The organism is Neisseria perflava (genome assembly GCF_002863305.2).
GTDB lineage: Bacteria > Pseudomonadota > Gammaproteobacteria > Burkholderiales > Neisseriaceae > Neisseria > Neisseria perflava_A.
In genome coordinates this window covers 2,061,776-2,117,925 of sequence record NZ_CP136962.1, presented here as the reverse complement: position 1 = coordinate 2,117,925, position 56,150 = coordinate 2,061,776, and the positions used below count along the sequence as shown (strand labels likewise).

At 47.0% G+C, this 56,150-nt stretch carries 63 protein-coding genes, 5 tRNA genes and 1 pseudogene (2 of these 69 running past the window's edge); 14 read left to right on the top strand and 55 right to left on the bottom strand.

What is annotated here, in order from left to right:
• On the top strand, window positions 1-829 hold the 3' portion of the coding sequence (locus tag CYJ98_RS09955) for an ABC transporter ATP-binding protein (protein WP_101756308.1). Its footprint begins 113 nt before the window's first position; only the last 829 of its 942 coding nucleotides appear in the window; the start codon falls outside the window, past its left edge; the stop codon is at window positions 827-829.
• Window positions 830-1,085: 256 nt separating this feature from the next.
• Here the strand turns inward: CYJ98_RS09955 and CYJ98_RS09950 are convergent, their stop codons facing one another.
• The 6 genes from CYJ98_RS09950 to CYJ98_RS09925 form a co-directional block, all read right to left on the bottom strand.
• A complete protein-coding gene (locus tag CYJ98_RS09950; protein ID WP_141750520.1) occupies window positions 1,086-2,348 on the bottom strand; it encodes a hypothetical protein in 1,263 nt (420 codons plus the stop codon).
• 82 nt (window positions 2,349-2,430) lie between these two features.
• Window positions 2,431-5,262 (bottom strand): valine--tRNA ligase, encoded by a 2,832-nt coding sequence (locus tag CYJ98_RS09945; RefSeq protein ID WP_101756307.1) that lies wholly within the window; start codon window positions 5,260-5,262, stop codon window positions 2,431-2,433.
• Window positions 5,263-5,358: 96 nt separating this feature from the next.
• A complete protein-coding gene (gene zupT, locus CYJ98_RS09940; RefSeq protein ID WP_002220178.1) occupies window positions 5,359-6,168 on the bottom strand; it encodes a zinc transporter ZupT in 810 nt (269 codons plus the stop codon).
• Between the two features lie 180 nt (window positions 6,169-6,348).
• A complete protein-coding gene (locus tag CYJ98_RS09935; RefSeq protein WP_101756306.1) occupies window positions 6,349-7,605 on the bottom strand; it encodes a D-amino acid dehydrogenase in 1,257 nt (418 codons plus the stop codon).
• Window positions 7,606-7,688: 83 nt separating this feature from the next.
• Entirely contained in the window at window positions 7,689-9,080 is a 1,392-nt protein-coding gene (locus CYJ98_RS09930; protein WP_049329304.1) for an alanine/glycine:cation symporter family protein, read from the bottom strand.
• 371 nt (window positions 9,081-9,451) lie between these two features.
• Complete coding sequence (locus tag CYJ98_RS09925; protein ID WP_101756305.1) at window positions 9,452-10,309, bottom strand: ATP-grasp domain-containing protein; 858 nt, start codon at window positions 10,307-10,309, stop codon at window positions 9,452-9,454.
• Between the two features lie 125 nt (window positions 10,310-10,434).
• On the opposite strand from CYJ98_RS09925, the gene CYJ98_RS09920 reads away from it, so the two are divergent.
• The 5 genes from CYJ98_RS09920 to CYJ98_RS09900 all read left to right on the top strand — a co-directional run bounded on the left by CYJ98_RS09920 (window position 10,435) and on the right by CYJ98_RS09900 (window position 14,570).
• Window positions 10,435-11,670 (top strand): FAD-binding domain-containing protein, encoded by a 1,236-nt coding sequence (locus tag CYJ98_RS09920; RefSeq protein ID WP_234395604.1) that lies wholly within the window; start codon window positions 10,435-10,437, stop codon window positions 11,668-11,670.
• A gap of 147 nt (window positions 11,671-11,817) precedes the next feature.
• Window positions 11,818-12,537: a septum site-determining protein MinC gene (gene minC, locus CYJ98_RS09915; RefSeq protein WP_004520214.1), complete on the top strand. Its 720-nt coding sequence runs from the start codon at window positions 11,818-11,820 to the stop codon at window positions 12,535-12,537.
• Window positions 12,538-12,563: 26 nt separating this feature from the next.
• The gene (gene minD / locus CYJ98_RS09910) at window positions 12,564-13,379 is read left to right on the top strand and encodes a septum site-determining protein MinD (protein WP_049330767.1); all 816 of its coding nucleotides are present in this window, start codon (window positions 12,564-12,566) and stop codon (window positions 13,377-13,379) included.
• Window positions 13,380-13,382: 3 nt separating this feature from the next.
• The gene (gene minE, locus CYJ98_RS09905) at window positions 13,383-13,646 is read left to right on the top strand and encodes a cell division topological specificity factor MinE (RefSeq protein WP_003680625.1); all 264 of its coding nucleotides are present in this window, start codon (window positions 13,383-13,385) and stop codon (window positions 13,644-13,646) included.
• A gap of 3 nt (window positions 13,647-13,649) precedes the next feature.
• Window positions 13,650-14,570 (top strand): hydrogen peroxide-inducible genes activator, encoded by a 921-nt coding sequence (locus CYJ98_RS09900; protein ID WP_049330768.1) that lies wholly within the window; start codon window positions 13,650-13,652, stop codon window positions 14,568-14,570.
• A gap of 64 nt (window positions 14,571-14,634) precedes the next feature.
• On the opposite strand, the gene CYJ98_RS09895 is transcribed toward CYJ98_RS09900, so the two are convergent.
• Window positions 14,635-14,847 carry a glycine zipper 2TM domain-containing protein gene (locus tag CYJ98_RS09895; RefSeq protein ID WP_003684747.1) on the bottom strand — a complete coding sequence of 71 codons (213 nt, stop codon included), beginning with the start codon at window positions 14,845-14,847 and terminating at the stop codon, window positions 14,635-14,637.
• A 254-nt stretch (window positions 14,848-15,101) separates the two neighbouring features.
• Between CYJ98_RS09895 and CYJ98_RS09890 the strand changes: the two genes are divergently transcribed.
• Entirely contained in the window at window positions 15,102-15,551 is a 450-nt protein-coding gene (locus tag CYJ98_RS09890; protein ID WP_070814098.1) for a CopD family copper resistance protein, read from the top strand.
• 33 nt (window positions 15,552-15,584) lie between these two features.
• Entirely contained in the window at window positions 15,585-16,559 is a 975-nt protein-coding gene (locus CYJ98_RS09885) for a TerC family protein (RefSeq protein WP_101756303.1), read from the top strand.
• A gap of 63 nt (window positions 16,560-16,622) precedes the next feature.
• Here the strand turns inward: CYJ98_RS09885 and CYJ98_RS09880 are convergent, their stop codons facing one another.
• On the bottom strand, window positions 16,623-17,021 hold the full coding sequence (locus CYJ98_RS09880; protein ID WP_003684724.1) for an Ag473 family lipoprotein: 399 nt from the start codon (window positions 17,019-17,021) through the stop codon (window positions 16,623-16,625).
• 182 nt (window positions 17,022-17,203) lie between these two features.
• On the opposite strand from CYJ98_RS09880, the gene CYJ98_RS09875 reads away from it, so the two are divergent.
• The 6 genes and pseudogenes from CYJ98_RS09875 to CYJ98_RS09850 all read left to right on the top strand — a co-directional run.
• Window positions 17,204-17,279 (top strand) — tRNA-Lys (locus CYJ98_RS09875).
• A 299-nt stretch (window positions 17,280-17,578) separates the two neighbouring features.
• Window positions 17,579-19,021, top strand: coding sequence for an aldehyde dehydrogenase (gene aldA / locus CYJ98_RS09870; protein WP_101756302.1), 1,443 nt, complete (start codon window positions 17,579-17,581; stop codon window positions 19,019-19,021).
• A gap of 140 nt (window positions 19,022-19,161) precedes the next feature.
• Window positions 19,162-19,737 carry a hypothetical protein gene (locus CYJ98_RS09865; protein ID WP_101756301.1) on the top strand — a complete coding sequence of 192 codons (576 nt, stop codon included), beginning with the start codon at window positions 19,162-19,164 and terminating at the stop codon, window positions 19,735-19,737.
• Window positions 19,738-20,162: 425 nt separating this feature from the next.
• The gene (lysS, locus tag CYJ98_RS09860) at window positions 20,163-21,674 is read left to right on the top strand and encodes a lysine--tRNA ligase (RefSeq protein ID WP_101756300.1); all 1,512 of its coding nucleotides are present in this window, start codon (window positions 20,163-20,165) and stop codon (window positions 21,672-21,674) included.
• A 262-nt stretch (window positions 21,675-21,936) separates the two neighbouring features.
• Window positions 21,937-23,361, top strand: coding sequence for an alanine/glycine:cation symporter family protein (locus CYJ98_RS09855; RefSeq protein WP_101756299.1), 1,425 nt, complete (start codon window positions 21,937-21,939; stop codon window positions 23,359-23,361).
• Between the two features lie 69 nt (window positions 23,362-23,430).
• A pseudogene (locus CYJ98_RS09850) lies at window positions 23,431-23,694 on the top strand (type II CRISPR RNA-guided endonuclease Cas9); the annotation flags it as partial.
• Between the two features lie 109 nt (window positions 23,695-23,803).
• On the opposite strand, the gene rplQ reads toward CYJ98_RS09850, so the two are convergent.
• The 47 genes from rplQ to CYJ98_RS09615 form a co-directional block, all read right to left on the bottom strand.
• On the bottom strand, window positions 23,804-24,178 hold the full coding sequence (gene rplQ, locus CYJ98_RS09845) for a 50S ribosomal protein L17 (RefSeq protein WP_003684792.1): 375 nt from the start codon (window positions 24,176-24,178) through the stop codon (window positions 23,804-23,806).
• Window positions 24,179-24,202: 24 nt separating this feature from the next.
• A complete protein-coding gene (locus tag CYJ98_RS09840) occupies window positions 24,203-25,189 on the bottom strand; it encodes a DNA-directed RNA polymerase subunit alpha (RefSeq protein WP_003684706.1) in 987 nt (328 codons plus the stop codon).
• Between the two features lie 25 nt (window positions 25,190-25,214).
• Window positions 25,215-25,835 (bottom strand): 30S ribosomal protein S4, encoded by a 621-nt coding sequence (gene rpsD / locus CYJ98_RS09835; protein WP_039863983.1) that lies wholly within the window; start codon window positions 25,833-25,835, stop codon window positions 25,215-25,217.
• Between the two features lie 19 nt (window positions 25,836-25,854).
• Window positions 25,855-26,250 carry a 30S ribosomal protein S11 gene (rpsK, locus tag CYJ98_RS09830; RefSeq protein ID WP_002216249.1) on the bottom strand — a complete coding sequence of 132 codons (396 nt, stop codon included), beginning with the start codon at window positions 26,248-26,250 and terminating at the stop codon, window positions 25,855-25,857.
• A gap of 19 nt (window positions 26,251-26,269) precedes the next feature.
• A complete protein-coding gene (rpsM, locus tag CYJ98_RS09825) occupies window positions 26,270-26,632 on the bottom strand; it encodes a 30S ribosomal protein S13 (protein WP_003749295.1) in 363 nt (120 codons plus the stop codon).
• 67 nt (window positions 26,633-26,699) lie between these two features.
• A complete protein-coding gene (rpmJ, locus tag CYJ98_RS09820) occupies window positions 26,700-26,813 on the bottom strand; it encodes a 50S ribosomal protein L36 (protein WP_003697674.1) in 114 nt (37 codons plus the stop codon).
• Window positions 26,814-26,831: 18 nt separating this feature from the next.
• Entirely contained in the window at window positions 26,832-27,050 is a 219-nt protein-coding gene (gene infA / locus CYJ98_RS09815) for a translation initiation factor IF-1 (RefSeq protein ID WP_003684714.1), read from the bottom strand.
• Between the two features lie 4 nt (window positions 27,051-27,054).
• Window positions 27,055-28,368, bottom strand: coding sequence for a preprotein translocase subunit SecY (secY, locus tag CYJ98_RS09810; protein WP_101756298.1), 1,314 nt, complete (start codon window positions 28,366-28,368; stop codon window positions 27,055-27,057).
• A gap of 13 nt (window positions 28,369-28,381) precedes the next feature.
• On the bottom strand, window positions 28,382-28,816 hold the full coding sequence (gene rplO / locus CYJ98_RS09805) for a 50S ribosomal protein L15 (RefSeq protein ID WP_004520192.1): 435 nt from the start codon (window positions 28,814-28,816) through the stop codon (window positions 28,382-28,384).
• Window position 28,817: 1 nt separating this feature from the next.
• Window positions 28,818-29,003, bottom strand: a complete 186-nt coding sequence (gene rpmD / locus CYJ98_RS09800) for a 50S ribosomal protein L30 (protein WP_003684808.1) — start codon at window positions 29,001-29,003, stop codon at window positions 28,818-28,820.
• On the bottom strand, window positions 28,996-29,514 hold the full coding sequence (rpsE, locus tag CYJ98_RS09795) for a 30S ribosomal protein S5 (RefSeq protein WP_003684704.1): 519 nt from the start codon (window positions 29,512-29,514) through the stop codon (window positions 28,996-28,998). The genes rpmD and rpsE overlap by 8 nt, the downstream gene beginning before the upstream one ends.
• A 17-nt stretch (window positions 29,515-29,531) precedes the next feature.
• A complete protein-coding gene (gene rplR / locus CYJ98_RS09790) occupies window positions 29,532-29,885 on the bottom strand; it encodes a 50S ribosomal protein L18 (RefSeq protein ID WP_003749287.1) in 354 nt (117 codons plus the stop codon).
• Between the two features lie 13 nt (window positions 29,886-29,898).
• Entirely contained in the window at window positions 29,899-30,432 is a 534-nt protein-coding gene (gene rplF, locus CYJ98_RS09785) for a 50S ribosomal protein L6 (protein ID WP_004464590.1), read from the bottom strand.
• A 13-nt stretch (window positions 30,433-30,445) separates the two neighbouring features.
• Window positions 30,446-30,838, bottom strand: coding sequence for a 30S ribosomal protein S8 (gene rpsH / locus CYJ98_RS09780; protein ID WP_003684738.1), 393 nt, complete (start codon window positions 30,836-30,838; stop codon window positions 30,446-30,448).
• Between the two features lie 14 nt (window positions 30,839-30,852).
• The gene (gene rpsN / locus CYJ98_RS09775; protein ID WP_003684736.1) at window positions 30,853-31,158 is read right to left on the bottom strand and encodes a 30S ribosomal protein S14; all 306 of its coding nucleotides are present in this window, start codon (window positions 31,156-31,158) and stop codon (window positions 30,853-30,855) included.
• A gap of 2 nt (window positions 31,159-31,160) precedes the next feature.
• Complete coding sequence (gene rplE / locus CYJ98_RS09770) at window positions 31,161-31,700, bottom strand: 50S ribosomal protein L5 (protein WP_003684750.1); 540 nt, start codon at window positions 31,698-31,700, stop codon at window positions 31,161-31,163.
• Between the two features lie 9 nt (window positions 31,701-31,709).
• On the bottom strand, window positions 31,710-32,033 hold the full coding sequence (gene rplX, locus CYJ98_RS09765; protein ID WP_036493506.1) for a 50S ribosomal protein L24: 324 nt from the start codon (window positions 32,031-32,033) through the stop codon (window positions 31,710-31,712).
• 11 nt (window positions 32,034-32,044) lie between these two features.
• On the bottom strand, window positions 32,045-32,413 hold the full coding sequence (gene rplN, locus CYJ98_RS09760) for a 50S ribosomal protein L14 (protein ID WP_002215434.1): 369 nt from the start codon (window positions 32,411-32,413) through the stop codon (window positions 32,045-32,047).
• Window positions 32,414-32,640: 227 nt separating this feature from the next.
• Window positions 32,641-32,904, bottom strand: coding sequence for a 30S ribosomal protein S17 (gene rpsQ, locus CYJ98_RS09755; protein ID WP_003684766.1), 264 nt, complete (start codon window positions 32,902-32,904; stop codon window positions 32,641-32,643).
• Window positions 32,904-33,095: a 50S ribosomal protein L29 gene (rpmC, locus tag CYJ98_RS09750; RefSeq protein ID WP_003684705.1), complete on the bottom strand. Its 192-nt coding sequence runs from the start codon at window positions 33,093-33,095 to the stop codon at window positions 32,904-32,906. The genes rpsQ and rpmC overlap by 1 nt, the downstream gene beginning before the upstream one ends.
• Window positions 33,095-33,511, bottom strand: a complete 417-nt coding sequence (rplP, locus tag CYJ98_RS09745; protein WP_003684741.1) for a 50S ribosomal protein L16 — start codon at window positions 33,509-33,511, stop codon at window positions 33,095-33,097. The genes rpmC and rplP overlap by 1 nt, the downstream gene beginning before the upstream one ends.
• On the bottom strand, window positions 33,495-34,187 hold the full coding sequence (rpsC, locus tag CYJ98_RS09740) for a 30S ribosomal protein S3 (protein WP_003684753.1): 693 nt from the start codon (window positions 34,185-34,187) through the stop codon (window positions 33,495-33,497). The genes rplP and rpsC overlap by 17 nt, the downstream gene beginning before the upstream one ends.
• A 9-nt stretch (window positions 34,188-34,196) precedes the next feature.
• Window positions 34,197-34,526, bottom strand: coding sequence for a 50S ribosomal protein L22 (gene rplV, locus CYJ98_RS09735; RefSeq protein WP_003749277.1), 330 nt, complete (start codon window positions 34,524-34,526; stop codon window positions 34,197-34,199).
• A gap of 8 nt (window positions 34,527-34,534) precedes the next feature.
• A complete protein-coding gene (gene rpsS / locus CYJ98_RS09730) occupies window positions 34,535-34,813 on the bottom strand; it encodes a 30S ribosomal protein S19 (RefSeq protein ID WP_101756297.1) in 279 nt (92 codons plus the stop codon).
• Window positions 34,814-34,818: 5 nt separating this feature from the next.
• Entirely contained in the window at window positions 34,819-35,652 is an 834-nt protein-coding gene (gene rplB / locus CYJ98_RS09725; RefSeq protein ID WP_101756296.1) for a 50S ribosomal protein L2, read from the bottom strand.
• Window positions 35,653-35,657: 5 nt separating this feature from the next.
• Window positions 35,658-35,972 (bottom strand): 50S ribosomal protein L23, encoded by a 315-nt coding sequence (gene rplW, locus CYJ98_RS09720; RefSeq protein ID WP_180947885.1) that lies wholly within the window; start codon window positions 35,970-35,972, stop codon window positions 35,658-35,660.
• Entirely contained in the window at window positions 35,969-36,589 is a 621-nt protein-coding gene (gene rplD, locus CYJ98_RS09715; RefSeq protein ID WP_003684798.1) for a 50S ribosomal protein L4, read from the bottom strand. The genes rplW and rplD overlap by 4 nt, the downstream gene beginning before the upstream one ends.
• Window positions 36,589-37,233: a 50S ribosomal protein L3 gene (rplC, locus tag CYJ98_RS09710; RefSeq protein ID WP_004464584.1), complete on the bottom strand. Its 645-nt coding sequence runs from the start codon at window positions 37,231-37,233 to the stop codon at window positions 36,589-36,591. The genes rplD and rplC overlap by 1 nt, the downstream gene beginning before the upstream one ends.
• Window positions 37,234-37,484: 251 nt before the next feature.
• Entirely contained in the window at window positions 37,485-37,796 is a 312-nt protein-coding gene (gene rpsJ / locus CYJ98_RS09705; RefSeq protein ID WP_002642322.1) for a 30S ribosomal protein S10, read from the bottom strand.
• Between the two features lie 17 nt (window positions 37,797-37,813).
• On the bottom strand, window positions 37,814-38,998 hold the full coding sequence (gene tuf, locus CYJ98_RS09700; RefSeq protein ID WP_004520187.1) for an elongation factor Tu: 1,185 nt from the start codon (window positions 38,996-38,998) through the stop codon (window positions 37,814-37,816).
• 88 nt (window positions 38,999-39,086) lie between these two features.
• The gene (gene fusA, locus CYJ98_RS09695; RefSeq protein WP_070825978.1) at window positions 39,087-41,192 is read right to left on the bottom strand and encodes an elongation factor G; all 2,106 of its coding nucleotides are present in this window, start codon (window positions 41,190-41,192) and stop codon (window positions 39,087-39,089) included.
• An 18-nt stretch (window positions 41,193-41,210) separates the two neighbouring features.
• On the bottom strand, window positions 41,211-41,681 hold the full coding sequence (rpsG, locus tag CYJ98_RS09690) for a 30S ribosomal protein S7 (RefSeq protein WP_002240962.1): 471 nt from the start codon (window positions 41,679-41,681) through the stop codon (window positions 41,211-41,213).
• A 117-nt stretch (window positions 41,682-41,798) separates the two neighbouring features.
• Window positions 41,799-42,170 carry a 30S ribosomal protein S12 gene (rpsL, locus tag CYJ98_RS09685; protein ID WP_002218431.1) on the bottom strand — a complete coding sequence of 124 codons (372 nt, stop codon included), beginning with the start codon at window positions 42,168-42,170 and terminating at the stop codon, window positions 41,799-41,801.
• Window positions 42,171-42,423: 253 nt separating this feature from the next.
• Window positions 42,424-46,599 carry a DNA-directed RNA polymerase subunit beta' gene (rpoC, locus tag CYJ98_RS09680; protein ID WP_101756409.1) on the bottom strand — a complete coding sequence of 1,392 codons (4,176 nt, stop codon included), beginning with the start codon at window positions 46,597-46,599 and terminating at the stop codon, window positions 42,424-42,426.
• Window positions 46,600-46,754: 155 nt separating this feature from the next.
• A complete protein-coding gene (rpoB, locus tag CYJ98_RS09675) occupies window positions 46,755-50,933 on the bottom strand; it encodes a DNA-directed RNA polymerase subunit beta (protein WP_101756410.1) in 4,179 nt (1,392 codons plus the stop codon).
• 189 nt (window positions 50,934-51,122) lie between these two features.
• Window positions 51,123-51,494 carry a 50S ribosomal protein L7/L12 gene (rplL, locus tag CYJ98_RS09670; RefSeq protein WP_003677916.1) on the bottom strand — a complete coding sequence of 124 codons (372 nt, stop codon included), beginning with the start codon at window positions 51,492-51,494 and terminating at the stop codon, window positions 51,123-51,125.
• 57 nt (window positions 51,495-51,551) lie between these two features.
• Window positions 51,552-52,052, bottom strand: coding sequence for a 50S ribosomal protein L10 (gene rplJ, locus CYJ98_RS09665; protein WP_003680699.1), 501 nt, complete (start codon window positions 52,050-52,052; stop codon window positions 51,552-51,554).
• A gap of 222 nt (window positions 52,053-52,274) precedes the next feature.
• Window positions 52,275-52,970: a 50S ribosomal protein L1 gene (rplA, locus tag CYJ98_RS09660; RefSeq protein WP_003677918.1), complete on the bottom strand. Its 696-nt coding sequence runs from the start codon at window positions 52,968-52,970 to the stop codon at window positions 52,275-52,277.
• A complete protein-coding gene (gene rplK / locus CYJ98_RS09655; protein ID WP_002220151.1) occupies window positions 52,970-53,404 on the bottom strand; it encodes a 50S ribosomal protein L11 in 435 nt (144 codons plus the stop codon). Before rplK ends, rplA begins: the two co-directional genes overlap by 1 nt.
• Window positions 53,405-53,508: 104 nt before the next feature.
• The gene (gene nusG / locus CYJ98_RS09650; RefSeq protein WP_003680697.1) at window positions 53,509-54,042 is read right to left on the bottom strand and encodes a transcription termination/antitermination protein NusG; all 534 of its coding nucleotides are present in this window, start codon (window positions 54,040-54,042) and stop codon (window positions 53,509-53,511) included.
• A gap of 2 nt (window positions 54,043-54,044) precedes the next feature.
• Window positions 54,045-54,320, bottom strand: coding sequence for a preprotein translocase subunit SecE (gene secE / locus CYJ98_RS09645; RefSeq protein ID WP_070461116.1), 276 nt, complete (start codon window positions 54,318-54,320; stop codon window positions 54,045-54,047).
• Window positions 54,321-54,451: 131 nt separating this feature from the next.
• A tRNA-Trp gene (locus CYJ98_RS09640) sits at window positions 54,452-54,527 on the bottom strand.
• A gap of 6 nt (window positions 54,528-54,533) precedes the next feature.
• Window positions 54,534-55,718 (bottom strand): elongation factor Tu, encoded by a 1,185-nt coding sequence (tuf, locus tag CYJ98_RS09635; RefSeq protein ID WP_004520187.1) that lies wholly within the window; start codon window positions 55,716-55,718, stop codon window positions 54,534-54,536.
• A gap of 50 nt (window positions 55,719-55,768) precedes the next feature.
• Window positions 55,769-55,843, bottom strand: a tRNA-Thr gene (locus tag CYJ98_RS09630).
• Window positions 55,844-55,852: 9 nt separating this feature from the next.
• Window positions 55,853-55,926: transfer RNA gene (locus tag CYJ98_RS09625), tRNA-Gly, on the bottom strand.
• Between the two features lie 32 nt (window positions 55,927-55,958).
• Window positions 55,959-56,042, bottom strand: a tRNA-Tyr gene (locus CYJ98_RS09620).
• A gap of 98 nt (window positions 56,043-56,140) precedes the next feature.
• On the bottom strand, window positions 56,141-56,150 hold the 3' portion of the coding sequence (locus tag CYJ98_RS09615; protein ID WP_003679513.1) for a YfhL family 4Fe-4S dicluster ferredoxin. It continues 242 nt past the right edge of the window; only the last 10 of its 252 coding nucleotides appear in the window; its start codon lies off the right edge, out of view; its stop codon occupies window positions 56,141-56,143.

Below are 56,150 nucleotides of genomic sequence, written 5' to 3'. Positions count from 1 at the left end.
TGGCAAATCCACCCTGCTCAAAACCATCGTCGGCCTGGTGCGTCCCGACAGCGGCGAAGTCTGGCTCAACGGCGACAACATCACCGACATGCCGTCTGAAAAACGCAATATCTCGCTGATGTTTCAAGACTACGCCCTTTTGCCGCATTTAACCGCCCTCGACAACGTCGGCTTCGGCCTCAAAATGCGCCGGCTGCCCAAAGCCGAAATCGAAGAACAATCCATGCAGGCCTTGCGCGACATCGGTTTGGAACACGAAGCGCAACGCAAACCCGAAAGCCTCTCCGGCGGCGAACAACAACGCCTCGCCCTCGCACGCGCCCTCATCACGCGCCCGTCGCTATTGCTCTTGGACGAAGCCTTCTCCAGCCTCGACACCCACCTGCGCCACCACCTGCGCACCCTGACCGCCGAACGCATCCGCAGTCAAAACATCCCCGCCATCCTCGTGACCCACTCCGCCGAGGAAGCCTGCACCATGGCCGACACCATCGCCATCATGCACGAAGGCCTCATCCTCCAACACGGCACGCCGGAAACCCTTATCCGCCGCCCCGTCAACGCCCAAGCCGCCCTGCTACTCGGTTTGGCCAACACCGGCGACACACGCTACATCCCCCAACACGCCATCCGATTCGACCCGAACGGCACGTCCGTCCGCATCAGCGAAGCCGTCCCCCTCGCCGAAGGCACACGCCTTACCCTCGCCCATCCGCAATACGGCGATTTGATTTGGTATCCCCACGCCGACCACGATACGGACAAACCGCAAACCGGACAGGAAATCCGCATCAGCGTGGATGAAAATCAGATTGTTTGGTTTGATTGAATGTGATGGATTAAGAAAAAGAAAAAGGCCGTCTGAAAAGCAACAAACACCGTCATTCCCGCGCAGGCGGGAATGACGGCGGATGGGTTTGGGGCGGGGGAAAGGTTTCAGGCTGCCTTGGGGAAGGGCAACCTGAAAATGGGGAGGCCATCTGAAAGAGCAGTTTCAGATGGCCTTTTGGTAGCTTGGGTTGCAAACCCAACATAAAACAGATGATTTAACGGTTTTGTTGAGCCTTGACCTAACCTACGCTTGCTTACTCTTCTATCCAATCATTGATTAAATCAGGATTTTTTTCTTCAATAGCCTGATTTATCCGCTTCATTGCTTCTTTTTTTCTAATTGCAGCCTGAGATGATTCAACCAAAATATCATAAAGGTCTTTAATTTCTGATTTACATGAGAAATCATAAGGCAAATCAAAAATTTCAAATTTATTGAGGAAACGACGCAATTTATGTCCGTCGTTTTCATCCAAATCTTTCCTTAATTTCGCCAGCCTGTCTTCAAAAACCATTGAAGCTTTTTTACTGGTTGGCTTGATAATTCCCTGTTCCAGCAGTAATTGGTATTGCTCAAAAATTTCATGTTCTTTGCGAGCAAGCTGCATACGAACAGAATCTTCAAGCCACTGGTAAAATTTATTTAAATCTGCATTGTTCTTAGTAACTTGAATCATACTTTTGGGCACCCAATGTCCGAGATATGTTTCGATTCCTTTTCGTCGTAAATTTTTTAATTCTTCAGCTTCTGCGCTATCTACGAAACTATCAAATTGAAGAAATTGTTTGCTGATTGTCTCTGCATCAATGTCAAACCCCATGCTTTTTAATTGCTCTGAGCCAATTTCCCGCCTTCCTTGCTCTGTTAATTCATAGCGGATAGCAAAATATTGCTGCAAGGTTTGCTGCCATTTATGAACAAATCTCCCTTGTGAAACAAGGGAGTATTGAAAAGTATAAGAATCTAACTTGTAAGCAGAAAAATCTTGAAGTAAGCAAACGGGAAGCTCTTGTAGGCTCTCAATAAAATTGTAAATATCGTTCAAGTTGCTACTGAGCATACCAGTCTCGTGATTGCCTCCTTTGTTTGCAAACAAACCGGCAGAGGTGAAATTGCTTGAACCGACAAAAAGAGCACCATTCGGTTCATCAAAGTTGTCAATAAGTGCTAATGCCTTTGTATGGAACAAGTTTTCAGACTCTACAACATGAAAAGACACTTGCTCATCCCCAAACAGTCTTGCCAATGGCTTAAGCAGTTTGGTTTCAATAATAGGCGTGGATAGTTTTACTACTTGTCGGGCATCAATATAAAAATTCACTTCGTAAATTTTTATATCGTTCATCAACTCCTTAACAAATTCCACTAGTTTGCTGAGCCCTTTTTCATCAGGCAGATAACAGCTTGCAATGTACAAGCCGTATTTCTTGCGTTTGTCGATTACTTCATTTAATCGGTTGATTAAAGAACTGGATTTTCCTTTTTTCTGGTTAAAGAAAACTTGTGTTTCAAACATTTTTGACTCTCCCGCAGGGTAAAATAAGGCAGCCTGAAACCTATTCCACAATTTTCAGGCTGCCTTTTACAACCAAACAATACTACCCTTTCAACTTCGCCAACTGAGTTTGCACTTTCGCCATTTTGTCTTCCAATTCCGCCAAATCGGCTTTGTCTTTTTCCACCAGATGCGCCGGTGCTTTTTCTGTGTAGCCGGGTTTGGAGAGTTTGGCGTTGAGTTTGTCCAAGGCTTTTTGCAGCTTCTCGGCTTCTTTGCTCAAACGGGCGGTTTCGGCGGCTTTGTCGATTTCGACTTTCAGCATCAGGCGCGCGCCGTTGCAGACGGCGACAGGTGCGTCTTCCGCTTCGGGCAAGCTATCCACCAGCTTGGCTTCGGTCAGTCGGGTCAGCGACGGCAAGTATTTGAGCAGGCCTTCGAGTTCTGCGCTGCCTTCGACGAAGAGCGGTGCTTTGACGTTTGGCGCGATACCCATTTCGCCGCGCAGTTTGCGCACTTCTTCCACCAAGTCTTTCAATGCGGCCATTTTATCGAAGGCCGTCTGAACGATTTTTTCTTTATCGGCTTGCGGATAGGCGGCCAACATGATGCTGTCGGCGGTTTTGGCATTCGCCAGAGGCGCAACGACCTGCCACAGCTCTTCGGTAATGAAAGGCATGATTGGGTGCAGCAGGCGCAGGATGGTTTCGAGTACGCGTACGAGGGTGCGGCGTGTGGTGCGCTGGGTTGTCGGGCAGCCGGTTTGGATTTGCACTTTTGCCAGCTCGATGTACCAGTCGCAATATTCGTTCCACACAAATTCGTACAGCGTTTGTGCGGCCAGGTCGAAGCGGTAGGTTTCAAAGGCTTCGGCAACGGCGGCTTCGGCTTGTTGCAGTTTGCCGATAATCCATTGGTCGGCGAAGGTAAACGCCAACGGCTGCATTTCGTCTTGACCGCAGTCTTTGTCTTCGGTGTTCATCAACACGAAATTGGTAGCGTTCCACAATTTATTGCAGAAATTGCGGTAGCCTTCGGCACGTTTAAAGTCGAAGTTGACCGAACGTCCCAAGCTGGCGTAGCTTGCCATGGTGAAGCGCAATGCGTCCGCGCCCATGCTCGGAATGCCTTCGGGGAAGAGTTTTTTCGTGGCTTCTTCCACTTTTGGCGCGGTTTCAGGTTTGCGCAGGCCGGTGGTACGTTTTACCAGCAGTTTTTCCAAGTCGATGCCGTCGATCAAATCCACAGGGTCGATGACGTTGCCTTCGGATTTGGACATTTTTTTGCCTTCGTGGTCGCGCACGATGCCGTGGATGTACACGTCTTTAAATGGTACTTTGCCGGTAAAGTGGGTGGTCATCATAATCATGCGCGCCACCCAGAAGAAGATGATTTCGTAGCCGGTTACCAAGACGTTGGATGGCAGGAAGGCTTTGAGTTCGTCGGTTTCAGACGGCCAGCCGAGTGTGGAAAACGGCACGAGCGCGGAGGAGAACCATGTGTCCAATACGTCTTCTTCGCGGGTCAAACCGGTTTTGCCGGCTTGTTTTTCGGCTTCTTCCTGATTGCGGGCGACATACACATTGCCTTCGTTGTCGTACCATGCAGGGATTTGATGGCCCCACCACAGTTGGCGCGAGATACACCAGTCTTGGATGTTGTTCATCCATTGGTTGTAAGTGTTGACCCAGTTTTCAGGGATAAAGCGTACCGCGCCGCTGTCGACGGCTTTTTTGGCTTTGTCGGCGAGGCTCAAGCCTTTGAATTCGCTGTCAGGCTCGCCGCCGTTTGGCGTGGCGGACATGGCGACAAACCATTGGCTGGTCAGCATCGGTTCAATCACGGAACCGGTACGGTCGCCTTTCGGCGTCATCAGCGTGTGCGGTTTGATTTCGACCAAGAAACCTTGTTCCTGCAAATCGGCAACCATTTGTTTGCGCGCGGCAAAGCGGTCTAAGCCTGCGTATTTTTCAGGCAGGGCAAAGCCTTGTTGCGCTTCGCCTTTGAAGTTGAACACTTCGGCGTTTGCCAGCACTTTGGCTTCCAAATCGAACACATTAATCAGGCGCGTGTCGTGGCGTTTGCCGACTTCGTAGTCGTTGAAGTCGTGCGCAGGCGTGATTTTCACGCAGCCTGTGCCAAAGTCTTTTTCAACGTATTCGTCGGCAATCACGGGGATAGTACGGCCGGTCAGTGGCAGGATTAATTCCTTACCGATTAAGTGGGTGTAACGTTCGTCTTCAGGGTTGACGGCAACGGCCACGTCGCCCAGCAACGTTTCAGGGCGGGTAGTCGCCACGATGACGGCTTCGGCAGGATTATCGGCCAACGGATAGCGGATGTGCCACATAGAGCCTTGTTCTTCCACGCTTTCCACTTCCAAATCCGACACTGCGGTACCCAATACCGGATCCCAGTTCACCAAGCGTTTACCGCGGTAAATCAAGCCCTGTTCAAACAGGCGCACAAACACTTCGGTCACGGTTTCGGCGCGCACGTCGTCCATCGTGAAATACTCGCGCGTCCAGTCGGCAGAGCAGCCCACGCGGCGCATTTGCTGGGTAATCGTACCGCCGGAAACTTCTTTCCATTCCCACACTTTTTCCAAGAATTTCTCACGGCCCAAGTCATGACGGGACACGTTTTGCGCGGCAAGCTGACGCTCGACCACGATTTGCGTGGCAATACCCGCGTGGTCGGTGCCCGGAATCCAGGCGGTGTTGCAGCCTTTCATGCGGTAGTAGCGGGTCAGGCCGTCCATAATGGTTTGGTTGAAGGCATGGCCCATGTGCAGCGTGCCGGTTACATTGGGCGGCGGCAGTTGAATGGAAAAAGACGGTTTGGTCAAATCCATATCAGGTTGGAAATAGCCCTGCTTTTCCCAGTTTTGATAATGTTTGGATTCGATTTCGGCTGGATTGTATTTGTCTAACATGATGGAACTTTGTGAAATTAAGGTTATTTTTGATGTGCGGATTATAACGCAAAAAGGCCGTCTGAATCATTCCAGACGGCCTTTGGCATACGGGTTTTAAAAACGGAACAATACCAGGCTGACGGCAATTACCGCCATTCCTGTTGTCAGGCCGTAAACGGTTTCATGGCCGTCTGAATAGCGCTTGGCGGCCGGCAGCAGCTCGTCCAACGCCAAAAACACCATCACGCCGGCTATCACGCCGAATACCGAACCAAACACGGCAGGCGACAAAAACGGCTGCAAAACCAAATAGCCCAAAGCCGCCCCCAAAGGTTCGGCCAAACCTGATAGCAGACACGCCCATACCGTTTTCTTACGGCTTCGGGTGGCAAAATAAACCGGCGCGGCGATAGAAATGCCCTCCGGAATATTATGGATGGCAATCGCCAAGGCCAAAGGCATCCCGACCGCCGGATTTTCCAAGGTGGCAAAAAACGTCGCCAAACCTTCGGGAAAATTGTGCGCCGTAATCGCAAACGCCGCCATCATGCCGACTCGCGCGATATGGCGGCGTTTGCTTTCTTGAAACGATGGGTCTTGCGCGTCTAAAGTTTCATGCGGGTTCGGCACCAGGCGGTCAATCAGCGCAATGCCGCCCATACCGGCCAAAAATGCCATGGTCGCCGCCGCAAACGCGTGGTCTTTATCATAAATTTCAGCGAACGCCTCACTGGATTTACTGAAAATTTCCGTCAGGGAAACATACACCATCGCACCGCCGGCAAATGCCAAACCAAACGACAACACACGCGGATTGGGCGTTTTGGAAAACATCACCAAGCCGCTGCCTAATACGGTAAACAAACCGGCAGCCAACGTGATGGAAAAGGCAACGGCCAAATTGGACATCGAAAAATCGGGCATGAGAAAACCTGCGCTAAAAGCTGGGACAGGTTCAGACTAACACTTTTTAATGCGCATGATAATAGTTATTATTTATTTTATTGATTAAATACCCGGATTTTGAAACAAAAGGCCGTCTGAAAAATAATTTTCAGACGGCCTTTAAATTTGAAATGCCGCTAAACCTTATCGCTTTTCAGCTTAAGCCTGATAGCGTGACAGGCTCAAATCGTCGCTTCGGATTTCGGTATCTTTGCCGCTCACGATATCGGCGGTTAATTTTGCCGAACCCAGCGACATGGTCCAGCCTAAAGTGCCGTGGCCGGTATTCAGGAAGAGATTATCAAAGCGGGTGCGCCCGATTAACGGTGTGCTGTCGGGCGTCATCGGTCTGAGGCCGCTCCAGAACAATGCCTGACTCAAATCGCCGCCTTCTGGGAACAAGTCGTTGACGACCAAAGCCAAGGTTTCGCGGCGTTTTTCGGGCAGTTTGATTTCGTAGCCCGACAATTCCGCCATGCCGCCGACGCGGATTCTGTTGTCAAAGCGCGTGATGGCGACTTTGTAGCTCTCATCTAAAACGGTGGACACCGGCGCGCCGTCTGAATTGGTGACCGGCAGGGTCAAGGAATAGCCTTTGATGGGATAAATCGGCAGATTGAGATCCAACTGCGCCAACACAGTCCTGCTAAAGCAGCCGAGCGCGCAGACAACGGCATCTGCTTCAAACCGCCCTGTTTCGGTTTCAACGGCTTTGATGCGCAGCCCATTGTGGTCGATGCGGCTGATGGTTTGGTTGAAGTGGAACTGTATGCCCTTTTCTTGACACAATTTGTATAGGTTTTCAGTGAAGAGGTGGCAGTCGCCGGTCGCGTCCGCAGGTAGGTGCAGGCCGCCGGCAATTTTGGTGGTAACGCGCGCCAGCGCAGGCTCAAACTCTGCGCATTCTTCGGGTTTCAGACGGCGGTACGGTACGCCGTAGCGTTCCAAAACGGCAATGTCTTGTTCTGCCGCTTCGACTTCTTTGGCTTGGCGGAAAATCTGCAACGTCCCTTTTTTGCGCCCTTCAAAATTCATGCCGGTTTGCGCTTCAAAACGGCGGAACATTTCACGGCTGTATTCGGAAATCCTGACCATGCGCTCTTTATTGATTTGATAGCGCGCTGCCGTGCAGTTTTGCAGCATTTGCCACAGCCATTCGATTTGATACAGGCTGCCGTCAGGGCGAAACAGCAAAGGCGGATGGCTTTTAAACAGCCATTTCAGCGCTTTGGTCGGGATACCGGGTGCAGCCCAAGGCGTGGTATAGCCGTAGGAAAGCTGGCCGGCATTGGCAAAACTGGTTTCCATCGCCACGCCCTCGGCGCGGTCGATGACCGTTACTTCATGTCCTGCCTCTGCCAGATACCACGCGGAAGATACGCCGGCAACACCAGCACCTAAAACAAGCACTTTCATTTTTCTCCTCCTCTGACTTTTTTCAAAACAAACTTAATATACATCGGGCCGTCTGAATGTTCATATTCAGACGGCCTTGGATATTAATGCGGCAATTCGCCGTTTTTGATTTTTTGTTTGAAGTCGCGCGTTTCATTGACGATGACTTTCGCCATCAACAGAAGCGCAATCAGGTTGGGCAATGCCATCAAGCCGTTAAATGTGTCCGAAGCCAGCCACACCAAATCAAGGCTCAACACGGTTCCCAGCATAACTGAAGAAACATAACCGACGCGGTACAAACCGGCAAACTTCTCGCCGAAGACGTAAACCGCGCATTTCTCGCCGTAATAACACCAGCCGAGAATGGTTGAGTAGGCAAAGAAAATCAGGCCGATGGTCACAATCCAGCCACCGATGCCGGGCAGCATTTTTTGGAAAGTGACGGTTGTCAGTGCCGCGCCGCTCAATTCAGGTTTCACAAACTCGCCGCCTGCGCCGAGCAGACCCATGACCAAAACGATACCGGTAATCGAGCAGACAACGATGGTGTCCAAAAACGTACCGGTCATGGAAACCAAAGCCTGACGGACGGGGTGGTCGGTTTTCGCGGCGGCGGCGGCAATCGGCGCAGAACCCATACCTGCCTCGTTGGAGAACACGCCGCGCGCCACGCCGTAGCGGATGACCGTACCGATGGCGCCGCCTGCCACAGCTTGCGCGCTAAACGCATCGGAGAAAATCAGTTTGACGGCAGGCATCAGCACATCGGAATTAATCACGATAATGGCAATACCGCCCACCACATAAAACACTGCCATGGCAGGTACGATAAAGGACGCGGCTTTGGCGATGCCCTTAATGCCGCCCAAAAGCACAATGGCCGTTAATACAGTCAATATCACGCCGGTGTAGGCAGGTTCGACACCGAAGCTGGTTTGCACTGCCTGCGCAACCGAGTTGGACTGCACCGAGCTGCCGATACCGAATGAAGCGAATGTGCCGAACAGCGCAAAGGCGACGGCCATCCACTTCCAATTTTTACCCAAGCCTTTTTCGATGTAATACATCGGGCCGCCGGACATTTCGCCTTTGGAATTGGTGACGCGGTATTTCACCGCCAACACGCCCTCGCCGTATTTGGTGGCCATACCGAAAATGGCGGTCATCCACATCCAAAATACCGCGCCCGGGCCGCCGGTTACCACCGCAGTCGCCACACCGGCGATGTTACCCGTGCCTATGGTGGCGGAAAGCGCGGTCATCAACGCCGCAAAATGGGAAATATCGCCTTCGTGGTCTTCGCCGTCTTCATGCTTCTTTGACGGCACAAACGCCTGTTTCAGCGCATAACCCAACATGGTGAACTGCAAGCCTTTCAGCAAAACGGTCAGCAAAATGCCCGTACCGACCAGCAGCATCAACATAATAGGTCCCCAGACCCAGCCGCTGATGGTTTCGAAAAAGGCTTTAAGATTGTCTAAAAACAATTGCATGGCTTTCTCCTTTGTCTGTTTTATTTTTTTATGCACTACTTTTTGTAGTGTCATGTAATTTCAGCACAGAATATTCAATAAGACAATATCTTTCTTTTTAAAAAGATTTTTGAATTTTTACCCTAAAAAGATATCTATTTAGACCGACCAGATTGTTTACAATCCGCTAAAAATAAAGGCTGCGGCCGAGATAAAATGCCAAATGAAAGTTAATCAACCTTCAATTAAGACTGCAACAATTAAAATGACACAATCGACAAATGGCACATTATTGAAAAATACAAACGCGCAAATCTTGTTTAAAAAAAGCCTCAGGCCGTCTGAAAGATGGTTTTCAGACGGCCTGAGGCTTGCTATTTATATTGATAAAGTCAGGTTGATGAATGTTGCCCAAGCAATTGCGCCAACACTCGGGCAAAGCGTTCCGTTGCGCCTTCGCTGGTGTGCAAATACAGGGCGGGCTCGATGAGTTCCAACTCATTGAGCAGGAATGTGTCGCCGACCAATGTACCATCCACGCGGGCGTAAACCGGCATTTGCGGCAAGGCAGCCAGTACGTCTTGCGCGGCACGGACGGCAAACTCGGGCGGCTCAATACCGAACACCGACACGCCATAGGCCGAGTTGGCGCGCCATTCGCCTTGTGGTGGCTGACGGCGCACGGCATGGCTGAATACGCCGTTGAAAAACACCAGCGATGTTTCGCCTGCCGTTTCGATTTCGCGGATATACGGTTGAATAATCATGCCTTGCGGATAATCCGCCATATCCACGTCCAATGCGTCCGCACAAACTTTGACCACGCCTTTGCCGCTCTGCCCGAATGCAGGCTTGATGACCGCTTCTGTCCAGCCCTGTTGGTTCAGGATGTCCGCCAATTCGGCTTTTTGCGGCGGAACGAACACGCTGGGAATCACTTGCGCGCCGCGCGCCGCCAAATCGCACAAATAAGTCTTTTCCATATTCCAAGCCATCAGCTCGGGCGGATTGATAAAACGCTGCCCCGCCCTCTCGGCATGCTCCAGCCATTGGCGGAAGGTTTCAGGTTCGGCGGCATAATCCCATGCGCACAAAGGCAACAAAAATGGCGCGGACGGATGGTTTTGCCACGCATCAAATACGGTTTTCACGCCCATGGTTTCCAAGCATGCCGCCAATGTTTTCAAGTTGTCCGATGGTTCGGGATAAGTTTGGCAGGTAATGAGTGCCAAAACGGTTTGCTCGGTCATGGTTGCATCTCGTTGCTAAAACCAAAATTATATAGCGAAATCAAACAAAAAGATTTTTCAGACGGCCTGATACATGAGGCTGATTCTGATAAAATGGTTTTCTCCTTTTCCGTCGGAACATGCTCATGAAATCTGCCTACGTCCTTGTCTGGTTCCGCCGCAACCTCCGCCTGCACGACAATGCTGCGCTTAATGCCGCCGTTGCAAGCGGTTTGCCCATCGCCTGCGTCTGGGTCAGCCAAAGGCCGTCTGAAAACCACAATCCGCGTCAAAGCCTGTTCCATTATCAAGCCGCGCAAGAGCTGCATACCCGTCTGGCGGCGCACCATATTCCTTTATATGTTGTCGCCTCCGATGAAGACCTCCTCCCCTTGGCTGCTGCGCTCAATGTCTATACCGTCATCACAGACGAAGCCTACACCGAAGCCGAAATCCGCCAAGACAATCACCTCTGGCATAATTTTGACCATGCAGGCATTGCCCTGCAACATGCCAACGACCGCGGCATTTTGGCCAAATCCCCCCTCATGGATGCCAACGGCCTGCCCTACACCGATTTTGCCGCCTATAAACAAGCATGGTTGCAGGCTTATTCAGGACAAAGGCCGTCTGAAACCGAATTGCCTGTTCAAACCGGACAAAACATTCCACTGTTTCCAGCCTATACCGGCACGGTATTGCCTGCCTATCAGCAGGGCGGCGAAACCGCAGCCTTAACGCAATGGCACGCGTTCAAACAGAATTTGGTTCACTACCCGATTACCAAAAATTTTCCGGCACGAAAAAACACCAGCCTCCTCAATGCCTACCTGTCCGCAGGCTGCATTTCACCGCGACTGCTGTCCACCGAAGGCTTGGCAAACCGACATTTCGAGTGGCTGGACAAACTCATTTTCCGCGACTACTGCTACCAGCTCGCCTACCACCGCCGCCTGCCCGAAACAACCGATGCCGCTCCGGTACGCGAATACTGGCAACTCGGCCAAACCGGCGTGCCCATCATCGACGCCTCCATCCGCGGCCTCAAAGCCACCGGCCACTTACACCCCGTTCTCCAGCAGCTGTGCGCCCACTATTTCTGCCATGCGCTCAACTTCGACCCCAACCAAGGCATCGCATGGACAGCCTCCGTCCAAACCGGCACCGACCCCGCGCTCAACCAAGCCAACTGGCACCTCACCGCACAAGACACGGCCACCGTCCGCTATGCCCATCGTTCACATCAAATCGATCCCGACGGCAGCTACATCCGCAGTTACCTCCCTGAATTGGCACACCTGCCGTCCACCCTTATCCATACGCCGTGGGCCGCCGCCGATGACATCGACACACACGGCTACCCCTTTCCCAAGGCCATCTGAAACCTGCGTTCACACCAAAAAACCACACTAGATACAGCTGAAAAACGTTCAAACAAAATATTTTGGTTTCAGACGGCCAAACAGATTGAATAGCCAAGATTTACACGGTAAACTTACGTCATTAAAAAATTTTATTATTTCATTACAATGAAACCCGCATTCGACATAAAAACGTCACGTTTGGACGTCTTATCCATCCATCTGCACACCGCAGATTTAACTGAATTGGAAGAATTCCTACGCCAACTGGCAGGCCAATCCCAAGACGAATTCGTTCCCTTCATTTTAGACGTACAAGATTTCGACCATCCCGAATCCATCGATTTGGGTGGCATGATTTCCCTGTTTGCCCGTTACGGCATGCAAATTTTAGGGCTGCACCACACCAGCGACACATGGGCGGCAGCGGCGGCGCGTTACCACTTGGTATTCAAACAAGGCAACTCCACCCAGGCAGCCGACACACAAGCAGCACCTACTCCTCGCCAAGCACCGCAGCCGCAAGACGTACAGGCCACCGTTATCAACAATCCGACCGTATTGGTCAGCACGCCCGTGCGTACCGGCCAGCAGGTTTACGCTGAAAACGGCGACCTCATCGTCACCGGCATCGTCAGCCAAGGTGCGGAACTTATCGCCGACGGCAACATCCATATTTACGCCCCCATGCGCGGCAGAGCGTTGGCCGGTGCAAAAGGCAATACCAACGCGCGCATCTTTATTCATTCCATGCAGGCCGAATTAGTCTCCGTTGCCGGTATCTACCGCAACTTCGAGCAAGACCTGCCCGAGCATCTGCACAAAAAACCCGTACAAGTATCATTGCAAGACAACCGACTGGTTATCAGCGCAATCGACGCCGAATAAACATCAGTACTTAAAAAGGAAATATCGTGTCCAAAATCATCGTAGTAACTTCAGGTAAAGGCGGCGTAGGCAAGACCACTACTAGCGCCAGCATCGCAACCGGCCTGGCCCTGCGCGGCCACAAAACTGCTGTGATCGACTTCGACGTCGGTTTGCGCAACCTCGACCTGATTATGGGTTGCGAACGCCGCGTCGTGTATGACCTCATCAACGTCATCCAAGGCGAAGCCACACTCAACCAAGCCCTGATTAAAGACAAAAACTGCGAAAACCTCTACATCCTGCCTGCATCTCAAACTCGCGATAAAGACGCGCTGACCCGCGAAGGCGTGGACAACGTGATGAAAGAGCTGGCCAGCGAAAAAATGGGCTTCGAATTCATTATCTGCGATTCCCCTGCCGGTATCGAACAAGGTGCACTGATGGCACTCTACTTTGCCGACGAAGCCATCATTACCACCAATCCGGAAGTATCCAGCGTCCGCGACTCCGACCGCATCTTGGGCATTTTGCAAAGCAAATCCCGCAAAGCAGAACAAGGCAGCACTGTTAAAGAGCACCTGCTGATTACCCGCTACTCCCCTGAGCGCGTGGCTAAAGGCGAAATGCTGTCGGTACAAGACATCTGCGACATCTTGCGTATTCCGTTGATCGGTGTGATTCCTGAATCACAAAACGTTCTGCAAGCTTCCAACGCCGGCGAACCTGTCATCCACCAAGACAATGCCGCAGCAGCAGAAGCCTACAAGGACGTTATCGCCCGCCTCTTGGGTGAAAACCGCGAAATGCGTTTCCTCGAAGCTGAGAAGAAAAGCTTCTTAAAACGACTGTTCGGAGGTTAATACATGTCACTGCTCGATATGCTGTTCGGCAGAAAGCCGAAAACCGCCACAGTCGCGCGCGACCGCCTGCAAATCATCATCGCGCAAGAGCGCGCACAAGAAGGCCAAGCTCCGGACTATCTGCCGACCCTGCGTAAAGAGTTGTTGGAAGTCCTGTCCAAATACGTCAACGTATCATTGGACGACATCCGCATCTCCCAAGAGAAACAAGACGGCTTGGACGTTCTTGAGCTGAACATCACCCTGCCGGAACAAAAAAAGGCTTAACACATGACCTTGACCGAATTGCGTTACATCGTAGCCGTCGCACAAGAACGTCACTTCGGACGTGCCGCACGACGCTGCTTTGTCAGCCAGCCCACCCTCTCCATCGCCATCAAAAAGCTGGAGGAAGAGCTGTCGGTATCCCTGTTCGACCGTAGCAGCAACGACATCATCACGACCGAAGCGGGCGAGCGCATTGTCGCCCAAGCCCGCCGGGTTTTGGAAGAAGCCGAACTCATCAAGCACCTTGCCAATGAAGAGCAAAACGAATTGGAAGGCGCGTTCAAACTCGGCCTGATTTTTACCGTTGCCCCCTACCTTCTGCCCAAGCTCATTACCGCGCTGCGTGAAACCGCGCCGAAAATGCCGCTGATGCTGGAAGAGAACTATACCCACATCCTGACCGAGTCGCTCAAACGTGGCGATGTCGATGCAATCGTCGTTGCCGAACCGTTCCAAGAGCCGGGCATCGTAACCGAGCCTCTGTATGACGAACCTTTCTTCGTCATTGTTCCCAAAGGACATCACTTTGAAGAACTCGATGCCGTTACGCCTCAGCTTTTGGGCGAAGAACAAGTGTTGCTGCTGTCCGAAGGCAACTGTATGCGCGACCAAGTGTTGGCGAGCTGTTCCGAATTGGCTTCCAAACAGAAAATCCAAGGTTTGACCAATACCCTGCAAGGCAGCTCCATCAACACCATCCGCCACATGGTTGCCAGCGGTTTGGCCATCAGCGTCATGCCGGCTACCGCATTGACCGAAAACGACCATATGCTTTTCAGCATTATCCCGTTTGAAGGCACTGCACCGCACCGCCGTGTCGTTTTGGCCTATCGCCGCAACTTTGTCCGACCGAAAGCACTGACTGCTTTGCGCACGGCTATTTTGCAATCGCAACTGACCGGTGTAACGTTCGTCAACGAATAAACCGTAAAACAAAAGGCCGTCTGAATATTCAGACGGCCTTTTTTATTTTTAACCGAATAAAGGATTAGTAGCGGGTATGAACCTGGCTGCCGATAACGCCACCCAAAGCCGCGCCACCCAAGGTAGAGCCGGTATCGCCACCAATCAAGTTACCTGCCACACCACCCAATACCGCACCAGCAGCAGTGTTGCGTTGGGTTTGAGTCATATTGGCACATGCACCCAAAGAAGCGGCCAGCATGATCAAGGTCACAGTTTTTGCAAAAGTTTTCTTCATGGTTTGATTCTCCATCAGGGGTTAAGCTTTATATGGAACAGTATGGCACAACCTTTCATTAATATATTTTCTGATAAGTAAAGACAGATTAAACTAAGATAACGCCCTTAATGAACGGTTAACTTCAAAAATAAACGGAAATTCCAATAGAATATTTATAAAATTTAATATATTTGGCATAAAATTGCGCATACATCAACCGCATTCGGTAGTGATACAATGACGACTTGTCTGAATTACCGGAAACACCCGTCATGAGTATCTACGCACTGGCACACATCATCCACGTTTATTGCGCGATTGCCTTTGTCGGCGGCGTATTTTTCGAAATGCTGGTTCTCTCCGTTTTGCACACCGGCCGCGTTTCGCGCGAATCGCGCCGCGAAGTCGAACGTGCCATGTCCCATCGTGCCGTCCGCGTAATGCCGCCTGTCGTCATTACCTTGTTCATCAGCGGCATCGTGATGGTGTACAACCGCTACCTGCCGATACTTCACCACCCATTCGACAGCTCTTTCGGCATCATGCTGAGCATCAAAATCCTGTTGGCAATAAGCGTTTTGGTACATTTTGCCATCGCCGTCGTCAAAATGGCACGGCACACCCTCACCGTCGGCTGGTCAAAATACATACACGCCGTCGTATTCAGCCATATGCTGTTTATCGTCTTTTTTGCCAAGGCGATGTTCTACCTGTCTTGGTAAACCTTACCTATACCCCACACACAAGGATTGTTTATGACCCAATACCCGTCCGTCGGCTCGCCGATGTTTTACGGCATCTTCTTTATCGCCGTCTTAATCATGATCGCCATCGATATGGTATCGCTGAAAAAAAACGGCGCCCACAAAGTCAGCATCAAAGAAGCCCTCGCCTGGAGCGGCATTTGGGTGGCCGTATCCTGCACGTTTGCAGGCTGGCTCTATTTTGAACTGGCGGGCAACCCAACTTACGGGGCCATTGTCGCCAAAGAAAAAGTCCTCGAATTCTTCACCGGCTATGTGCTCGAAAAATCCCTCGCCGTCGATAACATCTTCGTTTTCCTGATGATTTTCGGCTACTTCAAAGTCGAACCCAAATTCCAACACCGCGTCTTGCTCTATGGCGTATTCGGCGCCATCGTCCTGCGCGCCATCATGATCTTCATCGGCGCAGCCTTGGTACAACAATTTGAATGGATTCTCTACCTTTTCGGCGCATTCCTGCTCTATACCGGCATCCACATGATGAAACCCGAATCGGACGAAGAGGAAGACCTTTCCCAAAACAAGATCCTAACCCTACTCAAAAAAGTCATCCCGACCAGCCCACAGTTTGACGGTGAAAAATTCTTTACCATTGAAAACGGCAAACGCATCGCTACGCCGCTTTTGCTGGTATTGATTATGATCGAATTGAGCGACGTCATCTTCGCCGTGGACAGCATCCCCGCTATTTTTGCCGTAACCACCGACCCTTTCATCGTCCTCACTTCCAACATTTTTGCCATCTTGGGCCTGCGTGCCATGTACTTTTTACTGGCAGACTTTGCCGAACGCTTTATTTTCCTCAAATACGGCTTGGCTTTCGTGTTGAGCTTTATCGGTATCAAGATGTTGATTATGCACTGGGTGCATATCCCGATTTCCATTTCCCTGTCCGTCGTCTTCGGCGCACTGGGCGCGTCCATCCTGACTTCTTTGGTGTACACGCGTCAGCAAGAGAAAAAATAATCTGCCGATATAAAAAGGCCGTCCGAACATTTCAGACGGCCTTTTCAAATATCAAACACCAGCTTATTTAGCAGCGTCTTTCAATTTGTCGGCAGCTTCTTGAGTCGCATCGGCTGCTTTACCCATAGCGTCTTTAGCTGCGTCTTTGGCAGCATCTTTAGCATCAGAAACCGCATCTTTAGCTTCTTCAACCGCTTTACCGGCAGCATCTTTAGCGTCAGAAACTGCTTTATCCGCAGTTGCTTTAGCATCTGCAGCTGCGTCTTTAACATCAGAAACAGCTTGCTCAGCCGCACCTTTGGCTTCAGAAGCAGCAGCATCCACAGCAGAAGCTGCATTTTCAGCAGCAGCGTTTACATCGGAAGCAACAGCAGAAGCCGCCTCTTGGGTTTCTTTTTTCGCTTCTTGTGTACACGCAGCCAGACCGGCTACCATCATTGCAGCAATCAATAATTTTTTCATGTTGTATATCCTTTGATCTAAAAAATATCCGCCAAAACTGACAGACCCAAAAATCATAACATAATAAATGCTCAAAAAAGGAAGAATTAACGCCAAATAACAGCCGATTTACGTTTTTTGAAAAAAATTTCAAAAAAACAGTTGACGAAAAGAAACAAGCTACCTATAATGCACAGCTTATCGGGTCGTTAGCTCAGTCGGTAGAGCAGCGGACTTTTAATCCGTTGGTCGAGCGTTCGAATCGCTCACGACCCACCAAATATGAAAACCTGCTTTGAAAAAAGCAGGTTTTTTTATATTCTCCATCAAGCCTTTCTTCACTTGATACCTTTCTCATCATCAAAATCAAGCAATATCCGAGCTTTGTCACAATGCTGTTATGGACTCAACTCAAGGCATCACACCAGCACCGACCTCTTATCCAACTCCCTCACCCATCATCTTTTTCTAAAAACTTCCAAATACCTACCATCAACCCACGCTAAATCCTCTTGTATGCCAGACAATTTAGGCATAGACTAAAACTACATCCAACTACAACAACAGGAGAAGGTTTGATGAAACAACTGTCTATGTATATCAACGGCCGCTTTGAAACCGACTTTAACGGCACATGGCGTGATGTATTGAATCCAGCAACTGAAGAAGTCATCGCGCGTGAGCCTAAAGGCGGAAAAGCCGATGTTGATCGTGCCGTTGCCGCGGCCAGAGACGCGCAAACTGCATGGGAACGTTTGCCTGCCGTTGAACGCGGCGCATACCTGCGCAAAATTGCCCAAGGCATCCGCGAACGAGCTGACGAGCTGACAGATACCATTGTTGCCGAAGGCGGCAAAACCAAAGATTTGGCACGCATAGAAGTTATGTTCACTGCCGATTATCTCGATTATCAAGCCGAATGGGCGCGCCGTTATGAAGGCGAAATCATCCAGAGCGACCGTCCGCGCGAAAACATTTTATTGTTCAAACGTCCTTTGGGCGTAATCGCCGGCATTTTGCCGTGGAACTTCCCATTCTTCCTGATCGCCCGCAAAATGGGCCCGGCTTTGGTAACCGGAAATACCATCGTCGTCAAACCGAGCAGCGTTACCCCGATTAACTGCCACATTTTTGCTGAAATCGTTCATGCTTCAGGCTTACCGGCCGGCGTATTCAACGTCGTCAACGGCCCAGGCGCGGAAATCGGCAATGCCTTGGCATCGCATCCACAAGTCGATATGGTCAGCCTGACCGGTTCTGTCGATGCCGGCCGCCAAGTAATGGAAGCCGCCTCCGCCAACATTACCAAAGTCTCACTGGAACTGGGCGGCAAAGCCCCTGCCATCGTCCTGAAAGATGCCGACTTGGATCTGGCCGTCAAATCCATCTTGGCTTCACGCGTGGGCAATACCGGCCAAATCTGTAACTGCGCCGAACGCGTATATGTCCACAGCAGCCTGAAAGACTCGTTTATCGAAAAAATGACCGCCGCCATGAAAGGCGTGCGCTACGGCAACCCGGCCAAGGCTGAACCCGGCGCACTGGAAATGGGTCCGCTGATTGAAGAGCGCGCTGTCAAAGCCGTTGCTGAAAAAGTGGAACGCGCCGTCAAACAAGGTGCGACACTGGTCTGCGGCGGCAAACGCGCCGAAGGACGCGGCTATTTCTTCGAGCCGACCCTGCTGACCGATACCGACAACAGCATGGACATCATGAAGGAAGAAACCTTCGGCCCTGTCCTGCCTGTTGCCACTTTCGACACGCTCGACCAAGTCATCGCTTTGGCAAACGACAGCGAATTCGGCCTGACCAGCTCCGTCTATACCACCAATCTGAATGAAGCGTTTTATGTAACCCGCCGCTTGCGTTTCGGCGAAACCTACATCAACCGCGAAAACTTCGAAGCCATGCAGGGCTTCCATGCCGGTTGGAAAAAATCAGGTATCGGCGGCGCCGACGGTAAACACGGCTTAGAAGAATATCTGCAAACCCAAGTTGTTTATTTAGAAACCGATATCTAACTGCCGATACGACCCTTCATGAAACAAAAGGCCGTCTGAAGCTGATTTTTCAGGTTAAACTGCACCCAAAAAGTTGCCACTCCAACTAACAAGGTGCAGTTTTTTTTTATAACTAATTTTTATTAAATAGGAAAGTAACCATGTTGCACAAAATCGGGATAATGAGCGCGTTGATCTTGGGTCTTGCCATGCCGGCTGCTGCCGAATGTTTGATTCAAAAAGACAGTATCGGAGGAATTAAATTGGGGCAAAACTTGAAACAGGTAAAACAGAAATTTCCGAAAGCAAAAATGGATAAAACAAGCGATGCCGATGGCGTGTCTTTTGTTGCCATCGCACTGTCTAAAGACGTCTTGGTTTTCGCTTCTCAAGATGGGGAAGATGATCCTGATACCCCTATAAAACTGCATAAAAAAATTAATTTTTTGGAAACCGATTCTCCTACCTGTCACACAACTTCAGGTGTACACCCGGGTATGAAGATTAAAGACGCAGAAGCCAAGCTGGGCAAAGTCAAAGGAATCCAACTATCAGAAATCGAAGCGCGTGAATACACAACATTTGCCCGCCAACCGAAACATTTCGGATTTATAGTAGAACAGGGGGCAGGGATTTATCCGAGTAAAGGTGGAGCACCGAATCAAACTCGGCGTTACCGTCAAATGGCACGTATTGAAGCAATTTCCGTATCTAAATCCAGAGGTTTTGATAATTGAAGAGCAAGATATTAGACAGAATGAACTACACCCCCAAAGTTGCCCTCCAACTAACAAGGTGCAGTTTTTTATGACCCAATATACATTCTTCAAATACCAAACCGTATTCCACTACCTGCACACGTACGCAGATCAATAGTGCATCTTGCGCACCCATCTGCGACGTTGGATAACCGCCTGTCAGGAAAGCAGCATCGGCGCACTCAAACCCTTCAGTCCAAAATCATGACCGACCACCGCAAAAATCCCTTCATCGCCGACAAGCCGATCACAAAAATACAGTTTTGGGGGCAGTTCAGGTTTCAGACGGCCTTTCTACCTTTATAGAAAAAAACACCGACATCGCGTAAAATAGAGCCAATTTTTCACTTTATGCAGGCCGTCTGAACACATGGGCAGCCTGACTTATTTTTCCGGAAAACACCATGAGCGAACAAAACAATCCTCAAATCGAGCCGCAGTTGGACGAAAACCAAATCATCGCCCTGCGCCGCGAGAAACTGCACAACATCCGCAAAGAACGCAACGCCTACCCTAACGATTTCAAACGCGACAGCTTTGCCGCCGACCTGCACAACCAATACGGTGAAATCAGCAAAGAAGAACTCGACCCACAAGGCATTCCTGTCAAAGTGGCCGGCCGCATGATGCTCAAACGTCAAATGGGCAAAGCCAGCTTCGCCACCATTCAAGACGTTACCGGTCAAATCCAGCTTTATTTGAACAACAAAGGCGTGAGCCAAGAAGTTTTGGACGACTTCAACCACTGGGACCTGGGCGACATCGTCGGCGCGGAAGGTACTTTGTTCAAAACCAACCACGGCGAATTGACCGTGCGCGTGTCCAACATCCGTCTGCTGTCCAAATCCCTGCGCCCTCTGCCGGACAAACACAAAGGTTTGAGCGATCAGGAAACCAAATACCGTCAACGCTACGTCGATTTGATTGCCAACGAAGAATCGCGCAATACCTTCATCAAACGCAGCCAAATAATCCAATCCGTGCGCAATTTCATGGTCAACGAGCATTATTTGGAAGTTGAAACCCCAATGATGCACCCGATTCCAGGCGGTGCGACGGCAAAACCGTTCGTTACCCACCACAATGCCTTGGACATTCCGCTCTATCTGCGCATTGCGCCCGAGCTGTATCTGAAACGCCTGGTTGTCGGCGGCTTGGAACGCGTGTTTGAAATCAACCGCAGCTTCCGTAACGAAGGCATGTCCGTGCGCCACAACCCTGAATTCACCATGATCGAATTCTACGAAGCCTTCTCCGACTACGAACGCATGATGCAAATGGCGGAAGACATCATCCGCAATGCTTCCCGCGCAGTAAACGGCACGGCAAAAATCAGCTACAACGGCAAAGAAGTCGATTTGGAAAGCCCGTTTGAACGCCTGACCATTCTCGGTGCCATCAAAAAATACAATCCGCACTACACCGATGAGCAGTTGAACAATGAAGAATGGCTGAAAAAAGAAATCGTCAAACACGGCGAAAGCCTGCCTCCGTCTCCGGGCATCGGCAGCCTGCAACTCGCCCTGTTTGAAGGTTGCGCCGAGGGCAAACTGTGGAACCCGACTTTCATCATCGACTACCCTGTCGAAGTATCGCCATTGGCACGCGCATCCGACAGCAAACCGGGTTTGACCGAACGCTTCGAGCTCTTCGTTGTCGGCCGCGAACTGGCAAACGGCTACTCCGAGTTGAACGATCCGGAAGATCAAGCCGAACGCTTCAAAGCGCAAGTGGCGCAAAAAGACGCCGGCGACGACGAAGCCATGCACTACGATGCCGACTACATCCGCGCCATGGAATTCGGCCTGCCACCGACCGGCGGTTGCGGCATCGGCATCGACCGCTTGGTAATGTTGCTGACCGATTCGCAAACCATCCGCGACGTGATTCTGTTCCCGCAAATGCGTCCTGAATAACACATTGAAATAAAATCAAGGCCGTCTGAAAACAAGACTCTGTTTTCAGACGGCCTTTTTGTTCAAATATGTAAAATGGGAAAATTAAAATCAATAAATCCTTTACACCATAATAATAAAATTACATGATAATCAAAAAGATAATATAAAAAAGAATATGTAAACGTTTTTCAGTTTGTTGACAGTCTGCTAGAATACATCCAATTACAGGCAGCCCACACACACAGGCCGTCTGAAAATGCAGAAACTCTGAAAGGTTTGTATGGATCAATTTTTCGAACAGCTTCACGGCTGGGTAAACGCCATCAACGACCCAATGTGGTCGGGATTGGTATATATGCTTTTAGGCGCAGGCCTATTTTTTACCATTACCACCGGTTTTGTACAATTCCGCCTCTTCGGCCGCAGTATCAAAGAAATGCTAGGCGGTCGCAAACAAGGTGATGATCCGCACGGAATCACACCGTTCCAAGCATTTGTTACCGGCTTGGCCAGCCGCGTAGGTGTGGGCAACATCGCCGGTGTGGCGATTGCCATCAAACTCGGCGGGCCGGGCGCGGTATTCTGGATGTGGGTAACTGCCTTAATCGGCATGAGTTCGGCGTTTGTCGAATCTTCACTGGCCCAACTCTTTAAAGTCCGGGACTACGACAACCACCACTTCCGCGGCGGTCCTGCCTACTACATAACTCAAGGCCTGGGACAAAAATGGCTGGGCGTTTTGTTCGCCCTGAGCCTGATTTTCTGTTTCGGCTTTGTATTTGAAGCCGTACAGACCAATACCATCGCCGATACCACCAAAGCGGCATGGGGCTGGGATCAACACTATGTCGGTGTCGCCCTGGTCATTCTGACTGCCCCGATTATCTTCGGCGGTATCCGTCGCGTATCTAAAGCCGCGGAAATTATCGTTCCGCTGATGGCGGTTTTATATCTCGTCATAGCACTCTTCATCATTGCTACCAATATTTCCCTAATTCCTGATGTGTTCGGTCAGATTTTCTCCAACGCGTTCAACTTCGATTCGGCTGCAGGCGGTTTCCTCGGCGGTCTGATTTCGACCACCATGATGCAGGGTATCAAACGCGGCCTGTATTCCAATGAGGCGGGTATGGGTTCCGCGCCGAACGCCGCAGCCGCAGCCGAAGTGAAACACCCCGTCTCCCAAGGCATGATTCAAATGCTGGGCGTTTTCGTTGATACCATCATCGTCTGCTCATGCACCGCCTTTATCGTCTTGACCTATCAACAGCCTTACGGCGACCTGAGCGGTGCGGCGCTGACCCAAGCGGCAATCGTCAGCCAGGTAGGCGAATGGGGCGCGGGCTTCCTTGCCGCCATCCTGTTTATGTTTGCCTTTTCAACCGTTATCGGCAACTATGCCTATGCTGAGTCCAACGTCCAATTCATCAAGAGCCATTGGCTGATTACCGCCGTTTTCCGTATGCTGGTTTTGGCATGGGTCTACTTCGGCGCAGTTGCCAACGTACCCTTGGTATGGGATATGGCAGACATGGCCATGGGCATCATGGCATGGATTAACCTCGTTGCCATCCTGCTCCTGTCCCCACTTGCCTTCCTGCTGTTGAAAGACTACACAGCCAAGCTGAAAATGGGTAAAGACCCAGAGTTCAAACTCTCTGAACACCCGGGCTTGAAACGCAAAATCAAATCCGATATCTGGTAAAACCAAAGGCCGTCTGAAATTTCAGACGGCCTTTTTAATCCCTGCCATCTAGATAAAACGATGCCCCGCACCTTTGAACCGACAGAACCGAAAGCCACCAAAGACACCTACACAGCCGAACGTTTTATCTGACTGACCAAGCTGAACAACTTGCGTATTTTAGAGCAAGGTAGCGAGCGGCCATTGACCGATACCGAACGTGCCATACTTATAAATCAGCCGTATAAAAAGAAACTGACTTACGCACAAGCCCGTAAGCTACTGGGTTTAGAAGATACCGCCTTTTTCAAAGGCTTGAGTTACGACAAAATGAGAAAGGGAGCTACAACTATATTCACCCCATTGAATGAAACAATAAAATTGTAGCGTTGTAAAATAAAATAGAGACTTCCTAAATGAAAAAAGCACTACCTAAACAGGTAGTGCTTTCATATCAATTTGCTTATTCAGCAGAATCAGCTGCTTTATCAACCAATTCAACCAATGCCAAAGGAGCATTGTCGCCTTTACGGAAACCGTATTTCAGTACACGAACATAGCCGCCGTTACGAGCAGCAAAGCGTGGACCCAATTCGTCAAACAATTTAACTACAACATCACGATCGCGAGTGCGGTCAAAAGCCAAACGACGGTTTGCCAAAGAAGGTTTTTTACCCAAGGTAATCAAGGGCTCAACTACGCGGCGCAATTCTTTTGCTTTAGGCAAAGTTGTCACGATGGTTTCGTGAGTCAACAAGGAATTCGCCATATTGCGCAGCATCGCAGCACGGTGGCTGCTAGTACGGTTTAATTTGCGGTTGCCATTACGATGACGCATGTCATTATCCTTTAATCTTCAAACTTACGGCTTTTCTAAGCCTACAGGCGGCCAAGCTTCTAATTTGGAACCTAATGTCAAACCTTTAGAGGCCAACACTTCTTTGATCTCATTCAAAGATTTACGACCCAAATTAGGGGTCTTGAGAAGCTCGGTTTCAGTACGTTGAATCAAATCGCCAATATAGTAAATATCTTCAGCTTTCAGACAATTAGCTGAACGTACGGTTAATTCCAAATCATCTACAGGACGCAACAAGATAGGATCGATAGGAGGTGCTTTTTCTTCAACCTCTTCAACCGGAGTACCTTGCAGATCTGCAAAAATAGACATTTGGTCAATTAAGATACGTGCGGCACTACGTACAGCCTCTTCCGGATCAATAGAACCATTGGTTTCAATATCTAAAACCAATTTATCCAAATCCGTACGTTGCTCTACGCGTGCAGGTTCAACTTCAAAGCTAACACGACTGATGGGCGAAAAGCTCGCATCCAACTGAATCGCACCAATCTGTTTGTTCTCATCACGCAATACGCGACGACCTGAAACAGATTGATAACCACGACCTTGCTCTACTTTAATTTCCATGTCGATTTGGCCATTGTCAGCCAAGTGGCAAATAACATGTTCAGGATTGATGATTTCCACATCGTGTGGCAAATCAATATCACCGGCTACAACTGCACCGGCACCTGTTTTCTTCAAAGTCAACTGAACTTGGTTACGACCGTGGAGCTTGAATACGATACCTTTAATGTTCAAGAGAACGTCAACAACATCCTCTTGAACACCATCAATAGTAGAGTATTCGTGCAATACGCCGGAAATAACTACTTCAGTTGGGGCAAAGCCATTCATGGATGACAGTAAGATACGACGCAAAGCATTACCTAAAGTATGACCAAAACCACGTTCAAATGGCTGCATAGACACCTTGGCCCGAGTGGAAGACAAAGTATCTACATCGATTTGACGAGGTTTCAAAAATTCGGTTGTGCTATTTTGCATTTAACTGTCCCTCATTGAGCTAGCATTATTTAGAGTAGAACTCTACCACCAGCTGTTCATTAATATCGCCAGACAATTCTGAGCGATCCGGCATATTTTTGAATACGCCTTCCAATTTGTCGGCATCAACAGATACCCAGCTTGGCAAGCCAATTTGAGTAGCCAGGCTCAATGCTTCTTGGATACGTACTTGTTTCTTAGCTTTTTCACGAACAGCTACAACATCACCTGCTTTAACTTGGAAAGAAGGGATATTAACAACTTGACCGTTTACGACGATAGCTTTGTGAGAAACCAATTGACGTGCTTCGGCGCGAGTAGAGCCGAAACCCATACGGTAAACGACATTGTCCAAACGGGACTCCAGCAATTGCAGCAGCAATTCACCGGTAGAGCCTTTACGACGAGCTGCTTCCGCGAAGTAACGACGGAATTGACGCTCTAATACGCCATAAATACGACGGATTTTTTGTTTTTCACGCAATTGCAAACCGTAGTCTGACAAACGTGGTTTTTTCGCACCGTGTTGACCAGGTGCAGAATCCATTTTACATTTGGAATCCAAAGAGCGACGTGCACTCTTCAAAAACAGATCCGTACCTTCGCGACGTGCTAATTTACATTTAGGGCCAATATAACGTGCCATGTTTTAAATCACTCCAATATTAAATACGACGTTTTTTAGGCGGACGGCAACCGTTATGAGGCAACGGGGTAACGTCAGTAATGCTGGTAATCTTGAAACCAAGAGCGTTTAAAGCACGTACAGAAGATTCGCGACCAGGGCCAGGGCCTTTAATGCGAACTTCTAAATTTTTAACGCCATACTCTTGGGCAACTTTACCAGCTGCTTCTGCTGCAACTTGTGCTGCAAATGGTGTACTTTTACGAGAACCTTTAAAACCAGCGCCGCCAGAGGTAGCCCAAGACAATGCATTGCCTTGACGGTCAGTGATTGTAATGATGGTATTGTTGAAAGATGCATGAACGTGCACAATACCTTCGCTTACGGTTTTACGTACTTTTTTACGTACACGCGAAGCTGTGTTTGCTTTAGCCATTAATCAAATTCCTTAAAATTTATTTCTTACCGGCAATCGCTTTGCGCGGACCTTTACGGGTACGAGCATTTGTGCGAGTGCGTTGACCACGACAAGGCAAGCCACGACGATGACGGAAGCCGCGATAGCAACCCATATCCATCAGTCGTTTAATGCTCATCGTTACTTCACGACGCAAATCGCCTTCAACTTCATATTTAGCAACTTGCTCACGCAAAGCGTCTAATTGAGCCTCGTCCAAATCTTTTGCTTTAGTAGTAGGAGCAATATTTGCTGCCTCACAAATCAATTTAGCACGAGTCGCACCAATACCATAAATAGCCTGAAGGCCAATTACGATATGGGCATTATTAGGGATATTTACCCCTGCAATACGAGCCATATTTTTTCCTTTTTAGGGCAAAGTATGTCACTATACCACAAAATCAATAGTTAAGAAAACTAGCTTCTTAACCTTGACGTTGTTTGTGACGTGGGTCAGTACAAATTACGCGAACTACACGATTACGACGAATAATCTTGCAATTGCGACAAATTTTCTTTACAGAAGGTTGTACACGCATTTTATTTCCTTTTATCGTTTATCTTGCTCGGAAAACAATCCGAGCACGGGTTAAATCATAAGGAGTTAATTCAACTGTTACCTTATCACCTGGAGAAATACGGATATAGTGCATTCGCATTTTTCCAGAGATATGACCAAGTACTACATGATCATTTTCCAGTTTTACTTTAAACGTTGCATTGGGCAAAGTCTCAAGGATTTCACCCTGCATCTGTATGGTATCTTCTTTAGCCATAAGCCTACTTACGTGATAAAGATTTCATATCTGGACGACTCATCAAATCTTCATACTGACTGCTCATTACGTAGGAATTGATTTGCGTCCTAAAATCCATTGTAACGACAACCAAGATAAGCAAAGATGTTCCGCCTAAATAGAAAGGTACATTCAATGCTGTCGTTAAAAATTCAGGTATCAGACAGATTGTAGTGATATACAAAGCACCAAATAATGTTAGTCTCAGTACAACTTTTTCCAAATATCTAGAAGTTTGCTCACCTGGGCGGATCCCAGGTACAAATGCACCACTTTTCTTCAAATTCTCAGCCATTTCTTTAGGGCTAAATACTAAAGCAGTATAGAAATAGCAGAAGAAGATAATAGTTGTTGCAAATAATCCAATATACAAAGGCTGTCCGTGTTGCAGCATTGCAGCAACCTTATGAAGAACAGAATTCGTACTATTTGAACCAAACCAACCTAAAAGTGTAGATGGAAATAAAATAATACTGGAAGCAAAAATAGGAGGAATAACACCTGCCATATTTAGCTTGAACGGCATATGAATGCTTTGTCCCGGCATCATTCCAGAGCCAAACTGTCTTTTAGCATAATGCACAGGAACTTTACGCTGAGCACTCTCAAAATAAACTACAGCATAGATCAACAGCAAAATACCAATCACAATTGATACCGCCATCAACATACTCATAGAGCCTTGTTCAGTCAAAGTTAATAACCGAACAATACCGGATGGGATACCCGATACAATGCCTGCTGTAATAATTAAAGAAATACCATTACCAATACCACGCTCGGTAATTTGCTCCCCTAACCACATCAGAAACATAGTACCTGTAACCAAACAGACCACTGTAGAAATATGAAACTCAAGCGAACTCGTTACAACAACACCTTGTTGATAAACAAATGTTGCAACACCAAAGCTTTGCAATACAGCCAATAATACCGTCCCATACCTAGTATATTTCGTAATTATTTTCCTACCAGCCTCACCTTCCTTCTTTAAAGCTTTTAAAGAAGGAACAATTTCAGAAGCAAGCTGAACAATAATCGACGATGAAATATAAGGCATGATACCAATTGCAAATATACTAAAGCGCTCCAACGAACCACCCGAGAACATATTTAACATTCCGAATATGCCGTTTGCAGCGCCTTCGTATAACTTAGCTAATGCAACAGCATCTACGCCCGGTACCGGTATATGAGCACCAATACGGAAAACGACTAAAGCACCTAAAAGGAACACCAGACGTTTTTTCAGATCACCAAATTTGGATAATCCTGATAAAGATTGTTGATTAGCCACTGTAGTGCAAGCCTTATTCTTCTACTTTACCACCGGCAGCTTCAATAGCAGCTTTAGCACCTTTAGTAGCTTTTACACCTTTCAAGGTAACTGCTTTTGAGATTTCACCAGAAGCAATAACTTTTACATTAGAAGCAGTTGCAGGAATCAGACCAGCTTGTTTAAGAACCAAGACATCAATCTCGTTCACAGCAATCAGATTCAATTCACTCAAACGAACTTCAGCATTAGCGGCTGCAGTCAAAGATTTGAAACCACGTTTCGGCAGACGACGTTGCAAAGGCATTTGACCGCCTTCAAAACCTACCTTGTGGAAGCCACCAGAACGACTTTTTTGACCTTTATGACCACGACCACCTGTCTTACCCAAGCCGCTACCAATACCACGGCCTACACGACGACTAGCGTGAGTAGCACCCTCAGCAGGTTGAATAGTATTCAAAAACATATTAAGACTCCACTTTCAACAAGTAGCTGATTTTATTGATCATGCCACGGTTTTCAGGGGTATCCAAAACCTCTACAGTATGTTCACGACGGCGCAAACCTAAACCGCGAGCACATGCACGATGAGATTCAATTGTACCGATCAGGCTCTTAACCAATGTAACTTTAATCTTTTTTTGCTCAGTCATGGTTAGCTCCCAAAATATCTTCTACTGTCAAGCCACGTTTAGCAGCAATATCAGCAGGGGTATACAATTTAGACAAACCGTCTAATGTAGCGCGTACAATATTGTAAGGATTAGTAGAACCATGTACTTTAGCTGAAATGTTATGAATACCCATAGCATCAAATACTAAACGCATTGGACCACCAGCTTTCACACCGCTACCTTCTTTAGCAGGTTGCATAAATACCTTAGTAGCACCATGACGACCAATAACTTCATGATGAATAGTACCGTTTTTCAAAGGTACTTTAATCATAGAGCGTCGAGCTTGATCCATTGCTTTTTGAACAGCAACTGGTACTTCTTTTGATTTACCTTTGCCCATACCGATGCGACCATCACCATCACCAACAACAGTTAGTGCAGAGAAAGCCATGATACGGCCACCTTTAACTACTTTAGTCACGCGATTAACTGCGACCATCTTTTCAATCAGGCCGTCACCGCGTTCTTCAATTTCATGTTTTGCCATCTGAAAGTCTCCAAATATTAGAAGCTTAAACCATTTTCACGTGCAGCTTCAGCTAAAGCTTTCACACGACCGTGATATTGGAAACCTGAACGGTCAAAAGCAACTTTTTCAACACCCACTGCTTTAGCTTTTTCAGCAATACGCTTACCAACTACAGCTGCTGCTTCAACGTTGCTACCTGATTTCAGGCTACTACGTACTTCAGCTTCCAATGTAGAGGCTTGAGCCAATACTTTATCACCTTCAGCACTAATTACTTGAGCATAAATATGATTATTGCTGCGGAACACACATAATCTTACCATTTTCAAGTCCGCAATACGCGCACGGGTTTTGCGTGCACGACGGAGTCGGGTTGTATGTTTATCCATTAGTGAACCTCAATTATTTTTTCTTGGCTTCTTTCATCACTACTACTTCACCCACATAACGAACACCTTTACCTTTATAAGGCTCAGGAGAACGGAATGCACGAATTTCAGCAGCGACTTGGCCAACCACTTGTTTATCTGCACCAGTCAAAACGATTTCTGTTTGGCTAGGAGTTTGAACAGAAACACCTTCAGGCATTTCGTATACGATTGGATGAGAGAAACCCAAAGACAAGTTCAAAACTTTGCCCTGAGCTTGGGCACGATAACCCACACCAATCAATTGAAGTTTTTTCTCAAAACCTTCAGAAACACCCTTAACCATGTTATTAACCAATGCACGAGCAGTACCAGACATAGCATTAGCCTGTTTACTGTCATTTTTTGCAGCAAAAGTCAATTTACCATCGTTCAGTTCAATAGCAACATCGGAATGCAAAGGAAAAGACAATTCGCCGTTTTTACCTTTGATAACCAATGCATCTGTTCCGAATTTTACTTCTACACCAGCAGGAACAGTCACTGGGTTTTTTGCGACGCGTGACATTTACTTTTCTCCACTAGGCTACGATGCACAACAACTCACCACCAACACCCTCAGAACGGGCTTTGCGATCAGTCATTACACCTTTAGAAGTACTAACAATAGCGACACCCAGGCCATTCATTACGCTAGGGATCTCACTTGATGCTTTGTAAATACGCAAACCTGGACGTGAAACACGTTTAATTTGCTCAATCACAGGACGACCTGCATAGTATTTCAATTGAATTTCCAATACCGGTTTTGCATCAGCAGAAACCGCAAAATCCTCGATATAACCTTCTTCTTTCAGAACTTTTGCAATTGCACATTTCAGTTTAGAAGAAGGCATCGCAACTGCTGCTTTATTAGCACGTTGCGCATTGCGAATACGAGTCAACATATCGGAAATAGGATCATGCATACTCATTATTTATACTCCTATTACCAGCTAGCTTTAACAACACCAGGGATCTCGCCACGCATAGCGATTTCACGGATTTTAATACGGCCCAAACCAAATTTACGGAAAGTGCCACGAGGACGACCTGTTAAAGCACAACGACGACGTTGACGTACAGGTGCTGCATTACGAGGAATGGATTGAAATTTCAAACGTGCCTCAAAACGTTCTTCTTCAGTCGCATTAGCATCATTAATAACAGCGAAAATTGCCTCACGTTTAGCTGCAAACTTTTTCGCCAATGCTTGACGTTTCAGCTCACGATTAATAAGTGCTTTCTTAGCCATGATTATCCTTTAAACGGAAACTTGAACAGTGACAACAAAGCTTTCGCTTCTTCATCAGTTTTTGCAGTAGTTGTAATAGTAATATTCAAACCACGCAAAGCATCGATTTTATCGTATTCAATTTCCGGGAAAATAATTTGCTCACGAACGCCCATATTGTAATTGCCACGACCATCAAATGATTTACCGCTTACACCACGGAAGTCACGTACGCGAGGCAATGCAATAGTAATCAAACGATCTAAAAATTCAAACATTTGATCACGACGCAATGTTACTTTGCAACCAACTGGATAGTTATCACGGATTTTAAAACCTGCGATAGATTTACGAGCAACAGTAACAACTGGTTTTTGACCAGCAATTTTCTCTAAATCAGAAACAGCGTGTTCCATAACTTTTTTATCAGCAACAGCTTCACCTACACCCATATTCAAGGTGATTTTTTCAATACGTGGAACTTCCATTACTGATTTGTAACCAAATTGTTTAACCAATTCAGGAACAACTGTATCTTTATAAAACTCTCTCAAACGAGCCATGTTATCTCCTTATGCTCCAATGATAGAGCCATTTGATTTGAAGAAACGAACGCGTTTAACTTTGCCTTCATTTTCAATCAGCTTAATACCAACACGGTCTGCTTTATTAGTTTCCGGATTCAGGATTGCAACATTAGAAATATCCAAAGGCATTTCTTTAGTAATAATACCACCCTCAATACCGCGCATTGGGTTAGGTTTTTGATGGCGTTTTACAACATTAACACCCTCAACAACAACTTTATCACCCAACACTCGAACTACTTGACCTTGCTTACCTTTATCTTTACCGGTAATCACTACAACCTGATCGCCTTTAATGATTTTATTCATCGCGCTATTCCTTATAATACTTCAGGCGCCAATGAAACGATTTTCATAAATCGCTCAGTACGCAATTCACGGGTTACCGGACCAAAAATACGAGTACCCAAAGGTTCAAGTTTATTATTCAATAACACAGCAGCATTGTTATCGAATTTAATTAACGCACCATCAGGACGACGCACACCCTTAGCAGTACGAACAACTACCGCATTGTATACATCACCTTTTTTGACACGACCACGTGGGGCTGCATCTTTAACTGCAACTTTAATAATGTCGCCAACAGAAGCGTAGCGACGCTTAGATCCGCCCAATACTTTGATGCACATTACGCGACGCGCACCAGAGTTATCAGCCACATCTAAGATGGTCTGCATTTGAATCATATTAGTACCTTTAAATTAACCAACTTAATTTACCACTTTCATATAACTCGCACCTTACTTTAAGCTGCTTATTAAATGAAACCATCACGGTTCTAGTAAACCAGTCTTGGATCCCGAAGGGAGAGAAACTTCCATAAGAAGCTGGAAGATAAGAAACGAAGTTTACACGCAAATTAACTTTGCTGCAAGACTTCGTTTCTTATTAAGCTACATTACTGTGTTTTAAATCAAACAGTACGCGCTTTCTCAACCAATTCTTTCACAACCCAAGACTTGGTTTTTGACAAAGGACGAGATTCCTCGATTACCACTACATCACCAATGCCATATTGATTGTTTTCATCATGAGCATGGATTTTAGTTGATAAACGAATAATTTTACCGTACAGAGGGTGTTTAACTTTACGCTCAACCAATACTGTAACAGTTTTGTCCATTTTGTCGCTTACCACTTTGCCTTGCAAAGTACGAACATTTTTAGCTTCGCTCATTACTTAGCACCTTTTTCAGTTAAAATGGTTTTAATACGAGCAATATCGCGACGTACACGTTTCAACTCGCTAGATTTACCCAACTGACCGGTTGCATTTTGCATGCGTAAGCCAAACTGAGCTTTCAACAAGTCCAACAAATCAGAGTTTAATTGCTCAATAGATTTGTCTTTCAATTCATTTGCTTTCATTATTGACCCACCTGTCTTACTACAAAGGTTGTAGGAATAGGCAATTTGGCAGCGGCCAATTCAAATGCTTCACGAGCCAAAGACTCAGGAACACCGTCCATTTCGTACAATACTTTGCCTGGTTTAACTTCAGCAATGTAATATTCCACATTACCTTTACCGCCACCCATACGAACTTGAATAGGTTTCTCAGTAATTGGTTTATCAGGGAATACACGAATCCAAATACGACCGCCACGTTTAATATGACGAGTCATAGTACGACGAGCAGCTTCGATTTGGCGGGCAGTCAAACGACCACGGCCTACGGCTTTCAAACCGAACTCACCGAAACTTACTTTGTTACCGCGAGTAGCAATACCGGTGTTGCGACCTTTTTGTTGCTTGCGATATTTCAGTCTAGTTGGCTGCAGCATTACGTCCACCTGCCTTTCTTTGTTTCTTCTCATGCTCAGGTTTAGAAGATTTAATATTACCTTCTGTATAAACCCAAACTTTCAGACCCAGTACACCATAAGTAGTGTGTGCTTCGCTAGTTGCATAATCCACGTTCGCACGCAAAGTATGCAAAGGTACACGACCTTCACGGTACCATTCGCTACGAGCAATATCAGCACCATTCAGACGGCCTGAAGTCATGATCTTGATGCCTTTAGCACCAGAACGCATTGCATTTTGCATTGCACGTTTCATAGCGCGACGGAATTGAACACGTTTTTCAAGCTGCTGGGCAATACCATCAGCAATGATTTGCGCATCCAATTCAGGACGGCGAATCTCTTCAATATTTACATGAACAGGCACACCCATCAGAGCTTGCAAGTCACGTTTCAAGATTTCGATATCTTCGCCTTTTTTACCAATAACCACACCTGGACGAGCAGAGTGAATGGTAATACGTGCAGATTTAGCAGGACGCTCGATCACTACGCGACCAACTGAAGCATTAGCCAGTTTTTTACGCAAGTAGTTACGAACATCAATATCTTGTTTCAAAACAGTAGAAAAGTCGGTGCTTTTAGCAAACCATTTTGAAGCCCAGTCTTTAGTTACCGCCAGGCGAAAGCCTGTAGGGTTAATCTTTTGTCCCATAGCTTTTCCTTAGTTGCCCACTGTCACGTTAATATGACAAGTTTGTTTCTCGATGCGGTTACCGCGACCTTTGGCACGAGCTTGGAAACGTTTCAAGCTTGGGCCTTTGTCAACAAAGATAGTTACCACTTTCAGTTCGTCAATGTCAGCACCATTGTTGTGCTCGGCATTGGCGATTGCTGATTCCAACACTTTTTTAATCAGCTCAGCACCTTTTTTAGGGCTGAATGCCAAGATATTCAAAGCTTGGGCAACGTCTTTACCACGAATCAAATCAGCTACCAAACGAGCTTTTTGAGCTGAAATACGGGCGTTTTTATGTTGTGCACTTACTCTCATGATTCACCTTATTTCTTTTTAGCCTTTTTATCAGCCAAGTGGCCTTTAAAGGTACGGGTCAATGAGAACTCACCTAATTTATGACCAACCATGTTGTCGCTGATGAACACAGGCACGTGAGAGCGACCGTTGTGAACAGCGATAGTTAGACCGATGAAATCAGGCAAAATGGTAGAACGACGTGACCAAGTTTTAATTGGGCGTTTGTCGTTGCTTGCACGAGCAGCATCTACTTTTTTCAGCAAATGCAGGTCTACATATGGGCCTTTTTTTAATGAACGAGCCATACTAATTAACCTTTATTTGAGTAACGACGACGAACAATCATGTTATCCGTGCGTTTATTATTACGAGTGCGGTAGCCCTTAGCAGGAGTACCCCATGGGCTAACCGGTTCGCGAGCCTCACCAGTACGGCCTTCACCACCACCATGTGGGTGATCAACAGGGTTCATTACAACACCACGAACGGTCGGACGAATACCACGCCAGCGGTTAGCACCAGCTTTACCGATTTTTTTCAGGCTTTGTTCTTCGTTACCAACTTCACCGATAGTTGCACGGCAATTCACGCTAATTTTGCGCACTTCACCAGAACGCAAACGAACTTGTGCGTAAGCGCCTTCTTTTGCAAGCAATACCGCAGAAGCACCAGCAGAACGTGCAATTTGCGCACCTTTACCAGGTTTCATTTCGATACAGTGAATAGTTGTACCAACAGGAATATTGCGGATCGGCAGAGTGTTACCTACTTTGATAGCAGCTTCAGCACCGGAAACCAATACTGTACCGGCTTGAATACCACGAGGAGCAATGATGTAGCGACGCTCACCATCTGCATAGCACAACAATGCGATAAATGCAGTACGGTTAGGGTCATATTCGATACGCTCTACTTTTGCAGGGATACCGTCTTTGTTACGTTTAAAATCTACTACGCGGTAATGATGTTTATGACCACCGCCTTTATGACGGGTAGTGATATGACCATTGTTGTTACGACCGGCAGTAGAATTTTTCTTTTCCAGCAGAGGTGCATAAGGTGCACCTTTGTGCAAACCTTCTGTTACCACGCGAACCATGCCGCGACGGCCTGCAGAGGTCGGCTTCATTTTAACGATTGCCATTTTGTTTATTCCTTATCTGCAGCTGCAGCAGCGGCTTCCAAATCCAACTCTTGACCGGCAGCCAAGCTTATATAAGCCTTTTTAACATCGCTGCGACGACCTAAAGTGCGACCAAAACGTTTAACTTTACCTTTAATGGTAACAGTAGTAACGTCTGCAACTTGAACGCCGAACAGCAGCTCAACAGCCGCTTTAATTTCAGGTTTGGTTGCATTTGCCAAAACTTTAAACGTCATTTGGTTACGTTTTTCAGCCAATACGTTGCTTTTTTCAGAAACGATAGGTGCCAAGATTACTTGAGTCAAACGTTGTTGATTCATACCCATTGCTCCTCTAATTGTGCAACTGCATCTTTAGTGATAACGACTTTTTTGTAACGCAGCAAGCTGTAAGGATCAACTTGTTGAGCTTCCAAAACCAATACGTTAGGCAAGTTGCGTGAAGCCAAGTAAACATTCTCGTCGAGCTGTTTAGTTACAAACAGCACTTGCTCCAAACCCAAGTTTTTCACTTGTTCGGCAAAAACTTTGGTTTTAGGAGTTTCAGCAGTCAATGCTTCGATTGCAAACAAACGTTCGTCACGAGCCAATTGGGACAAAATAGTCGCCATACCGGCACGGTACATTTTACGGTTCACTTTTTGAGTAAAGTTTTCGTCAGGTTTGTTTGGGAATGCACGACCACCTTTACGCCACAGCGGAGAAGAAGTCATACCGGAGCGAGCACGACCGGTACCTTTTTGGCGCCATGGTTTTTTAGTAGAGTGGTTTACTTCGGCACGAGTTTTTTGAGCACGATTACCAGAACGGGCATTTGCCAAGTAAGCAGTAACCAGTTGGTGAACCAGAGCTTCATTGTATTCACGAGCAAACAAAGCATCAGAAACAGCCAAGCTGCCAGATACTTGTCCTTTAGCGTCAATTACTTTCAATTCCATTACGCACCTACTTTCACGCTAGGACGAACCACGACGTCACTGTTAACCGAACCCGGAACAGCACCTTTAACCAACAAGAGTTGGCGTTCAGCATCAACACGCACAACTTCCAATTTTTGAACAGTTGCTTTAGTGTTGCCGTATTGACCTGCCATACGCTTACCAGGGAACACGCGACCAGGGTCTTGTGCCATACCGATAGAACCAGGAACACGGTGGGAACGGGAGTTACCGTGGGAAGTACGTTGAGCACCGAAGTTATGACGTTTGATCGTACCAGAGAAACCTTTACCTTTAGAGGTACCGGTTACATCTACCAATTGACCAACTTCAAACATAGAAACGGTAATTTCATCACCGGCTTTCAATTCAGCCAGTTTTTCTTCAGTCAAAGCAAACTCAACCAAACCGCGACCAGCTTCAACACCTGCTTTAGCAAAGTGACCGGCTTCAGTTTTGTTGACACGATTAGCTTTTTTCTGACCAAAGGTAACTTGTACAGCAGTGTAGCCGTCAGTATCTTTGGATTTCACTTGTGTAACGCGGTTGGCAGACATATCCAAAACAGTTACCGGAACAGAAACACCCTGTTCGTCGAACACGCGAGTCATACCAACTTTGCGTCCAACCAGACCTAAAGTCATGATTATTTTCCTTTTAAGTAAAGGGGCGGGCTACGATTGGCCTGCCTTTCAGACAAAGTTAAACTTGATACGGATGTACCAAGTCCGCCATTATAATTGACAAATCAAAGAAATATCAACAAAAATTTCAATTTAACTTCTTAAAACCGTCATTTTTTTCGGATGAAGTGTTGCCAAATATCTGAAAATTTTCAGACGGCCTAAGAATTCTATAAAAAACCGAACAGCTAAGCTGTTCGGTTTTTCAGTTCTTATTGAACTTTAATTTCTACATCCACACCCGCTGGAAGATCCAGTTTCATCAGTGCATCAGTAGTTTTGTCAGTCCAGTCCACGATGTCCATCAGACGCAAGTGGGTACGGATTTCCAATTGTTCACGAGAAGTTTTGTTCACGTGAGGAGAACGCAAGATGTTGAAACGTTCGATTTTAGTTGGCAAAGGAATCGGACCTTTAACAACAGCGCCAGTACGTTTGGCAGTTTCAACGATTTCTTGCGCAGAACGGTCAATCAGACTGTAATCATAAGCTTTCAGGCGGATACGGATTTTTTGGTTTGCCATTTATCAATATCCCTCAATTAAGCGATTACAGAAGAAACCACACCCGCACCTACGGTACGACCACCTTCGCGAATCGCAAAGCGCAGACCTTCTTCCATAGCGATAGGCGCAATCAGTTCTACAGTAATGGTTACGTTCTCACCTGGCATTACCATTTCTACGCCTTCTTCCAAAGTAACTGCACCAGTTACGTCAGTAGTACGGAAGTAGAATTGTGGACGGTAGTTAGCAAAGAATGGAGTGTGACGACCACCCTCTTCTTTGCTCAGTACGTATACTTCTGCTTTGAACTTGGTGTGAGGAGTGATCGTACCTGGTTTAGCCAATACTTGACCACGCTCTACGTCTTCACGTTTAGTACCACGCAGCAATACACCTACGTTGTCACCAGCTTGACCTTCGTCCAGCAGTTTGCGGAACATTTCAACACCGGTACAAGTGGTTTTTTGAGTTTCTTTCAGACCTACGATTTCGATCTCGTCACCAACGTGGATGATACCGCGCTCTACACGACCAGTTACTACTGTACCACGGCCAGAGATAGAGAATACGTCTTCGATAGGCAACAAGAAAGGTTTGTCCACAGCACGCTCAGGTGTTGGGATGTAGCTGTCCAAAGCAGCAGCCAATTCGAAGATTTTTTCTTCGTAACCAGCGTCACCTTCCAAAGCTTTCAGTGCAGAACCTTGTACGATTGGGCAGTCATCGCCTGGGAAGTCGTAGCTTGACAACAAGTCACGGATTTCCATTTCAACCAGTTCCAACAACTCGGCATCGTCAACCATGTCGCATTTATTCATGAATACGATGATGTAAGGCACACCTACTTGGCGAGCCAACAGGATGTGTTCGCGAGTTTGTGGCATAGGACCGTCAGCTGCGGAACATACCAAGATCGCACCGTCCATTTGGGCAGCACCGGTAATCATGTTTTTAACGTAGTCGGCGTGGCCCGGGCAGTCTACGTGTGCGTAGTGACGGGTTTCAGTTTCGTATTCTACGTGTGAGGTATTAATGGTAATACCACGAGCTTTTTCTTCAGGAGCGTTGTCGATTTGGTCGTAAGCTTTTGCAGCGCCACCGAATTTTTTAGCCAAAATAGTAGTCAAAGCAGCAGTCAGAGTGGTTTTACCATGGTCAACGTGACCGATGGTGCCAACGTTTACGTGCGGTTTGCTACGTTCAAATTTTTCCTTAGCCATGAGCTAATTCCTTTACATTAAAGATCGATTAAAGAACAGAGGCCGTCTGAAAAATCATTTCAGCCTTTCAGACGACCTATTTGCCTGATTAGCCTTTACGGGCTTCAGTTACAGCAGCAGCTATGTGTGCAGGAGCTTCAGAATATTTCTTGAACTCCATAGAGTAAGTAGCGCGACCTTGGGTTGCAGAACGCAGGTCGGTAGAATAACCGAACATTTCTGCCAGAGGCACTTCGGCACGGACTTTTTTACCGCCGATACCGTCATCATCCATACCCAATACGACGCCGCGGCGACGGTTCAAGTCGCCCATTACGTCACCCATGTATTCTTCAGGGGTTTCCACTTCAACTGCCATGATTGGTTCCAACAGAGCTGGATTGGCTTTACGCATACCTTCTTTGAAGGCTTGGGAAGCAGCCAATTCGAAGGCCAGTTGAGAGGAGTCGACGTCGTGTGAAGAACCGAAAATCAAACGTACGCGTACGTCAACTACTGGGTAGCCCGCAACGATACCATTAGGCAGGGTATCGCGGATACCTTTATCAACAGACGGAATGAATTCGCGAGGAATCACACCACCTTTAATTTCGTCGATAAATTCGTAACCTGCACCACCCGGTTCCATAGGTTCCATTTTGATCACAACGTGACCGTATTGACCTTTACCACCAGATTGTTTGGCATGTTTGTATTCAGCTTCAACTTCTTTGCGGATGGTTTCACGGTAAGCCACTTGAGGCGCACCAATGTTTGCTTCCACGCCGAATTCGCGTTTCATACGGTCAACAATAATTTCCAAGTGCAACTCACCCATACCGGAAATAATGGTTTGACCGGATTCTTCGTCTGTACGAACGCGGAAAGAAGGGTCTTCTTTCGCCAGACGGTTCAGGGCGATACCCATTTTCTCTTGGTCGGCTTTGGTTTTCGGCTCAACAGCAATATGGATTACCGGCTCAGGGAATTCCATGCGTTCCAAGATGATAGGTGCGCTTTCTGCACACAAGGTCTCACCAGTAGTAACGTCTTTCAGACCGATAGCGGCTGCGATGTCGCCAGCGCGTACTTCTTCAATTTCAGTACGGTCTGCAGCAGTCATTTGCACCAAGCGACCGATACGTTCGCGAGTACCTTTTACAGAGTTCAATACGGTATCACCGGATTTCACCACACCAGAGTAAACGCGGATAAATGTCAATTGACCAACGTATTTATCATTCAACATTTTGAACGCCAATGCAGAGAATTTCTCTTCATCGCTGGCTTCACGGCTGTCGGCTTCTTCAGTGTTAGGGTTAACACCTTGAACTGGAGGAATGTCGGTAGGAGCAGGCAGCAATTCTACAACTGCATCCAACATACGTTGAACACCTTTGTTTTTAAATGCTGAACCGCACAACATTGGTTGAATTTCACCAGCCAAAGTACGTTGACGCAATGCGCCTACGATTTCTTCCTCAGTCAGCTCATCACCGCCCAAGTATTTATCCATCAATTCTTCGCTGGCTTCTGCTGCGGCTTCAATCATGTTTTGACGCCATTCTTCGGCAGTCTCAACCAATTCAGCAGGAATATCGCCATAGGTAAAGGTTGTACCTTTATCGGCTTCATTCCAAATAATGGATTTCATTTTCAACAAGTCAACAACACCGCTGAAGCTATCTTCCGCACCAACCGGAATCACGATAGGTACAGGGTTCGCGCGCAAACGGGTTTTCATTTGCTCAACAACGCGGAAGAAGTTGGCACCTTGACGGTCCATTTTGTTTACAAATGCCAAGCGAGGTACTTGGTATTTGTTAGCTTGACGCCATACGGTTTCAGATTGAGGTTGAACACCGCCTACTGCACAGTAAACCATTACCGCGCCGTCCAATACACGCATAGAACGCTCTACCTCTACAGTAAAGTCAACGTGTCCCGGGGTGTCGATGATGTTGAAACGGTGCTCAGGGAACTGTTTCGCCATACCGGACCAATAAGAAGTCACAGCAGCAGAAGTAATGGTAATACCACGCTCTTGCTCTTGTTCCATGTAGTCGGTAGTAGCCGCACCGTCATGCACTTCACCCAATTTATGAGTCAAACCTGTATAGAACAAAATACGTTCTGTTGTGGTTGTTTTACCCGCGTCAATATGGGCAGAAATACCGATATTGCGATACAGGCTGATAGGGGTCTTACGAGCCATTTTGTTAGCCTTTCGATATTAGAAACGGAAGTGAGAGAATGCTTTGTTAGCTTCAGCCATGCGGTGTACTTCTTCACGTTTTTTCAACGCACCGCCACGACCTTCAGCCGCATCAATCAATTCGCCTGCCAAACGCAGGTCCATAGATTTCTCACCACGTTTACGGGCCGCATCGCGAACCCAGCGCATTGCCAAGGCCAGACGACGTGAAGGACGAACTTCAACAGGAACTTGGTAGTTTGCACCACCTACACGGCGGCTTTTCACTTCCACGATAGGCTTGGCGTTTGCAATGGCTTCGTTAAATACTTCGATTGCTACTTTGCCGGTTTTTTTCTCAATTTGTTCCAGCGCACCGTAAACGATACGTTCTGCAACAGATTTTTTACCGTCAATCATCAATACGTTCATGAATTTAGTCAGCTCAACGCTGCCAAATTTAGGATCTGGCAGTACGTCGCGCTTAGGGACTTCTCTACGTCTTGGCATTTTAATTTCCTTTAATCTATTCAGTTGGGTCAATTCCCATGAATACCCAATTGAGTATTCACTTACTCGGCCGTTGTTCAGCTTAGGCGGCCGACGTGCCTATTTGAGTCCCGATAATTATTTAGGACGCTTAGCACCGTATTTAGAACGGGCTTGTTTACGGTCTTTAACACCTGCAGTATCCAAAGAACCGCGTACAGTGTGGTAACGCACACCTGGCAAGTCTTTTACACGACCGCCGCGAATCAATACGACGCTGTGCTCTTGCAGGTTGTGGCCTTCACCGCCGATGTATGAAATGACTTCAAAACCGTTGGTCAGGCGAACTTTACATACTTTACGCAATGCAGAGTTAGGTTTTTTAGGGGTAGTTGTGTATACACGGGTGCATACGCCGCGTTTTTGCGGGCAAGCTTCCAGTGCAGGCACTTTGTTTACGTACACGGGCTTTTGACGGCCTTTGCGTACCAATTGGTTAATAGTTGGCATATTTTCTCGTCCTGTTGAGTTAAATACTTGCCGACACCATGTCGACAAGATTGGAATTATATTTTTATTGCAAGGGTTTAGTCAAGCAAATGACTGATGAAGTTTAGTGTTTTTCTATTTATCTTTAAAATTTTGGAAGCAATGGCCGTCTGAAAGATTCAGACGACCTCACTCTCTACTCTATCCTAAGCCCTCTATAAAATAAAACCGCAAGACTGGCTTGCGGTTTTATTTTCACGAAAATCCTTCCGGATCATTCGTCTGAAGCTTCGATTTCAGAAGTCTCTTGATCGGCTTGCTGCCATTGTTGGTGACGGCTGCGGTGGTAGGTCAAACCTGTACCGGCAGGAATCAATCGACCGACAATTACGTTCTCTTTTAAACCGCGCAGCTCGTCTTGTTTGCCCATGATAGCGGCCTCGGTCAAGACACGGGTTGTTTCTTGGAACGATGCTGCAGAAATGAAGCTGTCGGTAGACAAGGAAGCTTTGGTAATACCCAACAACACATTTTCATAACGTGCCGGCTCTTTGCCTTCAGCGATGGCTTTCTCATTGGCAAGCATCACATCGCTACGCTCAACTTGTTCGCCAGTAATAAACTCTGTATCACCAGCATCCACAATGTTCACACGGCGCAGCATTTGGCGGATGATGACTTCGATGTGTTTATCGGAAATCTTCACACCTTGCAAGCGGTAAACCTCTTGCACCTCTTGAACAATGTAGCGAGCCAATGCTTCGATACCTTGCAGACGCAGAATGTCGTGTGGATCTACGGCACCGTCTACGATGGTTTCACCACGGTTTACCACTTGACCATCGTGTACCAAAATCTGTTTCTCTTTAGAAATCAGGGTTTCGTATGCTACACCGTCTACGTCGGTAATAATCAGACGCTGTTTACCTTTGGTTTCTTTACCGAAGGAAACGGTACCGGTAATTTCAGCCAACATACCTGCATCTTTCGGCACGCGTGCTTCAAACAATTCGGCTACGCGTGGCAGACCACCGGTAATATCGCGGGTTTTAGAAGACGCTTGAGGAATACGCGCCAACACATCACCCTTACCGACTTCCTGACCTTCACGGATGGTAATCACCGCACCGACCGGGAATGCCATAGAAACTGGGGTAGTCGTACCAGGAATGCAAATTTCCAGACCATTTTCATCCAACAGTTTGACAGTCGGACGCAACAGTTTAGAAGCACTAGAAGAACGACGTTTGCCGTCAATCACTACCAAAGTAGACAAACCGGTTACATCGTCAGTTTGTTTCGCAACGGTAACACCCTCTTCCACGTTTTCGAATTTCACCATACCTGCGTGTTCGGTGATCATCGGACGGGTATGCGGATCCCAAGTTGCCAAGGTTTGACCGGCTTTAATAGCTTCGCCGTCTTGTACCAGCAGGATTGCACCGTAAGGTACTTTGTGACGTTCACGTTCGCGACCGATATCGTCGTGAATCACTACTTCACAAGAACGGCCGATGACAACCAACTCGCCTTTGTTGTTGGCAACGTAACGCATTTGGCTGCTGAAACGTGCTGTACCGTTGGATTTGGCTTCTACTTGGCTGGCTGCTGCCGCACGAGATGCCGCACCACCGATGTGGAACGTACGCATGGTCAGCTGAGTACCTGGTTCACCAATGGATTGTGCAGCAATCACACCAACTGCCTCACCGGCGTTAACGAGTTTACCGCGTGCCAAGTCGCGACCATAACAGTGTGCACACAGGCCATGACGGGTTTTACAAGTAATTGGCGTACGGACTTTAACCTCGTCAACCCCAGATTGGTCAATGATATCGACTAATTTCTCAGTCAGCAGTGTACCTGCCTCAACCAATGTTTCTCCTGTTGAAGGATCAACAACATCTGATGCTGTAACACGGCCTAAAATACGATCGCGCAACGCTTCAATTACGTCACCGCCTTGTACTACTGCTTTCATGACAAAGCCGTCTGAAGTACCGCAATCATCTTCAACAACGACCAAGTCTTGAGTTACGTCTACCAGACGACGGGTCAGGTAACCAGAGTTTGCCGTTTTCAACGCGGTATCCGCCAAACCTTTACGCGCACCGTGGGTCGCAATAAAGTATTGCAATACGGTCAAACCTTCGCGGAAGTTAGAGGTAATCGGCGTTTCGATAATAGAGCCGTCAGGTTTGGCCATCAAACCACGCATACCGGACAACTGTTTAATCTGAGCCGCAGAACCACGGGCACCAGAGTCGGCCATCATGTAAATAGAGTTAAAGGACTCTTGATCAACTTCGTTGCCGTCACGGTCGATGACTTTTTGTTTGGACAGGTTGTCCATCATCGCTTTAGCGATCTTATCGCCGGCACGACCCCAAATATCGACTACTTTGTTGTAACGTTCGCCGTTGGTTACCAAACCTTGACGGTATTGGTCTTCGATTTCTTTAACTTCGGCATTAGCCTCGGCCAGCAAGGCTGCTTTTTCTTTCGGAATTTCCATATCGTCAACCGCAATGGAAATACCGCCTTTAGCCGCAAAACCGAAACCGGTATACATCAAGTGGTCGGCGAAAATAACTGTATCACGCAAGCCGCACAGACGGAATGATGCGTTAATCAGTTTAGAAATTTCTTTTTTCTTCAGCGCTTTGTTGATGTACTCGAACGGCAGACCTTTAGGCAAGATTTCGCTCAACAATGCACGACCGACAGTCGTTTCGTAACGGTTAACGACAGGCTCAAACTCACCTGCTTCGTTTTTCACCCATTCGCGCAGACGTACGGTAATTTTCGTACCCAGTTCAACCTGTTTGGTATGGTATGCACGATGCACTTCTTTCACATCGGCAAACAGGCTGCCTTCGCCTTTAGCATTGATACGGTCGCGGGTCATGTAGTACAGACCCAATACGATATCTTGAGAAGGTACGATGATTGGTTCGCCGTTGGCTGGAGACAATACGTTGTTTGAAGCCAGCATCAGCGTGCGTGCTTCCATTTGTGCTTCCAAGCTCAATGGAACGTGTACCGCCATTTGGTCACCGTCAAAGTCGGCGTTAAATGCGGCACACACCAATGGGTGCAACTGAATCGCTTTACCTTCGATCAGGATAGGTTCGAACGCTTGAATACCCAAACGGTGCAGGGTTGGCGCACGGTTCAGCATAATCGGATGTTCGCGGATTACTTCTTCCAAGATATCCCATACTTCAGGTACTTCTTGCTCTACCAATTTTTTCGCAGCTTTAACGGTAGAAGCCAAACCTTGTTTTTCCAATTTGTGGAAAATAAATGGTTTGAACAGTTCCAACGCCATTTTTTTCGGCAGACCACATTGGTGCAGACGCAGGTATGGGCCTACGGTAATCACGGAACGACCGGAGTAGTCCACACGTTTACCCAGCAGGTTTTGACGGAAGCGGCCGCCTTTACCTTTAATCATGTCAGCCAATGATTTCAGCGGACGTTTATTGGCACCGGTCATGGCTTTACCGCGACGGCCGTTATCCAACAGAGAGTCAACTGCTTCTTGCAACATACGTTTTTCATTACGAACGATGATGTCAGGCGCATGCAGTTCCAACAGACGTTTCAGACGGTTGTTACGGTTGATAACGCGGCGGTACAAATCGTTCAAATCGGAAGTGGCAAAACGACCACCATCCAATGGAACCAACGGACGCAAATCAGGTGGCAATACCGGCAGCACGTCCATAATCATCCATTCCAGCTTCATACCGGAACGGTGGAAGGCTTCCAATACTTTCAAGCGTTTGGCAATTTTTTTGATTTTAGTGTCAGAACCGGTAGATTCTAGCTCTTGACGCAGGATTTCGATTTCGCTGACAATATCCAGGGTGCGCAGCAATTCGCGGATACCTTCCGCACCCATTTTGGCATCAAAGTCATCGCCGTATTCGTCCAGCTTGTTGTAGTAATCGTCTTCAGTCAGCAATTGACGGCGTTGCAACGGAGTCATGCCGGGATCGGTCACCACGAATGCTTCAAAGTACAATACACGTTCGATATCACGCAACGTCATGTCCAATACCATACCCAGGCGGGAAGGCAGGGATTTTAAGAACCAAATATGTGCAACAGGTGCAGCCAATTCGATATGGCCCATACGTTCGCGGCGCACTTTGGACAGGGTAACTTCTACGCCACATTTTTCACAGGTTACGCCTTTAAATTTCAAGCGTTTGTACTTACCGCACAAACATTCATAGTCTTTAACCGGGCCAAAGATTTTGGCGCAGAACAAACCGTCGCGCTCAGGTTTGAACGTACGGTAGTTAATGGTTTCAGGTTTTTTAACTTCGCCATAAGACCATGAGCGGATGGTTTCGGGAGAGGCAATACCGATTTTGATGGCATCAAACTCTTCTTCCATGCCGGTGGTTTGCAACGGATTAAATAAGTTCAACAAATTCATTTTTGCTCCTTGAAGGAAGTATTTTTACCGCGTGGCGGATTTTCGATATTGGGAACGGTACTTTTGATTTCAGACGGCCTAAATGCCGATTGCTTCATTCTTATTCTGAAACCGCTTTTTCAGACGACCTTAAAAGGCCGTCTGAAAACTTCTGTTTAGTAGCGTTCCAAATCGATATCCAAGCCCAGTGAGCGAATCTCTTTAACCAATACGTTGAAGGATTCAGGCATACCGGCATCGATTTTGTGTTCGCCTTTGACGATGTTTTCGTACATTTTGGTACGGCCGTTCACGTCGTCAGACTTCACAGTCAGCATCTCTTGCAGCGTGTATGCCGCGCCGTATGCTTCCAATGCCCAAACCTCCATCTCACCGAAACGTTGGCCACCGAACTGAGCTTTACCGCCCAAAGGCTGTTGGGTAACCAGACTGTATGGACCGGTAGAACGGGCGTGCATTTTTTCGTCAACCAAGTGGTGCAGTTTCAGATAGTGCATCACACCGACTGTAACCTTGCGGTCAAATGCTTCGCCTGAACGGCCGTCATACAGCGTGATTTGCGTTTTACTGTCGTTGAAGCCCAGTTTCTCAACCTCAGGATCTTCGCTTGGGTAAGCCAAGTTCAACATTTCGCGGATTTCAGACTCTTTCGCACCGTCGAATACAGGAGAAGCGAAAGATGCACCTTTACGCAGGTTGGAAGCTAATTCGATGATTTCTTCATCTGTCAGGCTGTCCAAATCTTCTTTCTTGCCGCTACCGTTGTAGAGCTTGTTCAAGAATTCACGCAGCTCGCTGGCTTTGCGTTGCTCTTTCAGCATACGGTCGATACGCTCGCCGATACCTTTTGCCGCCCAACCCAAGTGAACTTCCAAAATCTGACCGATGTTCATACGGGAAGGTACACCCAACGGGTTCAGTACGATGTCTACCGGACGGCCGTCAGCCATGTAAGGCATGTCTTCCACCGGCAGAATGCGTGATACCACACCTTTGTTACCGTGGCGACCCGCCATTTTGTCACCGGCTTGCAGACGGCGTTTGATGGCGATAAATACTTTCACCATTTTTTGTACGCCTGGTTGCAGCTCGTCGCCTTGGGTCAGTTTTTTCTTCTTGATCTCATACAACTCATCCGCTTCTTCGCGTTTTTGTTGCAGGCTCAATTTAATCAGTTCCAACTGCTTGGCCAAATCTTCGTCAGCCAGACGGATGTCAAACCAATCATGTTTGCTGGACAGGCTTGCCAAATATTCGGTAGTAATTTCGCTGCCTTTAGCCAGCTTCATCGGACCACCATTGGCTTTTTGACCAACAATCATACGCTCGATACGGTCGAATGCGTCATTATCGAAAATACGCAATTGATCGCCCAAATCTTGACGGTAACGTTTCAATTCAGAATCAATAATGGATTGAGCACGTTTGTCGCGTTGGATACCTTCACGAGTAAAGACTTGAACGTCGATAACGGTACCGCTCATGCCGGTAGGCATACGCAATGAAGTATCTTTTACGTCAGACGCTTTTTCACCGAAGATGGCACGCAGCAGTTTTTCTTCAGGAGTCAGTTGAGTTTCGCCTTTAGGCGTTACTTTACCCACCAAGACGTCACCGGCCTCTACTTCCGCACCGATGTAAACAATACCGGATTCATCCAAACGGTTTTGCATACGCTCAGACAAGTTCGGAATATCGCGGGTAATGTCTTCCGCACCCAGCTTGGTATCACGGGCAACAACGTTCAGTTCTTCAATGTGAATCGAAGTATAACGATCGTCCGCAGCCACTTTTTCAGAAATCAGAATCGAGTCTTCATAGTTATAACCATTCCATGGCATGAAGGCGATGGTCATGTTTTGACCCAAAGCCAATTCGCCCAAATCGGTAGACGCACCGTCAGCAATTAAATCGCCGCGTTGCAAAACGTCACCTGCTTTGACGGCAGGACGCTGATTGATATTGGTAGATTGGTTGGAACGGGTGAATTTAACCAAGTTGTAAATATCGACACCCACTTCACCGGCAGTCGCTTCATCGTCATGAACACGAATCACAACACGGTTGGCATCGACATACTCAACTACACCGCCACGACGGGCAACGATTGCAGTAGCAGAGTCAACGGCAACAGAGCGCTCGATACCGGTACCAACCATTGGTTTTTCAGGGCGCAGACACGGTACGGCCTGACGTTGCATGTTGGCACCCATTAATGCACGGTTCGCGTCATCATGTTCCAAGAATGGAATCAGAGATGCCGCTACAGATACCACTTGACCAGTTGCCACGTCCATATATTGAACGCGGTCAGGCGTTGCCATAATGGTTTCACCTTTTTCACGACAAGTGACCAAGTCGCCAATCAAATTACCGTCTTTGTCCAAATCGGCATTCGCCTGTGCAATCACATAACGGCCTTCTTCGATAGCAGACAAGTAGTCGATTTCTTCAGTTACTTTACCATCGACAACACGGCGGTAAGGAGTTTCCAAGAAACCATAATCATTGGTACGCGCATAAACGGACAATGAGTTGATCAAACCAATGTTTGGACCTTCAGGTGTTTCAATAGGACATACACGGCCATAGTGGGTCGGATGTACGTCTCGCACCTCAAAGCCTGCACGTTCGCGAGTCAAACCGCCCGGGCCCAATGCAGATACACGGCGTTTATGGGTTACTTCAGACAATGGGTTGGTCTGATCCATAAATTGGCTCAATTGGCTGGAACCGAAGAATTCTTTAATCGCGGCAGAAACAGGTTTCGCATTGATCAAGTCATGCGGCATCAAGTTCTCAGATTCTGCTTGGTTCAAACGCTCTTTAACTGCACGTTCTACACGAGCCAAACCGCTGCGGAATTGGTTTTCAGTCAACTCACCCACAGAACGAACACGACGATTACCCAAGTGGTCAATATCGTCTACTTCGCCATGACCGTTACGCAGTTCAACCAATGTCGCAATAGAAGCAACGATGTCTTCAACGCTCAGAACGTAACCACCTTTTTCGGATGCGCCGGCCAAAGTCTCATTCAACAAACGGCCATACCAAGAGTTTTGTTGTGCTTCAGACAATTTTTGCTCGTATGTGCGTGTATTAAATTTCATACGGCCTACGCGAGACAAATCATAGCTGTCTTCACTGAAGAACAAGCGGTTGAAGAGTTGCTCAACAGCTTCTTCGGTAGGTGGTTCGCCAGGACGCATCATGCGGTAAATCGCTACGCGTGCAGCTTGCTGATCAGCAGTTTCGTCTGTACGCAGAGTGCTGGAGATGTAACCACCTTGATCCAATTCATTGATATAAAGGGTCGTAATTTCTTTTACACCATGGATATCAAGTTTGGCCAACAGTTCTTCTGTAATTTCATCGTTAGCAGAAGCCAATACTTCGCCGGTTTCCGGATCAATCAGGTCAGCAGCCAATGATTTGCCTATTAAGCTTTCTGGCTCTACATCCAAACGAGTCAAGCCCGCATTGGTAATATCACGGATATTTTTCGCAGTAATGCGTTTACCTTTGGCAACCAGTACATTGCCTTCTTTATCCAAGATATCAACTTTGGCAGTTTCACCTTTCAGACGGCCTGCAACCAGATCAGTTTGAACACCGTTTGAAGACAAATAGAAAGTTTCTTTGTCGTAGAAAATATCCAAAATTTGTTCATTGTTGTAGCCCAAAGCTTTCAACAAAATCGTAACCGGCATTTTACGGCGACGGTCGATACGGAAATACAGCAAATCTTTTGGATCAAATTCGAAATCCAACCATGAACCGCGGTAAGGAATAATACGAGCAGAGAACAACAGCTTACCGGAAGAATGTGTTTTACCACGGTCATGCTCAAAGAACACACCAGGAGAACGGTGTAGCTGGGAAACAATCACACGCTCAGTACCATTGATGACAAAAGAGCCACTTGGCGTCATCAATGGGATTTCGCCCATATATACTTCGTTTTCACGAACTTCTTTTACGGTCGGTTTAGACGCTTCTTTATCCAAAATCACCAAACGGATACGTGCACGCAATGGAGCCGCATAAGTAATACCGCGCAATTGACATTCAGGAATATCGAACAAAGGTTCGCCCAATGTGTAATGCACAAACTCCAATCGTGCATAACCATTATGACTCACAATCGGGAAAATAGAATTGAATGCTGCTTGCAGACCATCATCAGTACGTTGGTCAAAAGCGTTTTCCAACTGTAAAAATTTCGCATAAGAATCAATTTGGGTTGCCAGCAAGAAAGGAACATCCAAGACATTCTCTCGCTTTGCAAAACTCTTACGGATACGTTTTTTCTCGGTAAACGAATAGCTCATATACACTCCGAAAAGCAATTTTAAATAATAGGCCGTCTAAAACAACGGCATGCATCAACCTGATATTTACATTTATTTGCAATGGTTTTATCAAGACTATGCAAATAAATGTAAACAATGCCTGATGCTTATTTTAAGAAGCAAAATAAGGCTGGCAGAAAACTGCCAGCCTTCACAGGAAGCATCAAATTATTTGATTTCGACTTTAGCGCCGGCTTCTTCCAGTTGTTTTTGGATGTCTTCAGCTTCAGCTTTAGAAACACCCTCTTTCAGAGTTTTAGGTGCACCGTCAACGATGTCTTTAGCTTCTTTCAGACCCAAGCCAGTGATAGCGCGGACAACTTTAATCACGCCAACTTTTTGATCACCAGCAGAAGCCAATACTACGTCAAATTCAGTTTTTTCTTCAGCAGCAGCTGCACCAGCACCCGCAGGACCTGCAACTGCAACGGCAGCAGCAGAAACGCCAAATTTCTCTTCAAAAGCTTTAACCAGGTCGTTCAATTCCATTACGGTCAAAGAACCAACGGCTTCCAAAATGTCTTCTTTAGTAATAGCCATGCTATTTTACTCCAAATATTGTATTAAAAAATAATTGATTAAATGAAACAAAATTGATTAAGCGGCTTCTTCGCCAGCTTTTTTCTCTGCCAAAGCAGCCAAACCACGTGCAAAGCCTGATACAGGAGCTTGCATAACGAACAACAGTTTGGACAACAGTTCTTCGCGGCTTGGAATAGAAGCCAACTCAGCAACCTGAGCAGGGTTCATCACTTCGCCATTGTAAGAACCAGCTTTAACGATAATTTTGTCATCTTTTTTCGCGAATTGGTGCAGCACTTTAGCAGCAGCAACAGCATCTTCAGAAGCAGCGTAAACCAATGGACCAACCATTTGATCGGCCAAACCTGCGAATGAAGTACCCTCTACTGCGCGACGAGCCAGAGTATTTTTCAGAACGCGCAAGTAAACGCCTTCTTTACGTGCATTTGCACGAAGCTCAGTCATGCTGGAAACACTGATACCGCGATATTCAGCGACTACGAGAGTTTGAGCGTTAGCAATTGCTGCGCTAATTTCCTCTACGGCCACTTTCTTGGTTTCAATATTGAGACTCAAGGTCTACCTCCCACTGTTTATAAACAGGATACCGAATGATATCCCACCAGCGCGGTAACCTAAAAAGACATCTTACAAGCAATCTTGCAATGTGTTTCAGGACTACCGTCTGCGTAGGGCAATTACGATTAAATCTTACGATCCCTACGGTCTTGGACATCTACTTAATTTTAAGTAGCCCAAATTCAGGCAATCCAAAAAACCGGATCACCTGAAAATTTCTTAGTTGTTCACGCTTGCAGTATCAACGCGAACACCCAAACCCATAGTGCTGGATACAGCAACTTTTTTCAGGTACTGGCCTTTAGCAGCAGCAGGTTTGGCTTTAACGATAGCATCCAGCAACGCATTGAAGTTTTCTTTCAAGTCAGCTTCAGCGAAAGAAGCACGACCGATAGTTGCGTGAACGATACCGGCTTTATCTGTACGGTATTGTACTTGACCTGCTTTTGCATTTTTAACTGCTTCAGCAACGTTAGGAGTAACAGTACCTACTTTAGGGTTTGGCATCAGGCCACGAGGACCCAAGATGGTACCCAATTGACCAACGATACGCATTGCATCAGGAGAAGCAATAACAACGTCAAAGTTCAGGTTACCAGCTTTGATTTCAGCGGCCAGATCTTCAAAACCAACAATATCTGCACCAGCTTCTTTAGCAGCATCTGCATTTGCACCTTGAGTAAACACAGCTACGCGAGTTGTTTTACCGGTACCTTTAGGCAGAACGACTGAACCACGAATAACTTGGTCAGATTTACGAGGATCAACACCCAAGTTGAAAGATACGTCAACAGACTCGTCAAATTTAGCAGTAGCAGCTTTTTTAACCAAAGCAATTGCTTCATCGATTGCGTACAGTTTATTAGCTTCAACAGAAGAGCGAAGAGCTTTCAAGCGTTTAGATACTTTAGCCATTATACAACACCCTCCACATCCAAGCCCATTGAGCGAGCAGAGCCGGCGATAGTACGAACAGCCGCATCCAAGTCAGCAGCAGTCAAATCAGGCTCTTTAGTTTTAGCAATTTCTTCCAACTGAGCGCGGGTCAATTTACCCACTTTGTTAGTCAGAGGATTAGAACTACCTTTTTGCAGACCAGCAGCTTTTTTCAACAAGATAGAAGCTGGTGGGGTTTTCATCACAAATGTGAATGATTTATCTGCAAATGCGGTGATCACGACTGGAATTGGCAAACCAGGTTCCATACCTTGGGTTGCAGCATTAAATGCTTTACAGAATTCCATGATATTTAAACCACGTTGACCCAAAGCAGGACCAACTGGGGGAGATGGATTGGCTTTACCTGCAGGAATTTGCAGTTTGATGTAGCCGATAATTTTCTTTGCCACTTAAGGACTCCTAAAAACGGGTATAACGCGGAACCATTCCGCTTCCCAAACAGAATTTGCGATTATATCCGCTTAAAAAAAAAATTTCAAGCGAATTAAACCACTTAAATCTTTTCAACCTGACCGAACTCTAATTCAACCGGTGTTTCACGACCAAAAATCTGAACTGAAACACGCAGTCTATTACGCTCGTAGTTAACCTCATCAACAATTCCATTGAAATCAGCAAATGGACCTTCATTCACACGAACCTGCTGACCAACCTCAAATTCAACTTTTGGTTTTGGCTTCTCAACACCTGTTTTGGCTTGTTGCAAAATAGCATCTGCATCTTTTTGAGAAATTGGGATTGGACGATTTCCGCTACCACCTACAAAACCATTTACTCGAGGGGTACTCTTAACCAAGTGCCATGAATCATCGGTCATTTCCATTTCAACCAACACATAGCCTGGATAGAATTTACGCTCACTGATGGTTTTTCGGCCATTCTTGATATCTACCACTTCCTCTACAGGAACGAGAATCTGACCGAAATATTCTTCCATGTTTTCACGAGCAATACGCTCTTTCAATGTTTTTTGAACATTTTTCTCGAAACCGGAATAGGCCTGTACCACATACCAACGCTTTGACATCTTTACCCTTTCCTATTTAATAAAACATCAAAAAACAACCATGAAATAATTGTATCTGCCGCATAAATGAAGGCTGCTAAAACTGCAACGAAGATAATCACAAATACAGTCATTTTAACCGCTTCATCACGACTCGGCCAAACTACCTTCTTAAACTCAGTCCAAGAGCTCTTAAAATATGCAAACAGACCTTCTTTCTTTTCAGGAGCCGGCTTATTACTTACCACAACTTCCTTTTTCTGATGGCCTTCTTTGCGTCCAGACGGATGTTCTGTCATCTTTACTCACTTATCAATACCCCACCCGCCTTCATTTTAGATAGCGGTATTGATCCATTAATTAATTCCAAATAATCTTAGAACTTAAGTACAAAAAAATTAACCGGCACAAGGCCGGTTAATTTTTTATTTGGCAGGCCAAGAGGGTCTCGAACCCCCAACCCTCGGTTTTGGAGACCGATACTCTACCAATTGAGCTATTGGCCTCTAAACTTAAGCGATTACAGAAGAAACCACACCCGCACCTACGGTACGACCACCTTCGCGAATCGCAAAGCGCAGACCTTCTTCCATAGCGATAGGCGCAATCAGTTCTACAGTAATGGTTACGTTCTCACCTGGCATTACCATTTCTACGCCTTCTTCCAAAGTAACTGCACCAGTTACGTCAGTAGTACGGAAGTAGAATTGTGGACGGTAGTTAGCAAAGAATGGAGTGTGACGACCACCCTCTTCTTTGCTCAGTACGTATACTTCTGCTTTGAACTTGGTGTGAGGAGTGATCGTACCTGGTTTAGCCAATACTTGACCACGCTCTACGTCTTCACGTTTAGTACCACGCAGCAATACACCTACGTTGTCACCAGCTTGACCTTCGTCCAGCAGTTTGCGGAACATTTCAACACCGGTACAAGTGGTTTTTTGAGTTTCTTTCAGACCTACGATTTCGATCTCGTCACCAACGTGGATGATACCGCGCTCTACACGACCAGTTACTACTGTACCACGGCCAGAGATAGAGAATACGTCTTCGATAGGCAACAAGAAAGGTTTGTCCACAGCACGCTCAGGTGTTGGGATGTAGCTGTCCAAAGCAGCAGCCAATTCGAAGATTTTTTCTTCGTAACCAGCGTCACCTTCCAAAGCTTTCAGTGCAGAACCTTGTACGATTGGGCAGTCATCGCCTGGGAAGTCGTAGCTTGACAACAAGTCACGGATTTCCATTTCAACCAGTTCCAACAACTCGGCATCGTCAACCATGTCGCATTTATTCATGAATACGATGATGTAAGGCACACCTACTTGGCGAGCCAACAGGATGTGTTCGCGAGTTTGTGGCATAGGACCGTCAGCTGCGGAACATACCAAGATCGCACCGTCCATTTGGGCAGCACCGGTAATCATGTTTTTAACGTAGTCGGCGTGGCCCGGGCAGTCTACGTGTGCGTAGTGACGGGTTTCAGTTTCGTATTCTACGTGTGAGGTATTAATGGTAATACCACGAGCTTTTTCTTCAGGAGCGTTGTCGATTTGGTCGTAAGCTTTTGCAGCGCCACCGAATTTTTTAGCCAAAATAGTAGTCAAAGCAGCAGTCAGAGTGGTTTTACCATGGTCAACGTGACCGATGGTGCCAACGTTTACGTGCGGTTTGCTACGTTCAAATTTTTCCTTAGCCATGGCAATATCCTATAATCTATAGCTTTTTGAAAGAAAGGGTAATAATGAGATGGTGCCCATGGGCAGATTTGAACTGCCGACCTCTCCCTTACCAAGGGAGTGCTCTACCCCTGAGCTACATGGGCGAAATTGTTTGGAGCGGGTGAAGGGAATCGAACCCTCACCGTAAGCTTGGAAGGCTTCTGCTCTACCATTGAGCTACACCCGCATACTCACTTTTTTGCTCCAAGTAAGAATTTTTGGTGGAGGGAGAAGGATTCGAACCTTCGAAGCTCACGCAACAGATTTACAGTCTGCCCCCTTTGACCGCTCGGGAATCCCTCCAAAAGAGAACGCTAGTTTATTGGCAACTCAGATTTCCGTCAAGATTTTTTTTTATTTATTTCTTTAAAAATATCCAAGCTTTTGCTTTTAAACACTATTTATTTAAAC

What these genes read in the sequence shown, in the direction of transcription:
- lysS (WP_101756300.1), top strand. Translation starts at nt 20,163, where the DNA reads ATGAGCGAACAAAACAATCCTCAAATCGAGCCGCAGTTGGACGAAAAC.
- CYJ98_RS09855 (WP_101756299.1), top strand. Translation starts at nt 21,937, where the DNA reads ATGGATCAATTTTTCGAACAGCTTCACGGCTGGGTAAACGCCATCAAC.
- rplQ (WP_003684792.1), bottom strand. Translation starts at nt 24,178, where the DNA reads ATGCGTCATCGTAATGGCAACCGCAAATTAAACCGTACTAGCAGCCAC.
- tuf (WP_004520187.1), bottom strand. Translation starts at nt 38,998, where the DNA reads ATGGCTAAGGAAAAATTTGAACGTAGCAAACCGCACGTAAACGTTGGC.
- minC (WP_004520214.1), top strand. Translation starts at nt 11,818, where the DNA reads ATGAAACCCGCATTCGACATAAAAACGTCACGTTTGGACGTCTTATCC.
- rpmJ (WP_003697674.1), bottom strand. Translation starts at nt 26,813, where the DNA reads ATGCGTGTACAACCTTCTGTAAAGAAAATTTGTCGCAATTGCAAGATT.
- CYJ98_RS09885 (WP_101756303.1), top strand. Translation starts at nt 15,585, where the DNA reads ATGACCCAATACCCGTCCGTCGGCTCGCCGATGTTTTACGGCATCTTC.
- zupT (WP_002220178.1), bottom strand. Translation starts at nt 6,168, where the DNA reads ATGCCCGATTTTTCGATGTCCAATTTGGCCGTTGCCTTTTCCATCACG.
- rplR (WP_003749287.1), bottom strand. Translation starts at nt 29,885, where the DNA reads ATGGATAAACATACAACCCGACTCCGTCGTGCACGCAAAACCCGTGCG.
- rplO (WP_004520192.1), bottom strand. Translation starts at nt 28,816, where the DNA reads ATGTTTTTGAATACTATTCAACCTGCTGAGGGTGCTACTCACGCTAGT.
- CYJ98_RS09925 (WP_101756305.1), bottom strand. Translation starts at nt 10,309, where the DNA reads ATGACCGAGCAAACCGTTTTGGCACTCATTACCTGCCAAACTTATCCC.
- rpsM (WP_003749295.1), bottom strand. Translation starts at nt 26,632, where the DNA reads ATGGCTCGTATTGCAGGGGTAAATATCCCTAATAATGCCCATATCGTA.
- rplC (WP_004464584.1), bottom strand. Translation starts at nt 37,233, where the DNA reads ATGACTTTAGGTCTGGTTGGACGCAAAGTTGGTATGACTCGCGTGTTC.
- CYJ98_RS09935 (WP_101756306.1), bottom strand. Translation starts at nt 7,605, where the DNA reads ATGAAAGTGCTTGTTTTAGGTGCTGGTGTTGCCGGCGTATCTTCCGCG.
- rpsG (WP_002240962.1), bottom strand. Translation starts at nt 41,681, where the DNA reads ATGCCAAGACGTAGAGAAGTCCCTAAGCGCGACGTACTGCCAGATCCT.
- CYJ98_RS09890 (WP_070814098.1), top strand. Translation starts at nt 15,102, where the DNA reads ATGAGTATCTACGCACTGGCACACATCATCCACGTTTATTGCGCGATT.
- rplE (WP_003684750.1), bottom strand. Translation starts at nt 31,700, where the DNA reads ATGGCTCGTTTGAGAGAGTTTTATAAAGATACAGTTGTTCCTGAATTG.
- CYJ98_RS09930 (WP_049329304.1), bottom strand. Translation starts at nt 9,080, where the DNA reads ATGCAATTGTTTTTAGACAATCTTAAAGCCTTTTTCGAAACCATCAGC.
- rpsJ (WP_002642322.1), bottom strand. Translation starts at nt 37,796, where the DNA reads ATGGCAAACCAAAAAATCCGTATCCGCCTGAAAGCTTATGATTACAGT.
- rpsQ (WP_003684766.1), bottom strand. Translation starts at nt 32,904, where the DNA reads ATGAGCGAAGCTAAAAATGTTCGTACTTTGCAAGGCAAAGTGGTAAGC.
- rplV (WP_003749277.1), bottom strand. Translation starts at nt 34,526, where the DNA reads ATGAGAGTAAGTGCACAACATAAAAACGCCCGTATTTCAGCTCAAAAA.
- rplB (WP_101756296.1), bottom strand. Translation starts at nt 35,652, where the DNA reads ATGGCAATCGTTAAAATGAAGCCGACCTCTGCAGGCCGTCGCGGCATG.
- rpsH (WP_003684738.1), bottom strand. Translation starts at nt 30,838, where the DNA reads ATGAGTATGCATGATCCTATTTCCGATATGTTGACTCGTATTCGCAAT.
- CYJ98_RS09865 (WP_101756301.1), top strand. Translation starts at nt 19,162, where the DNA reads ATGTTGCACAAAATCGGGATAATGAGCGCGTTGATCTTGGGTCTTGCC.
- rplW (WP_180947885.1), bottom strand. Translation starts at nt 35,972, where the DNA reads ATGAATCAACAACGTTTGACTCAAGTAATCTTGGCACCTATCGTTTCT.
- rpsD (WP_039863983.1), bottom strand. Translation starts at nt 25,835, where the DNA reads ATGGCACGTTATATTGGCCCTAAATGTAAATTAGCACGTCGCGAAGGT.
- rpsN (WP_003684736.1), bottom strand. Translation starts at nt 31,158, where the DNA reads ATGGCTAAGAAAGCACTTATTAATCGTGAGCTGAAACGTCAAGCATTG.
- CYJ98_RS09900 (WP_049330768.1), top strand. Translation starts at nt 13,650, where the DNA reads ATGACCTTGACCGAATTGCGTTACATCGTAGCCGTCGCACAAGAACGT.
- CYJ98_RS09920 (WP_234395604.1), top strand. Translation starts at nt 10,435, where the DNA reads ATGAAATCTGCCTACGTCCTTGTCTGGTTCCGCCGCAACCTCCGCCTG.
- aldA (WP_101756302.1), top strand. Translation starts at nt 17,579, where the DNA reads ATGAAACAACTGTCTATGTATATCAACGGCCGCTTTGAAACCGACTTT.
- rpsL (WP_002218431.1), bottom strand. Translation starts at nt 42,170, where the DNA reads ATGCCAACTATTAACCAATTGGTACGCAAAGGCCGTCAAAAGCCCGTG.
- nusG (WP_003680697.1), bottom strand. Translation starts at nt 54,042, where the DNA reads ATGTCAAAGCGTTGGTATGTGGTACAGGCCTATTCCGGTTTCGAGAAA.
- rpsS (WP_101756297.1), bottom strand. Translation starts at nt 34,813, where the DNA reads ATGGCTCGTTCATTAAAAAAAGGCCCATATGTAGACCTGCATTTGCTG.
- rpoB (WP_101756410.1), bottom strand. Translation starts at nt 50,933, where the DNA reads ATGAGCTATTCGTTTACCGAGAAAAAACGTATCCGTAAGAGTTTTGCA.
- CYJ98_RS09880 (WP_003684724.1), bottom strand. Translation starts at nt 17,021, where the DNA reads ATGAAAAAATTATTGATTGCTGCAATGATGGTAGCCGGTCTGGCTGCG.
- rplL (WP_003677916.1), bottom strand. Translation starts at nt 51,494, where the DNA reads ATGGCTATTACTAAAGAAGACATTTTGGAAGCCGTTGGTTCTTTGACC.
- rplX (WP_036493506.1), bottom strand. Translation starts at nt 32,033, where the DNA reads ATGAATAAAATCATTAAAGGCGATCAGGTTGTAGTGATTACCGGTAAA.
- rplP (WP_003684741.1), bottom strand. Translation starts at nt 33,511, where the DNA reads ATGCTGCAGCCAACTAGACTGAAATATCGCAAGCAACAAAAAGGTCGC.
- rplN (WP_002215434.1), bottom strand. Translation starts at nt 32,413, where the DNA reads ATGATTCAAATGCAGACCATCTTAGATGTGGCTGATAACTCTGGTGCG.
- tuf (WP_004520187.1), bottom strand. Translation starts at nt 55,718, where the DNA reads ATGGCTAAGGAAAAATTTGAACGTAGCAAACCGCACGTAAACGTTGGC.
- CYJ98_RS09950 (WP_141750520.1), bottom strand. Translation starts at nt 2,348, where the DNA reads ATGTTTGAAACACAAGTTTTCTTTAACCAGAAAAAAGGAAAATCCAGT.
- CYJ98_RS09840 (WP_003684706.1), bottom strand. Translation starts at nt 25,189, where the DNA reads ATGCAAAATAGCACAACCGAATTTTTGAAACCTCGTCAAATCGATGTA.
- rpsK (WP_002216249.1), bottom strand. Translation starts at nt 26,250, where the DNA reads ATGGCTAAAGCAAACACAGCTTCGCGTGTACGTAAAAAAGTACGTAAA.
- CYJ98_RS09945 (WP_101756307.1), bottom strand. Translation starts at nt 5,262, where the DNA reads ATGTTAGACAAATACAATCCAGCCGAAATCGAATCCAAACATTATCAA.
- rplA (WP_003677918.1), bottom strand. Translation starts at nt 52,970, where the DNA reads ATGGCTAAAGTATCTAAACGCTTGAAAGCTCTTCGCTCTTCTGTTGAA.
- rpmD (WP_003684808.1), bottom strand. Translation starts at nt 29,003, where the DNA reads ATGACTGAGCAAAAAAAGATTAAAGTTACATTGGTTAAGAGCCTGATC.
- rpmC (WP_003684705.1), bottom strand. Translation starts at nt 33,095, where the DNA reads ATGAAAGCAAATGAATTGAAAGACAAATCTATTGAGCAATTAAACTCT.
- rpoC (WP_101756409.1), bottom strand. Translation starts at nt 46,599, where the DNA reads ATGAATTTGTTGAACTTATTTAATCCGTTGCAAACCACCGGCATGGAA.
- rpsC (WP_003684753.1), bottom strand. Translation starts at nt 34,187, where the DNA reads ATGGGACAAAAGATTAACCCTACAGGCTTTCGCCTGGCGGTAACTAAA.
- rplD (WP_003684798.1), bottom strand. Translation starts at nt 36,589, where the DNA reads ATGGAATTGAAAGTAATTGACGCTAAAGGACAAGTATCTGGCAGCTTG.
- minE (WP_003680625.1), top strand. Translation starts at nt 13,383, where the DNA reads ATGTCACTGCTCGATATGCTGTTCGGCAGAAAGCCGAAAACCGCCACA.
- rplF (WP_004464590.1), bottom strand. Translation starts at nt 30,432, where the DNA reads ATGTCACGCGTCGCAAAAAACCCAGTGACTGTTCCTGCTGGTGTAGAA.
- secE (WP_070461116.1), bottom strand. Translation starts at nt 54,320, where the DNA reads ATGACAGAACATCCGTCTGGACGCAAAGAAGGCCATCAGAAAAAGGAA.
- infA (WP_003684714.1), bottom strand. Translation starts at nt 27,050, where the DNA reads ATGGCTAAAGAAGATACCATACAGATGCAGGGTGAAATCCTTGAGACT.
- CYJ98_RS09895 (WP_003684747.1), bottom strand. Translation starts at nt 14,847, where the DNA reads ATGAAGAAAACTTTTGCAAAAACTGTGACCTTGATCATGCTGGCCGCT.
- fusA (WP_070825978.1), bottom strand. Translation starts at nt 41,192, where the DNA reads ATGGCTCGTAAGACCCCTATCAGCCTGTATCGCAATATCGGTATTTCT.
- rpsE (WP_003684704.1), bottom strand. Translation starts at nt 29,514, where the DNA reads ATGGCAAAACATGAAATTGAAGAACGCGGTGACGGCCTGATTGAAAAG.